Source organism: Pseudomonas sp. S30 (assembly GCF_016518545.1).
Taxonomy (GTDB): Bacteria; Pseudomonadota; Gammaproteobacteria; order Pseudomonadales; family Pseudomonadaceae; genus Aquipseudomonas.
The window spans coordinates 1-55,837 of the sequence record NZ_JACVTO010000006.1; the positions used below are offsets into that span (position 1 = coordinate 1).

56 protein-coding genes and 1 tRNA gene (1 of these 57 cut by a window edge) are annotated in these 55,837 nt (G+C 62.6%); 32 read left to right on the plus strand and 25 right to left on the minus strand.

Going from position 1 to position 55,837, the window contains the following annotated elements; all coding sequences use genetic code 11:
* Window positions 1–91: 91 nt before the first annotated feature.
* A complete protein-coding gene (locus IAE34_RS08495) occupies window positions 92–1,384 on the minus strand; it encodes an OprD family porin (RefSeq protein WP_200138439.1) in 1,293 nt (430 codons plus the stop codon).
* Window positions 1,385–2,115: 731 nt separating this feature from the next.
* Here IAE34_RS08495 and IAE34_RS08500 point away from each other — a divergent pair.
* Both IAE34_RS08500 and IAE34_RS08505 read left to right on the plus strand, forming a co-directional pair.
* A complete protein-coding gene (locus IAE34_RS08500) occupies window positions 2,116–2,535 on the plus strand; it encodes an HIT domain-containing protein (protein WP_200138440.1) in 420 nt (139 codons plus the stop codon).
* A 1-nt stretch (window position 2,536) separates the two neighbouring features.
* Entirely contained in the window at window positions 2,537–2,743 is a 207-nt protein-coding gene (locus tag IAE34_RS08505) for a SlyX family protein (protein ID WP_200138441.1), read from the plus strand.
* Window positions 2,744–2,762: 19 nt separating this feature from the next.
* Here IAE34_RS08505 and IAE34_RS24570 read toward each other — a convergent pair whose 3' ends face one another.
* Window positions 2,763–3,356, minus strand: coding sequence for a cold-shock protein (locus IAE34_RS24570; protein ID WP_200138442.1), 594 nt, complete (start codon window positions 3,354–3,356; stop codon window positions 2,763–2,765).
* Window positions 3,357–3,635: 279 nt separating this feature from the next.
* On the opposite strand from IAE34_RS24570, the gene IAE34_RS08515 reads away from it, so the two are divergent.
* From IAE34_RS08515 to IAE34_RS08600, 18 genes are all read left to right on the plus strand, one after another.
* Window positions 3,636–4,109 (plus strand): Dps family protein, encoded by a 474-nt coding sequence (locus IAE34_RS08515; RefSeq protein WP_200138443.1) that lies wholly within the window; start codon window positions 3,636–3,638, stop codon window positions 4,107–4,109.
* 178 nt (window positions 4,110–4,287) lie between these two features.
* Window positions 4,288–4,605, plus strand: coding sequence for a ribbon-helix-helix domain-containing protein (locus IAE34_RS08520; RefSeq protein WP_200138726.1), 318 nt, complete (start codon window positions 4,288–4,290; stop codon window positions 4,603–4,605).
* A 92-nt stretch (window positions 4,606–4,697) separates the two neighbouring features.
* Window positions 4,698–4,916: an FmdB family zinc ribbon protein gene (locus IAE34_RS08525; RefSeq protein ID WP_200138444.1), complete on the plus strand. Its 219-nt coding sequence runs from the start codon at window positions 4,698–4,700 to the stop codon at window positions 4,914–4,916.
* A 94-nt stretch (window positions 4,917–5,010) separates the two neighbouring features.
* On the plus strand, window positions 5,011–6,786 hold the full coding sequence (gene aspS / locus IAE34_RS08530) for an aspartate--tRNA ligase (protein WP_200138445.1): 1,776 nt from the start codon (window positions 5,011–5,013) through the stop codon (window positions 6,784–6,786).
* 109 nt (window positions 6,787–6,895) lie between these two features.
* Window positions 6,896–7,642 (plus strand): YebC/PmpR family DNA-binding transcriptional regulator, encoded by a 747-nt coding sequence (locus IAE34_RS08535; protein ID WP_200138446.1) that lies wholly within the window; start codon window positions 6,896–6,898, stop codon window positions 7,640–7,642.
* Between the two features lie 118 nt (window positions 7,643–7,760).
* Window positions 7,761–8,285, plus strand: coding sequence for a crossover junction endodeoxyribonuclease RuvC (ruvC, locus tag IAE34_RS08540; protein WP_200138447.1), 525 nt, complete (start codon window positions 7,761–7,763; stop codon window positions 8,283–8,285).
* 109 nt (window positions 8,286–8,394) lie between these two features.
* On the plus strand, window positions 8,395–9,012 hold the full coding sequence (gene ruvA / locus IAE34_RS08545) for a Holliday junction branch migration protein RuvA (protein ID WP_200138448.1): 618 nt from the start codon (window positions 8,395–8,397) through the stop codon (window positions 9,010–9,012).
* Entirely contained in the window at window positions 9,009–10,055 is a 1,047-nt protein-coding gene (ruvB, locus tag IAE34_RS08550; RefSeq protein WP_200138449.1) for a Holliday junction branch migration DNA helicase RuvB, read from the plus strand. Before ruvA ends, ruvB begins: the two co-directional genes overlap by 4 nt.
* Before the next feature lie 125 nt (window positions 10,056–10,180).
* Window positions 10,181–10,633 carry a tol-pal system-associated acyl-CoA thioesterase gene (gene ybgC, locus IAE34_RS08555; protein ID WP_200138450.1) on the plus strand — a complete coding sequence of 151 codons (453 nt, stop codon included), beginning with the start codon at window positions 10,181–10,183 and terminating at the stop codon, window positions 10,631–10,633.
* A gap of 2 nt (window positions 10,634–10,635) precedes the next feature.
* On the plus strand, window positions 10,636–11,331 hold the full coding sequence (gene tolQ / locus IAE34_RS08560) for a protein TolQ (protein WP_039579479.1): 696 nt from the start codon (window positions 10,636–10,638) through the stop codon (window positions 11,329–11,331).
* 14 nt (window positions 11,332–11,345) lie between these two features.
* On the plus strand, window positions 11,346–11,798 hold the full coding sequence (tolR, locus tag IAE34_RS08565; RefSeq protein WP_029611894.1) for a protein TolR: 453 nt from the start codon (window positions 11,346–11,348) through the stop codon (window positions 11,796–11,798).
* Window positions 11,798–12,865 carry a cell envelope integrity protein TolA gene (gene tolA / locus IAE34_RS08570; protein WP_200138451.1) on the plus strand — a complete coding sequence of 356 codons (1,068 nt, stop codon included), beginning with the start codon at window positions 11,798–11,800 and terminating at the stop codon, window positions 12,863–12,865. Before tolR ends, tolA begins: the two co-directional genes overlap by 1 nt.
* Window positions 12,866–12,912: 47 nt before the next feature.
* The gene (gene tolB, locus IAE34_RS08575; protein WP_233631043.1) at window positions 12,913–14,163 is read left to right on the plus strand and encodes a Tol-Pal system beta propeller repeat protein TolB; all 1,251 of its coding nucleotides are present in this window, start codon (window positions 12,913–12,915) and stop codon (window positions 14,161–14,163) included.
* Window positions 14,164–14,216: 53 nt separating this feature from the next.
* Window positions 14,217–14,717: a peptidoglycan-associated lipoprotein Pal gene (gene pal / locus IAE34_RS08580; protein WP_029611891.1), complete on the plus strand. Its 501-nt coding sequence runs from the start codon at window positions 14,217–14,219 to the stop codon at window positions 14,715–14,717.
* Between the two features lie 6 nt (window positions 14,718–14,723).
* Window positions 14,724–15,536, plus strand: coding sequence for a tol-pal system protein YbgF (gene ybgF, locus IAE34_RS08585; protein WP_200138453.1), 813 nt, complete (start codon window positions 14,724–14,726; stop codon window positions 15,534–15,536).
* A 160-nt stretch (window positions 15,537–15,696) separates the two neighbouring features.
* On the plus strand, window positions 15,697–16,344 hold the full coding sequence (gene queE, locus IAE34_RS08590; protein ID WP_200138454.1) for a 7-carboxy-7-deazaguanine synthase QueE: 648 nt from the start codon (window positions 15,697–15,699) through the stop codon (window positions 16,342–16,344).
* Window positions 16,345–16,361: 17 nt separating this feature from the next.
* A complete protein-coding gene (gene queC / locus IAE34_RS08595) occupies window positions 16,362–17,036 on the plus strand; it encodes a 7-cyano-7-deazaguanine synthase QueC (RefSeq protein WP_200138455.1) in 675 nt (224 codons plus the stop codon).
* 60 nt (window positions 17,037–17,096) lie between these two features.
* A tRNA-Lys gene (locus IAE34_RS08600) sits at window positions 17,097–17,172 on the plus strand.
* A 443-nt stretch (window positions 17,173–17,615) separates the two neighbouring features.
* Here the strand turns inward: IAE34_RS08600 and IAE34_RS08605 are convergent.
* From IAE34_RS08605 to IAE34_RS08615, 3 genes are all read right to left on the minus strand, one after another.
* Window positions 17,616–18,338 carry a type 1 glutamine amidotransferase gene (locus IAE34_RS08605; protein WP_200138456.1) on the minus strand — a complete coding sequence of 241 codons (723 nt, stop codon included), beginning with the start codon at window positions 18,336–18,338 and terminating at the stop codon, window positions 17,616–17,618.
* 115 nt (window positions 18,339–18,453) lie between these two features.
* On the minus strand, window positions 18,454–19,347 hold the full coding sequence (locus IAE34_RS08610; protein ID WP_200138457.1) for a dihydrodipicolinate synthase family protein: 894 nt from the start codon (window positions 19,345–19,347) through the stop codon (window positions 18,454–18,456).
* A gap of 43 nt (window positions 19,348–19,390) precedes the next feature.
* On the minus strand, window positions 19,391–20,173 hold the full coding sequence (locus IAE34_RS08615) for an aldolase (RefSeq protein WP_200138458.1): 783 nt from the start codon (window positions 20,171–20,173) through the stop codon (window positions 19,391–19,393).
* 135 nt (window positions 20,174–20,308) lie between these two features.
* Between IAE34_RS08615 and IAE34_RS08620 the strand changes: the two genes are divergently transcribed.
* Window positions 20,309–20,845 carry a helix-turn-helix domain-containing protein gene (locus tag IAE34_RS08620; RefSeq protein WP_200138459.1) on the plus strand — a complete coding sequence of 179 codons (537 nt, stop codon included), beginning with the start codon at window positions 20,309–20,311 and terminating at the stop codon, window positions 20,843–20,845.
* A gap of 677 nt (window positions 20,846–21,522) precedes the next feature.
* Here the strand turns inward: IAE34_RS08620 and IAE34_RS08625 are convergent.
* Window positions 21,523–22,449, minus strand: coding sequence for a LysR family transcriptional regulator (locus tag IAE34_RS08625; RefSeq protein WP_200138460.1), 927 nt, complete (start codon window positions 22,447–22,449; stop codon window positions 21,523–21,525).
* Between the two features lie 109 nt (window positions 22,450–22,558).
* On the opposite strand from IAE34_RS08625, the gene araD1 reads away from it, so the two are divergent.
* From araD1 to IAE34_RS08660, 7 genes are all read left to right on the plus strand, one after another.
* Window positions 22,559–23,557, plus strand: coding sequence for an AraD1 family protein (araD1, locus tag IAE34_RS08630; RefSeq protein WP_200138461.1), 999 nt, complete (start codon window positions 22,559–22,561; stop codon window positions 23,555–23,557).
* Between the two features lie 74 nt (window positions 23,558–23,631).
* Window positions 23,632–24,951: an MFS transporter gene (locus IAE34_RS08635; protein WP_200138462.1), complete on the plus strand. Its 1,320-nt coding sequence runs from the start codon at window positions 23,632–23,634 to the stop codon at window positions 24,949–24,951.
* Between the two features lie 40 nt (window positions 24,952–24,991).
* Window positions 24,992–26,545 carry a UxaA family hydrolase gene (locus IAE34_RS08640; RefSeq protein WP_200138463.1) on the plus strand — a complete coding sequence of 518 codons (1,554 nt, stop codon included), beginning with the start codon at window positions 24,992–24,994 and terminating at the stop codon, window positions 26,543–26,545.
* Window positions 26,546–26,574: 29 nt separating this feature from the next.
* Window positions 26,575–28,155, plus strand: coding sequence for an aldehyde dehydrogenase (NADP(+)) (locus tag IAE34_RS08645; protein ID WP_200138464.1), 1,581 nt, complete (start codon window positions 26,575–26,577; stop codon window positions 28,153–28,155).
* 393 nt (window positions 28,156–28,548) lie between these two features.
* Window positions 28,549–29,118, plus strand: coding sequence for a hypothetical protein (locus IAE34_RS08650; RefSeq protein WP_200138465.1), 570 nt, complete (start codon window positions 28,549–28,551; stop codon window positions 29,116–29,118).
* 20 nt (window positions 29,119–29,138) lie between these two features.
* On the plus strand, window positions 29,139–30,155 hold the full coding sequence (locus IAE34_RS08655) for an SMP-30/gluconolactonase/LRE family protein (RefSeq protein ID WP_200138466.1): 1,017 nt from the start codon (window positions 29,139–29,141) through the stop codon (window positions 30,153–30,155).
* Between the two features lie 394 nt (window positions 30,156–30,549).
* Window positions 30,550–31,692 carry a pectate lyase family protein gene (locus IAE34_RS08660; protein WP_200138467.1) on the plus strand — a complete coding sequence of 381 codons (1,143 nt, stop codon included), beginning with the start codon at window positions 30,550–30,552 and terminating at the stop codon, window positions 31,690–31,692.
* A 65-nt stretch (window positions 31,693–31,757) separates the two neighbouring features.
* On the opposite strand, the gene gspF is transcribed toward IAE34_RS08660, so the two are convergent.
* Genes gspF through gspG form a run of 7 tightly spaced genes read right to left on the minus strand, consistent with a single transcriptional unit; the run spans window position 31,758 to window position 39,796 of the window.
* Window positions 31,758–32,966, minus strand: a complete 1,209-nt coding sequence (gene gspF / locus IAE34_RS08665) for a type II secretion system inner membrane protein GspF (RefSeq protein ID WP_200138468.1) — start codon at window positions 32,964–32,966, stop codon at window positions 31,758–31,760.
* Window positions 32,966–34,384, minus strand: coding sequence for a type II secretion system ATPase GspE (gspE, locus tag IAE34_RS08670; protein ID WP_200138469.1), 1,419 nt, complete (start codon window positions 34,382–34,384; stop codon window positions 32,966–32,968). Before gspE ends, gspF begins: the two co-directional genes overlap by 1 nt.
* Window positions 34,381–36,714, minus strand: coding sequence for a type II secretion system secretin GspD (gene gspD, locus IAE34_RS08675; protein WP_200138470.1), 2,334 nt, complete (start codon window positions 36,712–36,714; stop codon window positions 34,381–34,383). Before gspD ends, gspE begins: the two co-directional genes overlap by 4 nt.
* Window positions 36,711–37,244, minus strand: a complete 534-nt coding sequence (gene gspM, locus IAE34_RS08680) for a type II secretion system protein GspM (protein ID WP_200138471.1) — start codon at window positions 37,242–37,244, stop codon at window positions 36,711–36,713. The genes gspD and gspM overlap by 4 nt, the downstream gene beginning before the upstream one ends.
* On the minus strand, window positions 37,237–38,403 hold the full coding sequence (gene gspL / locus IAE34_RS08685; protein ID WP_200138472.1) for a type II secretion system protein GspL: 1,167 nt from the start codon (window positions 38,401–38,403) through the stop codon (window positions 37,237–37,239). Before gspL ends, gspM begins: the two co-directional genes overlap by 8 nt.
* Window positions 38,400–39,338: a type II secretion system minor pseudopilin GspK gene (gene gspK, locus IAE34_RS08690; RefSeq protein WP_325100979.1), complete on the minus strand. Its 939-nt coding sequence runs from the start codon at window positions 39,336–39,338 to the stop codon at window positions 38,400–38,402. The genes gspL and gspK overlap by 4 nt, the downstream gene beginning before the upstream one ends.
* A gap of 8 nt (window positions 39,339–39,346) precedes the next feature.
* Window positions 39,347–39,796, minus strand: coding sequence for a type II secretion system major pseudopilin GspG (gene gspG, locus IAE34_RS08695; protein ID WP_200138473.1), 450 nt, complete (start codon window positions 39,794–39,796; stop codon window positions 39,347–39,349).
* Window positions 39,797–39,942: 146 nt separating this feature from the next.
* Between gspG and gspI the strand changes: the two genes are divergently transcribed.
* A complete protein-coding gene (gspI, locus tag IAE34_RS08700) occupies window positions 39,943–40,329 on the plus strand; it encodes a type II secretion system minor pseudopilin GspI (protein WP_200138474.1) in 387 nt (128 codons plus the stop codon).
* A gap of 6 nt (window positions 40,330–40,335) precedes the next feature.
* Here the strand turns inward: gspI and IAE34_RS08705 are convergent, their stop codons facing one another.
* Window positions 40,336–40,767 carry a type II secretion system protein N gene (locus IAE34_RS08705; protein WP_200138475.1) on the minus strand — a complete coding sequence of 144 codons (432 nt, stop codon included), beginning with the start codon at window positions 40,765–40,767 and terminating at the stop codon, window positions 40,336–40,338.
* 81 nt (window positions 40,768–40,848) lie between these two features.
* On the opposite strand from IAE34_RS08705, the gene IAE34_RS08710 reads away from it, so the two are divergent.
* Window positions 40,849–41,310: a GspH/FimT family pseudopilin gene (locus IAE34_RS08710; RefSeq protein ID WP_200138476.1), complete on the plus strand. Its 462-nt coding sequence runs from the start codon at window positions 40,849–40,851 to the stop codon at window positions 41,308–41,310.
* Complete coding sequence (locus tag IAE34_RS08715) at window positions 41,307–41,918, plus strand: type II secretion system protein GspJ (protein WP_200138477.1); 612 nt, start codon at window positions 41,307–41,309, stop codon at window positions 41,916–41,918. The genes IAE34_RS08710 and IAE34_RS08715 overlap by 4 nt, the downstream gene beginning before the upstream one ends.
* Before the next feature lie 55 nt (window positions 41,919–41,973).
* Here IAE34_RS08715 and IAE34_RS08720 read toward each other — a convergent pair whose 3' ends face one another.
* From IAE34_RS08720 to IAE34_RS08745, 6 genes are all read right to left on the minus strand, one after another.
* Entirely contained in the window at window positions 41,974–43,674 is a 1,701-nt protein-coding gene (locus tag IAE34_RS08720; RefSeq protein WP_200138478.1) for an acid phosphatase, read from the minus strand.
* Between the two features lie 104 nt (window positions 43,675–43,778).
* Complete coding sequence (locus IAE34_RS08725; protein WP_200138728.1) at window positions 43,779–45,434, minus strand: bifunctional metallophosphatase/5'-nucleotidase; 1,656 nt, start codon at window positions 45,432–45,434, stop codon at window positions 43,779–43,781.
* Window positions 45,435–45,530: 96 nt separating this feature from the next.
* Entirely contained in the window at window positions 45,531–46,178 is a 648-nt protein-coding gene (locus tag IAE34_RS08730) for a MotA/TolQ/ExbB proton channel family protein (RefSeq protein WP_200138479.1), read from the minus strand.
* Window positions 46,179–46,201: 23 nt separating this feature from the next.
* Window positions 46,202–48,478, minus strand: a complete 2,277-nt coding sequence (locus IAE34_RS08735; protein WP_200138480.1) for a TonB-dependent receptor — start codon at window positions 48,476–48,478, stop codon at window positions 46,202–46,204.
* A 24-nt stretch (window positions 48,479–48,502) separates the two neighbouring features.
* Complete coding sequence (locus IAE34_RS08740) at window positions 48,503–49,261, minus strand: energy transducer TonB family protein (RefSeq protein ID WP_200138481.1); 759 nt, start codon at window positions 49,259–49,261, stop codon at window positions 48,503–48,505.
* The gene (locus tag IAE34_RS08745) at window positions 49,258–49,665 is read right to left on the minus strand and encodes an ExbD/TolR family protein (RefSeq protein ID WP_200138482.1); all 408 of its coding nucleotides are present in this window, start codon (window positions 49,663–49,665) and stop codon (window positions 49,258–49,260) included. Before IAE34_RS08745 ends, IAE34_RS08740 begins: the two co-directional genes overlap by 4 nt.
* A 189-nt stretch (window positions 49,666–49,854) precedes the next feature.
* On the opposite strand from IAE34_RS08745, the gene IAE34_RS08750 reads away from it, so the two are divergent.
* Window positions 49,855–51,423, plus strand: a complete 1,569-nt coding sequence (locus tag IAE34_RS08750; protein WP_200138483.1) for an alkaline phosphatase D family protein — start codon at window positions 49,855–49,857, stop codon at window positions 51,421–51,423.
* A gap of 25 nt (window positions 51,424–51,448) precedes the next feature.
* On the opposite strand, the gene IAE34_RS08755 is transcribed toward IAE34_RS08750, so the two are convergent.
* The 5 genes from IAE34_RS08755 to katB form a co-directional block, all read right to left on the minus strand.
* Window positions 51,449–51,964 (minus strand): flavin reductase family protein, encoded by a 516-nt coding sequence (locus tag IAE34_RS08755; protein WP_200138484.1) that lies wholly within the window; start codon window positions 51,962–51,964, stop codon window positions 51,449–51,451.
* A 112-nt stretch (window positions 51,965–52,076) separates the two neighbouring features.
* Window positions 52,077–53,099, minus strand: a complete 1,023-nt coding sequence (locus IAE34_RS08760) for a methionine synthase (protein WP_200138485.1) — start codon at window positions 53,097–53,099, stop codon at window positions 52,077–52,079.
* A 26-nt stretch (window positions 53,100–53,125) separates the two neighbouring features.
* Complete coding sequence (locus IAE34_RS08765) at window positions 53,126–54,109, minus strand: DUF1852 domain-containing protein (RefSeq protein WP_200138486.1); 984 nt, start codon at window positions 54,107–54,109, stop codon at window positions 53,126–53,128.
* A 425-nt stretch (window positions 54,110–54,534) separates the two neighbouring features.
* Window positions 54,535–55,071 carry an ankyrin repeat domain-containing protein gene (locus tag IAE34_RS08770; RefSeq protein WP_200138487.1) on the minus strand — a complete coding sequence of 179 codons (537 nt, stop codon included), beginning with the start codon at window positions 55,069–55,071 and terminating at the stop codon, window positions 54,535–54,537.
* Between the two features lie 65 nt (window positions 55,072–55,136).
* A protein-coding gene (gene katB / locus IAE34_RS08775; RefSeq protein WP_200138488.1) for a catalase KatB crosses the window boundary here: on the minus strand, window positions 55,137–55,837 show its final stretch. Its footprint extends 847 nt past the window's final position; the window shows 701 of its 1,548 coding nt (coding positions 848–1,548); the start codon falls outside the window, past its right edge; its stop codon occupies window positions 55,137–55,139.

Consider the following 55,837-nt stretch of genomic DNA (forward strand, 5'->3'; position numbering starts at 1 on the left):
TCTAGAAACCCTGGCTCGGACTCAAATGCTTAAGTGAACAGCATTACGGCATCTGCCGGGCTTCCTCATGTTCAGCACCGCGAGACTGAGCTTACAGAATGCTCAGCGGGTACTCGACGATCAGGCGCAGTTCGTCGAGCGAGCCCGACCCGTAGTACACGCCATCGCTGGAGCGGTAGGTGGCCTGACGGACTCGGAAGCTCAGATCCTTGGCGGGACCCTCCTGCAGAACGTATTTCACGTCGATGTCACGTTCCCATTCCTTGCCGTTGTCGGTGGCGGCGGTGTTGGCGCCGGTGCCGCGGATGTAGCGAGTCATGAACGACAGGCCTGGGACGCCGAACTCGGCGAAGTTCAGGTCGTAGCGTGCCTGCCAGGATTTCTCGTCTTCGGCGTTGAAGTCCGAACGGGCCACGGAGTTGGCCAGGAAGACAGTGCCGCCACCGTCCACACCGTAGCCATAGTCACCATCGCCGGTCACGCGCTGGTAGGCCAGCGTGAAGGTGTGGGCGCCGATGTTATAGGCGCCGGACAGGCTGAAGGCGCGGTTATCGAGCTTTTTATCGGGGTTGTTGTATGCTTTTTGAAGCGCGCGGCCGTCACTCTTTGTGTCATAGATGTTGAAGTCGAACACCAGGCCCTGCTTGTCGGACAGCGGAACCGCCCAGTTCACGTTGCCATAGTATTTGCGCCAGTAATCCTCGACCTTCGAATAGTAGAGGCTGGTGCTCAGGCCGTCGGTGATGAGGTAGGTGCCGCCCAGTACGTTGGCCGACTTCAGGTTCAGGCTGTCGTGGTTGGTTTCGGCCTGGGCGTTCAGCGCCGTGAAGCGACCAGCGTGCAGCGTGAGGCCCTTGATCTCGTTGCTGGTGATCAAAGCGCCTTCGGCGGTTTCCGGCAGGAGCCGGCTGTCGTCAGTGGCGAAGACTGGAAGCGCGGTGAACTGCTGGCCTACCTTGAGAACGGTGTCGGAAACGCGGAATTTGACCGCCCCACCGCCTTTGGAATAGTTGTCCTGGGCGCGATTATCGGAACCGTTGGGGAACAGCCCGGTGCCCGAGTAGCCACGACCGCTGTCGAGCTTCAGGCCTAGCAGGCCGATGGCGTCGATACCAACCCCGATGGTGCCTTGGGTGAAGCCCGATTCGTAGGTGCCGATGAAGCCTTGTCCCCATTCCCGCTGATCGTGACGCCTATTGTCGAGACGATTCTGAGCGGTTTCGGCGTTACGGTAGTCCCGACTGAAATACAGGTTGCGCATCTTGACGTTCAGCTTGCTATCTTCGATGAAACCCTTGGAATCGTCCTGCGACGAGGCGACTGCCATCTGCGAGGTCCCTGCGGTTACAGCCAGGGCGATCATGCTCCACTTCATCACGCGCATCGTGATTTGCTCCTTTGGTTTAGGAAGAGTACCGCTACGCCCAATTGGTTGTGGTTATGCGGGGCAGCGCTTTCTTTTTATGTCCGCAAAAAATGTACATCACGCTGAGCAAACTTCGCGACGGTAAAAGCCGAACCTTTCGGTAAGTTTATGGTCACGTCGTTGGCGGTTATTTCCATGTCGCAAATCACGTCCCGTCACACGGGGGCGTACGTACCGCAGCGCTCCCCACCCTCCGTAATGCTGCCGTAAAGCCCGAAGGGACGGGTTCCATGGTTGATCCTGCCGCTGTGTCTCTGCCGCAGCGCCACTGGTGAAGCACTGCTGACTTGGCGTTAGCTGAATGCAACAAGCGTGCACAACCTTCCCGTCATTTGATGAATTTTTCACAAAATCTTTTTTGGGCATCCTCAACTGCCCGCCTGGCGCGGGGTTGGCGGCTGGCTGCGCGACCACCGATCCGGTCGATCGGTGTGCGCACGCGTTCGCAAAAAACTCAAGGTGTTACCGTTGACTGTTGATGCTGAGTAGTTTGTGCCTGGGCGCTGTGACGATTCTGTTGCGGGCGCATCTTTTTGGTGCGAAATGTAGCGTTTGGTTACCACCTTTGATGCATCTCGATACGAAGAGAGGATGATGAGGTGTTCCGCCGTGCCCCTGGCATTGTCGTCAAGGTATGCTTGTGCGTCGTCGGCCCTGAGGTCGGATCGCCACTCACTTGGAGGTTTACCGTGTTCGTTCTGGATTCACGTCTGCAGCAGGATTGCCTGGTGCTCGGGGATTTGCCGTTGTGCCGAGTGCTGCTCAGTCGAGATGCCAACTATCCCTGGTTCATCCTGGTGCCCCGGCGCGCGGATATCTGCGAGGTGTTCGACCTCAAGGAAGTCGATCAGCAACAGTTGTGGCGTGAAGTCACCGCGCTGGCTGCTGCGCTGAAGCTCGAATTCACGGCGGACAAGATGAACGTCGCCACCCTGGGCAACGTCGTCAGCCAGTTGCATGTGCATGTGGTGGTCCGTCATCGCGCCGATGTCGCCTGGCCGGCGCCAATCTGGGGCAAGGTGCCTGCGCTGGATTACCCCGCTGGTGCGGTGGATGAAGTGCGTCGACGCGTGGCTGCGTTGGCCTTGGACGGATTCGAGGAGGCTTGAGATGTCGTTGGAGTCGCGCATCGTCGAACTGGAAACGCGCCAGGCGTTTCAGGACGATACCCTTCAGTCGCTCAGCGATGAGCTGGCAGGGCAGAACCGAGCGATCGAGCGCCTGCAATTGCAGATGGCGGAGCTGCTCAAGCGCTACGAGGAGATGGTCGGCCAGTACGAGGCCGGTGGGGATGAGCCTCCGCCGCCCCATTACTGAGGGCGTCGGAGGCGTTGGGTCAGCGGCGTGAAACCGCGACCACGTCTTCGGCCTGCAGGCCCTTGTCGCGGTGCATCACCGAGAATTCCACGCGCTGGCCTTCCACTAGCACGCGATGGCCTTCGCCACGGATGGCGCGAAAGTGCACGAAGATGTCATCGCCGCTGTCGCGGGAAATGAATCCAAAACCTTTCGAGGTGTTGAACCACTTCACGGTACCGGTATCACGGTTGCTGGCATCGATGGGCCCGGCGTGCGCGGTGCGCGACTGCTGCGCAGTGCGGGCGAACCCTGCTACCAGGTGCAGGAGTACCGCGAGCGCCGCACAGAGCATCGCCCACAGGCTGCCGAGTTCCGGACGCGCCAGCAGGGTGATGGTCTGCAGCACGACGGCCGCCACCAGCAGTGGGCTGACCAGGTTCTGCAGCTTCTGTCGAGGGCTGTGGTAGTAGTGGGGAACAACGGGCGCCAGGATCAGATTGAGCAGGCCCAGCAGGGCCAGGTACAGGGCGTCGGGTTGTTGCAGGAGCGGTGCAGCATCGGTTCTGAGGCTGGGTATGAGCGACAGCAGCAAAGCCGCTACGCCCGTCACCAGATGGACGATCTTGAACATGGGTTGGGCTCACATGGTAGAGAAGGCCGATCACAGGAAGAGCTGCCGGCCCGGTGCGCAGGCGTGGTGAAGCGCGGTCACGGGACAGTCAGCCTATGCACCCGGCAATAAAGGTCCGCACGGGTGGCACGGTGCCTATTTAACAGCAAAGCCTGAGCGTTCTCAAACCGGAAGCCTTGAGTGAAGCCCTATTGAATCGTTTAATGAGAAGCGTCCTGCAAGTATTGCTAGAGTGTCGCAGCCCGCTTGATCATCAAGCCTTACTCAAAGGGGAGATTCATGGCTATTGATATCGGTATCAGTGAAGAAGACCGCAAGTCCATCGTCGAAGGACTGTCGCGACTGCTGTCGGACACCTATGTCCTGTATCTGAAGACCCACAATTTCCACTGGAACGTCACCGGCCCCTCGTTCCGTACCCTGCACCTGATGTTCGAGGAGCAGTACAACGAACTGGCCCTGGCCGTCGACTCCATCGCCGAGCGTATCCGTGCGCTGGGCTTCCCGGCACCGGGGTCCTATGCCTTCTATGCCAAGCATTCCTCCATCGAGGAGGAGGCCGGAGTGCCGCCGGCGGACGAAATGATCCGTCAGCTGGTACAGGGCCAGGAAGCGGTGGTGCGAACCGCCCGCAGTATTTTCCCGGTGGTGGACAAAGTCAGTGACGAGCCGACGGCCGACCTGCTGACCCAGCGCATGCAGGTGCACGAGAAGACGGCCTGGATGTTGCGCGTGCTGCTCGACGGCAAGTAAGCGCGGTTCACACCGGTCGACCCGCGTCATCCGTGACCCGGCATCGTCTCTGCGATGCCGGGTCTTTTTTCGTCGTCGGGAAACGCTTGCCGCTGCTCTGGCGCGGCGCGAGGGCGCTTCATTGCGCCAACCTGGTGCCTTTGCTCCAGGGCTGATCGGCAGCGACGAGGGGGCACGGATGGGGCAGGTGAACAGGTACAGCGGTTGGCCGGACAAGGGCTGCAAGGACCCTTTCAAAGGCGACTTCGACATGATGCAGGTGATTCCGGTGTCCCGCTCGGTGAGGCTGAATGGTTTCGCCACCTGCCTGCGCCTGGAGGCGATCTATTGGCGTATTCTCGAACGTATCGCCGAAGCCAACCATTGTTCGGTGAGCGCCGTGCTTTCCTACGTCGATCGGGAGGTGCACCTGCGCCAGGGTGGGGTACGCAACTTCAGCGGGCTGATCCGGGTGATCTGCGTGGCCTGGTTGCTCGATCCTCCAGCGCCGCACTGATCGCCTGGCGGGCTGCGCTGCACTGTCTAACCATATATAATCGCGGTTTTTGCTGCCCCGGCAGCCTGCGTTGTGGTTGACGAGAGACCTCCATGCCCCTGTATGACTATCAATGCGCTTCCTGCGACCATCGCCTGGAGGCTTTGCAGAAGATCAGCGCTGCGCCATTGACCGATTGCCCGGCCTGTCAGGCGCCAGCGCTGAAGAAGCTGCTGTCGGTGCCTGGCTTTCGCCTCAGCGGCAATGGCTGGTACGAAACCGACTTCAAGACCGGCGCCAAGAAGAACCTGGCGGGCGACAAGGCCGACTGAGTTGAATTGCAGCGACAGGGTCTTGCACTATTAGCCTTTCTGGCACGCAAGACCGCCACCGACTACACGAATCACGAGAAGCGAAACCAAGATCATGATGCGCAGCCACTATTGCGGCCAACTGAACGAGAGCCTGGATGGCCAGGAAGTCACCCTTTGCGGCTGGGTCCATCGTCGTCGCGACCACGGCGGGGTGATCTTCCTCGATATCCGTGATCGCGAAGGCATGGCCCAGGTCGTGTTCGATCCGGATCGCGCCGACACCTTCGCCGCTGCTGACCGTGTCCGCAGCGAATACGTCGTGCAGATCACCGGCAAGGTGCGCAAGCGCCCCGAAGGCGCGGTGAACGCGAACATGGCCTCGGGTGCCATCGAAGTGCTGGGCTACCAGCTGACCGTGCTCAACGAAGCTGAGACGCCGCCGTTCCCGCTGAACGAATACTCCGATGTGGGTGAGGAAACGCGCCTGCGCTACCGCTTCATCGACCTGCGTCGCCCGGAAATGGCCGACAAGCTGCGTCTGCGTTCGCGCATCACCAGCAGCATCCGTCGCTTCCTCGACGAGAACGGGTTCCTGGACGTCGAAACGCCGATCCTGACCCGTGCTACCCCCGAGGGCGCGCGCGACTACCTGGTGCCCAGCCGCACCCACGCCGGCTGCTTCTTCGCCCTGCCGCAGTCGCCTCAGCTGTTCAAGCAACTGCTGATGGTGGCCGGCTTCGACCGCTACTACCAGATCGCCAAGTGCTTCCGCGACGAAGACCTGCGCGCCGACCGCCAGCCCGAATTCACCCAGATCGACATCGAGACCAGCTTCCTCGACGAGTCCGAGATCATGGGCCTGACCGAGGGCATGATCCGCAAGCTGTTCAAGGAAGTGCTGGACCTGGAGTTCGGCGACTTCCCGCACATGACCTTCGAAGAGGCCATGCGCCGCTACGGCTCCGACAAGCCTGACCTGCGCAACCCGCTGGAACTGGTTGATGTCGCCGACCAGCTCAAGGACGTCGATTTCAAGGTGTTCGCCGGTCCGGCCAACGATCCCAAGTGCCGCGTCACCGCGTTGCGCGTCCCGGGCGGCGCCAGCATGCCGCGCAGCAAGATCGACGAGTACACCAAGTTCGTCGGCATCTATGGCGCCAAGGGCCTGGCCTACATCAAGGTCAACGAGCGTGCCAAGGGTGTCGAGGGCTTGCAGTCGCCGATCGTCAAGAACATCCCTGAAGCCAATCTCGAAGTGATCCTGGATCGCGTCGGCGCGGTCGACGGCGATATCGTCTTCTTCGGTGCCGACAAGTTCAAGGTCGTCAGTGAAGCACTGGGCGCCCTGCGTATCCGTCTGGGCCACGACTTCGAGCTGCTGACCTGCGAGTGGGCTCCCATGTGGGTCGTCGACTTCCCGATGTTCGAGGAAAACGAAGACGGCAGCTTCAGCGCGCTGCACCATCCGTTCACCGCGCCGAAGTGCACCCCCGAGGAGTTGGAAGCCAACCCGGCCGGCGCGCTGTCGCGGGCCTACGACATGGTCCTCAACGGCACAGAACTCGGTGGTGGCTCGATTCGTATCCACCGCAAGGAAATGCAGCAGGCGGTCTTCCGTCTGCTGGGTATCGAAGCCGCTGAACAGGAAGAGAAGTTCGGCTTCCTGCTCGATGCGCTGAAGTTCGGCGCGCCACCTCATGGTGGTCTGGCCTTCGGTCTGGATCGTCTGGTCATGCTGATGACCGGCGCCCAGTCGATCCGTGAAGTGATCGCCTTCCCGAAAACCCAGAGTGCCGCCGACGTCATGACCCAGGCTCCGGGCCAGGTCGACGCCAAGGCGCTGCGCGAGTTGCACATCCGCCTGCGCGAGCAGACCAAGGTCGAGTGATCGGCTTTGAGCGCCCCGCCTGACGGGGCGCTTGCGCGATGGCGCAGGCTTATTCGTGTTCCGCCCTTCGGGGCGGAACCTGTTTCTGTTTCAGGAGTTTGGAGACGTTATGGCCGGTCATTCCAAGTGGGCGAACATCAAGCACCGCAAAGAACGCCAGGATGCCAAGAGAGGCAAGATCTTCACCAAGTGGATCCGTGAGCTGACCGTCGCGGCCAAGCAAGGCGGTGGCGATCCGGCCTCCAACCCTCGCTTGCGCCTGGCCCTGGACAAGGCCCTGGGCGCCAACATGAGCCGCGACATCATCGATCGCGCCGTGGCCCGAGGTGTTGGCACGAACGAAAGCGACAACGTCGAGGAGCTCACCTATGAAGGCTACGGCCCGGGTGGGGTGGCGATCATGGTCGAGGCCATGACCGACAACCGCAACCGCACCGCTGCGGCCGTGCGCCATGCCTTCTCCAAGTGCGGGGGCAACCTGGGCACCGACGGTTCGGTGGCCTACCTGTTCGAGCGCAAGGGGCAGATCAGCTTCGCGGCGGGCGTCGACGAGGAGGCCTTGATGGAGGCCGCCATGGAAGCCGATGCCGACGATGTGGTCGACAACGGCGATGGCTCGTACGAGGTGTTCACCTCCTTCAATGCCTTCTACGCCGTGCGCTCGGCGCTGGAAGAGCAGGGCTTCAAGGCAGCCGATGCCGAGATCGTCATGCAGCCCACCACCAGTGCAGAGCTGGATGAAGACGGTGCACAGAAGGTGCTCAAGCTGATCGACATGCTCGAGGACCTGGACGATGTGCAGAACGTCTATTCCAATGCACAGATCGCCGATGAGATCATGGAGAAGCTGGCTTGAGGCGCTCCTCGACCTGCGCGGCGCTTTTAGCGGGAACAGCCATCTCGGGCTGGCCGCAGGGTATCAGCAGGGTTACGGGCGCAGCGCTCGGTGGTTGGCTTCCTGAGTCGCAGGTTTCATGAGCCTGATCCTCGGGATCGATCCTGGCTCGCGCATCACTGGCTACGGGATCGTGCGTCATACTCCGCGCGGTTGCGAATACGTGGCTTCCGGTTGCATCCGCACCGGCGGGGGCGAGCTGCATGAGCGCCTGCAGATCGTGTTCCGCGGCGTCAGCGAAGTGATCCGCCTGCATGAACCTGTCACCATGGGCATCGAGCGGGTGTTCATGGCCCGCAACGCCGACTCGGCCCTCAAGCTCGGCCAGGCGCGCGGGGCCGCCATCGTCGCCGCCGCCGAGGCGGGCCTGGAGATCGCCGAGTACACGGCCAGCCAGGTCAAGCAGTCGGTGGCTGGTAGCGGTGGCGCCAACAAGGAGCAGGTGATGCTCATGGTCATGCATTTGCTCAAGCTGACCCAGAAGCCTCAGGTCGACGCCTCCGACGCACTGGCCATCGCTTTGTGCCATGCCCATACCCGGTCCAGCCTGGTGCCGCACGGCCTGGGGACGGCGCGGCGGCGCGGCGGACGCTTGCGCCTGTAACCACTTCATGCGCTGATACATATTTTGTCCGGGGGCGACGCTCACCTGGCGTATTTGCTGATAGGGTTGTCCGGTCGCTGGCCGGACGCCCCAGATAAAGGATCGGAACGTGATTGGACGTTTGCGTGGCACCCTGGCGGAAAAGCAGCCGCCGCACCTGATTGTCGATGTCAACGGCGTGGGCTATGAGCTCGAGGTGCCGATGACCACGTTGTATCGCCTGCCCAAGGTGGGCGAAACCGTCACGCTGCATACCCATCTGGTGGTTCGCGAAGACGCCCACCTGCTTTACGGTTTCTTCGAGAAGCGCGAGCGCGAGCTGTTTCGCGAGCTGATCAGACTCAACGGCGTCGGCCCCAAGCTCGCCCTGGCACTGATGTCGGGCCTCGAGGTCGATGAGCTGGTGCGCTGCGTGCAGGCCCAGGACGCCTCGGCGCTGGTCCGCGTTCCGGGCGTCGGCAAGAAGACCGCCGAGCGCCTGCTGGTGGAACTCAAGGATCGCTTCAAGGCCTGGGAGACCTCGCCGGCCATGTTCACCCTGGTTTCCGACGGTCCACTGCCGGTGGCCAGCACCTCCAGCGCCGAGGCCGATGCCGTGAGCGCGCTCATTTCGCTGGGCTACAAGCCTCAGGAAGCGAGCAAGGCCATTTCCGCGATCAAGGACAAGGCCAGCATGAGCAGTGAAGAGCTCATCCGCCATAGCCTGAAGGGGATGATCGTCAAGTGATCGACGCCGACCGTCTCATCGCCGCCAGCGGCCGTGACCGCGAAGAGGTCCAGGACCGCGCCATTCGCCCGCTGAGCCTGGACGACTACATCGGCCAGCCCGTGGTGCGCGAGCAGATGGGACTGTTCATCCAGGCCGCGCGCGGGCGTCACGAGTCCCTCGACCACACGCTCATCTTCGGTCCGCCCGGGCTGGGCAAGACCACCCTTGCCAACATCATCGCCCACGAGATGGGGGTGTCGGTCAAGAGCACCTCCGGCCCCATCCTGGAGCGTCCAGGCGACCTGGCGGCGATGCTGACCAACCTGGAACCGCACGACGTGCTGTTCATCGACGAAATCCATCGCCTGTCACCGGTGGTGGAGGAAGTGCTCTATCCGGCCATGGAAGACTTTCAGCTCGACATCATGATCGGCGAGGGGCCTGCCGCGCGCTCGATCAAGCTCGACCTGCCGCCCTTCACCCTGGTCGGTGCGACCACCCGCGCCGGTATGCTCACCAACCCGCTGCGCGACCGCTTCGGGATCGTCCAGCGCCTGGAGTTCTACAGCAACCAGGATCTGGCGACGATCGTCAGTCGCTCCGCGAACATCCTGGGCCTGGTCATCGAGGACAAAGGGGCGTTCGAGATCGCACGCCGCGCCCGTGGCACTCCGCGCATCGCCAACCGGCTGCTGCGGCGGGTACGCGACTATGCCGAGGTGCGTGGCAAGGGCCAGATCAGCAAGGACATCGCCGACATGGCGCTCAACTTGCTGGATGTGGACGAGCGTGGCTTCGATCACTCCGACCGCCGCCTGCTGTTGACCATGATCGAGAAGTTCGACGGGGGGCCGGTGGGCGTGGACAACCTGGCCGCGGCCATCAGCGAGGAGCGACACACCATCGAGGACGTGCTCGAACCGTACCTGATCCAGCAGGGCTACATCATGCGTACCCCGCGGGGGCGAGTCGTGACCCGGCACGCCTATCTGCATTTCGGTCTGAACATTCCCGGACGCTTCGCCGAAGGCGGAGAATTTTCCGATCCCGATGATCTGTGACCGATCAAACCGGGCATTTCGTGGTCATAGCGCCAGCACCCTGCGAAGGCGCAGCTATCTGGTCGTGACGGGCGAAAAAACAGTTGTCGAGGCGGATTGGCAAGCTGAGGAGTAAGCACTAGAGTATGCGCGCGCAAAACCGGCTTGAACCGTTCGCACACCGCTGTCGGGTCTATTACGAAGATACCGATGCCGGTGCAGTGGTCTACTACGTCAACTACCTGAAATTCATGGAGCGTGCGCGCACCGAACGGCTGCGTCAGCTGGGCTTTGCCCAGTCCGAACTGGCTCAGCAGAACCTGTTGTTCGTGGTTCATTCCAGCGAAGCCCGCTACCACGCGCCTGCTCGGCTGGATGACGAACTGCGGGTCACCGCGCAGGTGCTCGAGCTGAACCGCGCCAGCCTGCGTTTCGTGCAGCAGGTCTGGCGGGACAAGGACGCAACGCTGCTCTGCGAGGGGCAGTTTCTGGTGGCCGCCGTGCGCGCCGACACTTTCAAACCCCGGGCCATTCCCGTTGAACTGCGTGAGGCATTCATGGCGCACGGCTCGGGTACTCAATCGAACGCAGGAGAATAAGCGTGGAAGCAAACGTCGTCGACCATACCTCCATGTGGAGCCTGGTCGCCAATGCCAGTGTGGTGGTTCAGCTGGTGATGCTGACCCTCGTGGCAGCCTCGGTGACCTCTTGGATCATGATCTTCCAGCGCAGCACCATGCTGCGCGCCGGTCGTCGTGCGCTGGACGCTTTCGAAGAGCGCTTCTGGTCGGGTATCGACCTGTCCAAGCTGTACCGCCAGGCGGGCAGCAACCCTGATCCGGACTCCGGGGTGGAGCAGGTGTTTCGTGCCGGCTTCAAGGAATTCTCGCGCCTGCGCCAGCAGCCTGGCGTCGACCCGGATGCGGTGATGGAAGGGGTAGGGCGCGCCATGCGCGTGGCCATCTCGCGCGAAGAAGAGAAGCTCGAGCAGAGCCTGCCGTTTCTCGCTACCGTGGGTTCCACCAGCCCGTACATCGGCCTGTTCGGCACCGTATGGGGGATCATGAACTCCTTCCGCGGCCTGGCCAGCGCCCAGCAGGCCACCCTGGCCACCGTGGCGCCCGGCATCGCCGAAGCGCTGGTGGCCACTGCAATCGGCCTGTTCGCCGCCATTCCAGCGGTGATCGCCTACAACCGCTTTGCCGCGCGCAGCGAGACGCTGATCGGTCGCTACTACACGTTCGCCGACGAGTTCCAGGCGATCCTGCACCGTAAAGTACACACCAGCGAAGAGTGATCAGGTAGACATCCATGGCCCGAGTTCGCCACAAACGCAAGCCGGTCGCCGAGATGAACGTGGTGCCCTACATCGACGTGATGCTGGTGCTGCTGGTCATCTTCATGGTGACCGCACCCATGCTCAACCAGGGCGTGAAGGTCGACCTGCCCAAGGTTTCCAGCGAAGCCTTGCCGCAGGACAACAACGTGCAGATCCTCACCATCTCGATCAAGGCCGACAAGACCTACTACTGGAACCTGGGCAGCGAGGTCGATACCGACAAGCAGATGGCCAAGGCCATGACATTGCCGGAAATGACCGGTGCAGTGACCAAGATCATCGCGGCAGGTCGAGACCAGGGCAAGCAGACCCAGGTCTTCATTCGCGGTGACAAGGCCGTCGACTACGGCGCGGTAATGGGCGCGATGGGCGGTTTGCAGAAGGCCGGTGTCGGTAACGTTGGCCTGATTACCGAGGCGCCCTGATGCAACAGCGAGAGCCCTCCGCCTCGGAAAGCTATTTCTGGCCCAGTGTCTGGGCCATAGGCCTGCACGTGCTGGTCTTCGGCCTGCTGTTCGTCAGCTTCGCCATGACCCCAGAACTGCCCCCGTCAAAGCCGATCGTTCAGGCTACGCTGTATCAGCTCAAGTCCAAGAGTCAGGCCACCACCCAGACCAATCAGAAGATTGCCGGGGAAGCGAAGAAGACCGCTTCGCGCCAGACCGAAGTCGAGCAGATGGAGCAGAAGAAGGTCGAGCAGGAAGCGGTGAAGGCGGCGGAACAAAAGAAAGCCGATGCCGCTCAAAAAGCCGAACAGGCGCGTGAAGCCGCAGAGGCAAAGAAAGCCGAAGAGGCCGCCAAGACCGCCGAGGCGAAGAAGGCTGCCGAGCAGCAGAAGGCCGAAGAAGCCAAGAAACAGCAGGCCGATATCGCCAAGAAGAAGGCAGAGGACGAAGCCAAGAAGCAGGCCGAGGAAGAAGCCAAGAAGGCTGCCGCCGAAGAGGCCAAGAAGAAAGCGGCTGAAGACGCGAAGAAAAAGGCTGCTGAAGACGCCAAGAAAAAGGCGGCGGCAGCCGAGGAAGCGAAGAAGAAGGCCGCTGAGGACGCCAAGAAGAAGGCGGCTGCGGAGGCTCAGAAGAAAAAGGCACAGGATGCGGCACGCAAGGCGGCCGAGGACAAGAAGGCGCAGGCACTGGCCGAGTTGCTGTCCGACACCACCGAACGTCAGCAAGCGCTGGCCGACGAGCAAGGGGACCAGGTGGCAGGTGATTTCGATGACCTGATCCGCATGCGCGCCGCAGAGGGTTGGGCACGTCCGCCTTCGGCTCGCAAGGGCATGACGGTCGTACTGCAGATCAACATGCTGCCGGATGGAACCGTCACCAACGTGAGCGTGGCCAAGTCCAGCGGCGATGGTCCGTTCGACAGCTCGGCAGTGGCCGCCGTGAAGAATATTGGTCGATTGACTGAAATGCAGGGCTTGAAGCCGAACGAATTCAATCCGTATCGTTCGTTCAAGATGACATTTACACCTGAGGATCTTGCGTTGTGATTAAACGTCTGAGAGGACTGCTGGTCTTGCTCTGCTGCGTGGCAGGCATGGCGATGGCAGAGGAAAAGAACATCCTGGTCACCAGCGGCAGCGACCGGGCGACGCCCATCGCCGTGGTGCCGTTCGGCCTGCAGGGTGGCAGCGTGTTGCCTGAAGACATGGCCGACATCATCGGCAACGACCTGCGCAACTCCGGTTACTACTCGCCCATTCCGCGCCAGAACATGATCAGCCAGCCCACCCAGGCCAGCGAAGTCATCTTCCGCGACTGGAAAGCGCTGGGTGCGCAGTACGTGATGGTCGGCAACATCGTCCCATCCGGCGGTCGCCTGCAGGTGAGCTATGCGCTGTTCAACGTGGCCACCGAGCAGCAGGTGCTGACCGGTAGCGTCGGCGGCAGCGCAGATCAGTTGCGTGACATGGCGCACTACATCGCCGACCAGTCGTTCGAAAAGCTGACCGGCATCAAGGGCGCGTTCTCGACTCGCATGCTGTACGTGACGGCCGAGCGTTTCTCGACCAACAACACCCGTTACACATTGCAGCGCTCGGACTACGACGGCGCACGCGCCGTGACGCTCCTGCAGTCGCGTGAGCCGATCCTCTCGCCGCGCTTCGCCCCGGACGGCAAACGTATCGCCTACGTGTCGTTCGAACAGCGTCGCCCACGTATTTTCGTACAGAACATCGATACGGGTCGCCGCGAGCAGATCACCAACTTCGAAGGCCTCAACGGCGCGCCTGCCTGGTCGCCGGACGGTAATCGCCTGGCGTTCGTGCTGTCCAAGGACGGCAACCCGGACATCTATGTGATGAACATGGGCTCGCGTCAGATCAGTCGCGTGACCGCTGGCCCGGGCATCAACACCGAGCCGTTCTGGGGCAAGGATGGCAACACCCTGTATTTCACTTCCGACCGGGGTGGCAAACCGCAGATCTACAAAACTTCCGTCAGCGGCGGTGGCGCCGAGCGCGTGACGTTCGTCGGTAACTACAATGCCAACCCGAAACTTTCGGCGGATGAAAAGACTCTCGTAATGATTCACCGTCAGGAAGGTTTCACCAACTTCAAGGTGGCGGCACAGGACTTGCAGCGCGGAAGTGTAAAGATTCTCTCCGAGACCAGTCTTGATGAGTCTCCCACTGTTGCGCCCAACGGCACCATGCTAATCTACGCCACCCGCCAGCAGGGCCGGGGAGTCTTGATGCTCGTGTCGCTTAACGGCCGTGTGAGGCTCCCACTTCCTACCGCTCAAGGCGAAGTCAGAGAACCGTCCTGGTCCCCCTACCTGAACTGATTGCGGCGTAACAATATTGCTTAACACACTGGGGTTTCATTAGGAGTTTCACGATGGAAATGCTGAAGTTTGGTAAATTCGCTGCGCTGGCTCTGGCCATGGCCGTAGCCGTAGGTTGTTCCTCCAAGGGCGGTGACAATGCTGGCGAAGGCGCCGCGGTAGATCCTAACGCTGGCTACGGTGCAAACACCGGTGCCGTCGACGGTTCCCTGAGCGAAGAAGCCGCTCTGCGCGCAATCACCACCTTCTACTTCGAATACGACAGCTCGGACCTGAAGCCAGAAGCCATGCGCGCTCTGGACGTTCACGCCAAGGACCTGAAAGCCAACGGCAACCGTGTCGTCCTGGAAGGCAACACCGACGAGCGTGGTACCCGCGAGTACAACATGGCTCTGGGTGAGCGTCGTGCCAAGGCCGTTCAGCGTTACCTGGTTCTGCAAGGCGTTTCGCCTGCTCAGCTGGAACTGGTTTCCTACGGTGAAGAGCGTCCGGTTGCCACCGGCCACGACGAGCAGTCCTGGGCTCAAAACCGTCGCGTAGAACTGCGTAAGTAAGTTCCTATGCGAATGGGCCGCCGTGTTGTAACCGTCCTCGCCCTCAGCCTGCCGCTTTCGGCACTGGCTGCGGTTCCTGTAGTAGATGACAACGGGGGCACTTATGCGCCCTCGGGTTATGGCACGAGCGGCGCCTCTGCCGGCGTGGGAGCTTCGTCTCCCGCGTCCGCGCAGGGCCAGCTGTTCATGCAGCTGCAACAGATGCAGGACCAGATCTCCCGCCAGCAAGGCATCATCGAAGAGCTGCAGAACGATGTCTCGCGCATGAAGCAGGAAAACCTGGAGCGTTACCAGGATCTGGACAAGCGCATCACCAGTGGTGCTACCGCGGCTGCACCTGCCGCGACACCCGATAATTCCAGTACCGGTGGCGCCTCGAGCGCTGCAGGTGCAGCTGTCGGCGCCGGCGCCGCTCAGCAGACGGCCAGTGCAGAACCGGCCGACCCGGCGAAGGAAAAGCTGTTCTACGACGCCGCCTTCGACCTGATCAAGCAGAAGGATTTCGACAAAGCCAGCCAGGCCTTCGCCGCTTTCCTGCGCAAGTACCCGAACAGTCAGTACGCCGGCAACGCCCAGTACTGGCTGGGGGAAGTGAACCTGGCCAAGGGCGACCTGCAGGGTGCCAGCCAGGCATTCGCCAAGGTCAGCCAACTGTACCCCAAGCACAGCAAGGTGCCCGACTCCCTGTACAAACTGGCGGATGTCGAGCGTCGCCTGGGCCACACGGACAAGGTCAAAGGCATTCTTCAGCAAGTCATCAACCAGTACCCGGGCACGTCCGCGGCTCAGCTGGCTCAACGCGACTTGCAGAAGATCTGAGTGACACCCCGTGCAAGAAACCCGCGCCTGCCGCGGGTTTTTTCGTTAGACTCTCTGCCCTTTTTTCGTAAACACGCTGTCGCGAATAACGCTATGTCGAGTTCGCGCCGGTGCCTGACGGAGGCGGTCAGCCTGTATAGCTGTCACGCCCTTGGCGATCATGCAAGACACATTACGCATTACCGAAGTCTTCTACTCATTGCAGGGGGAGACGCGAACGGCTGGGCTGCCCACGGTGTTCGTGCGTCTCACCGGCTGTCCGCTGCGCTGCCAGTACTGTGACAGCGCCTACGCGTTCAGTGGCGGCACCGTCCGCACACTGGACGACATACTCGAGCAAGTGGCTGGTTTCCGGCCGCGCTACGTCTGCGTCACCGGGGGTGAGCCCCTGGCTCAGCCCAACGCGCTGCCCCTGATGCAGCGGCTGTGCGACGCAGGCTATGAGGTCTCGCTGGAAACCAGTGGGGCCCTGGATGTCTCCAAGGTCGATCCGCGCGTCAGCCGTGTGGTGGATCTGAAAACGCCAGGCTCCCAGGAGGTACACCGCAACTTGTATGAGAACATCGAGCACCTCACGGCCAATGATCAGGTCAAGTTCGTCATTTGCTCGCGCGAAGACTATGACTGGGCCGTATCGAAGCTGATTCAGTACAACCTCGACCAACGCGTCGGAGAAGTACTGTTTTCCCCCAGCCACCATCAGGTGAGTGCCACTGCGCTGGCGGATTGGATCGTCGCTGATAACCTGCCCGTGCGCTTCCAGTTGCAACTGCACAAGTTGCTGTGGAACGACGAACCCGGGCGCTGATCAGGAGAGTGGATGACATGACAGAAAAACGTGCGGTAATCCTGCTGTCCGGCGGCCTGGACTCGGCCACGGTGGTGGCGATGGCCAAGGCCCAGGGCTATAGCTGCTATACCATGAGTTTCGACTACGGCCAGCGCCATCGTGCTGAATTGCAGGCGGCGGCGCGCGTAGCGCGCGACCTGGGCGTGGTCGAACACAAGGTCATCGGTCTGAACCTGGACGGGATCGGCGGCTCTGCACTGACCGACAGCAGTATCGACGTGCCTGAGGCGCCCACCGAAGGTATTCCTGTCACTTATGTGCCTGCGCGCAACACGGTGTTCTTGTCCCTGGCCCTGGGCTGGGCAGAGGTGCTTGAGGCGCACGATATCTTCATCGGCGTCAACGCGGTGGATTACTCCGGTTATCCAGACTGTCGCCCCGAGTTCGTCGAAGCCTTCGAGCGCATGGCCAATCTGGCGACCAAGGCGGGCGTGGAAGGCGAAGGCTTTCGCATCCAGGCGCCGTTGCAGAATCTGAGCAAGGCGCAGATCGTCCAGGCCGGCATGGCGCGGGGTGTGGATTACGCCCTCACCGTGTCCTGCTACCAGGCGGATGACGAGGGGCGAGCGTGCGGCAAGTGCGACAGCTGTCGCTTGCGCGCCGACGGCTTCAAGCAAGCAGGCGTAGCGGACCCGACCCGGTATTTTTGAAAAAAATCTGGACGGGTATTGATTTCCCGTGAGAAATCAGTAATATACGCGCCATCCAACGGGTCGTTAGCTCAGTTGGTAGAGCAGTTGGCTTTTAACCAATTGGTCGTAGGTTCGAATCCTACACGACCCACCATATTCGCAGCGGTTTGTGAGTGCTAGAACGTGGCTTGCAACAGCCATATTCAGTCCTGCAGCCGTACGGAGCGAACCTCGGGTTTGTTCCGAAGTGATGTCTATATGAAAAAGCCCGCCGCTTATGGCGGGCTTTTTCGTTTCTGGCTTGAAACTCTATGCCTCAGCAGATTCGCGGGCTGCTCTGCTCCGCGAAAGCTCTTGTAATGGCGGGACAACGTGATGAAAACCAGCGGTCCGATGGTCATCCATTCCCAGGAAGATGCTGGTGATTAGCGAGAAGTAGGAGGCGATTTCCTTCGTCTGTGCCTCGCTGCCTGCAAAGGGTAATACGCACACCCGACGCTGATGCCCAAGACAATTCCGTGTCCGATACGGCGAGTAAGCTTTTTCTTGTTCACGCCTATCTCATTCTTGTGCTTGTTGCTCAGCCAAGGCTGGTGGTTACTGAGCTGCCTGATATTCGACGACCAGCTTGTCCAGGAACGTGAAAAGTTTCTGGTTCATCTCATCCCAGTCATTGGCGCGCAGCGCTGCTGGCTGCTGAACGAAGCGGTGATCATTGAGGGTGAGCAGATCTGTCTCCGAGGCGGCGATCAGAAGCTCAACCACTTCACGGGTGAATTCCATGTGGCATTGGAAGCCGTAAACCAGGTTGGTGTACTCGATGATTTGGCGAGGGCAGCCTTCACTCACAGCGAGGATTTTCGCGGCGGCGGTCAGGCCAGGCATGTCGTTATGCCAGTGGCCAACTTCGAGTACATCGCCGAAATGAGCGACTTTGCTGCTGGCCTTACCCTCAGCAGTGAGGCTGATCGGATATTTACCGATTTCCTTTTCAGGGCTGTGGTCAAACTTTGCACCCAGCGCTTCGCCGATGAGCTGCGAACCGAGACAGATACCTACGACCGCTTTGTTGGCCTCAATGGCCTGACTGATCACGCGGCATTCGGCAGCGGCATCGAAGTGGGGGCACTGTTCAATCCGGGTGGCAGGGTCTTGTGGCCCACCCAGCACGACCAGCAAATCGATGCCGTCCGCATTACCTGGCAGAGCCTCATTGGCGTAGACGCGAGAATAGCTGGCTTCATGGCCGCGCTCCCGTATCCAGGTTTCATACGCTCCAGGTGCTTCGAATGATTCGTGGACGATGAAATGAACTTTCATGACAATCTCTCAGTAATGACGCGGCGAGGCGAAAGAAGGGGTACCGGTGTTCGAACGAGCAACATCGCGGCAGGTATGTCAGGGAGCGGGGTACTGCCGAACATACCTGGTCAGATCACTTTTCCGAGGACAGCTCGTCCAACAGACCTTTCAGGTAGACGCTGCCTTGAGCATCCAGAGGCTGCAGCGGCAGGCGCGGCGCACCAACATCGAGTCCCAGCATTTTCAGGCCAGCCTTGATGGTGGTGGGCAGGCCACGGCGGGTGATGTACTCCAGCAGCTCATACTGGCGGTAGAACAGCGCGCGCGCTTCGGCCAGGTCGTCGTTCCGAACAGCATCCCAGAGCGCCAGGTTCAGATCAGGGATGAGGTTAGGTGCGGCAGTGCACCAGCCAGTGGCGCCGGACACCAAAGCCTCCAGCGTCAGCGGGTTGCAACCGTTGTAAAACGCAACCTTGCCACCGGTCGCTTTGTACAGACGGTGCATACGCTGAATGTCGCCAGTGCTTTCCTTGACCATGGTGACGTTCTCTACGTCACCCAGGATGCGCAAGATCAGGTCGACTGACAGGTCGGTACCGCTTGTACCCGGGTTGTTGTAGAGCATGATCGGGATGTTGATCGCCGCACCGACCGCCTTGTAGTGGTCAACGATTTCGGTCTCGGTCAACTTCCAATAGGAGACTGGCAAAACCATGACAGCAGTCGCGCCGCAGGACTCAGCGAACTGGGCACGCTGGACAGTGCGCGCAGTGGTCAGGTCCGAGACGCTGACGACGGAAGGTACGCGGCCAGCAATCTTTTCCTGGCTGAAGCGTACGACCGACTGCCACTCGCTGTCGGACAGATAAGCGCCTTCACCGGTACTTCCCAGCGGAGCAATGGCATGTACGCCGGACTGGATAAGGCTGTCGATAGATTTGCCCAGAGCATTCAGGTCCACCGAGCCATCTAATGCGAATGGAGTGATGGTGTAGCCGATAACGCCTTTGATTTCGGGTGTGGACATACGAGGCACCTTTACCGTTTTCCAAGAATGAGTACAGCTGCAATTAGCTCAGGCAGTCGCGTTGAGTACGCAAGGCGCGACGAGCGTAGTAACTGAACGCTGCGCCGTGACGTTTGGGGGTAGAGATCCAGTCATGGGCTTCTTTGCCGAGCAGCTCTGGGAGCGGACGGATTTCACCGGCGCTCATGGCCAGCAATTGCATCTTGGCTGCACGCTCGAACAGCAAGGCCAGCACACAGGCTTCTTCAACGGAACTGCCAGCAATCAGAAGGCCGTGGTGAGAGAGCAAGATCGCCCGCTTGTCGCCGATGGCCTTGGAGATGATCTCTCCTTCCTCATTGCCGACAGGCACACCAGGCCACTCTTTCAGGAAGGCGCAATCATCGAAGAGTGGACAAAGGTCCATGTGCGAGACTTCCAGCGGCACTTCAAGCATCGAGAGGGATGCGCTGTGCAGGGGGTGGGTGTGGATGATGCAGTTCACATCCGGGCGTGCGCGATACAGCCAGCTGTGGAATCGGTTGGCCGGGTTGGCCATGCCGTTTCCATCCAGTACGTTCAAATCTTCGTCCACGATCAGTAGGTTCGATGCTGAGATCTCATCGAAGCCCAGACCCAACCGTTGCGTATAATAGGTCCCCGGTACTTCAGCTCGGGCCGTGATTTGACCTGCAAGGCCCGAGTCGTGGCCGCCATCGAACAAGATGCGACAGGTCAGTGCGAGCTTCTCGCGCGGCGTGTAGTCATTGTCGATCAGCGCAGTCTGCATTTGCCTATGGGCGAGCTTGACGAGCTGGTCCTTCGAGGTCTGCATGGTCGTGTTCACGGTCGGTACCTGGACGAAGTAGTAGGCGATTCTTCCCTTAGGCCGCTGCAACGGCGTTAGGACACAAGGCGATCCTAATGACACAAGGTGTCATAATCAAGCTCTGTGTCATTATTTTTCAAGGAACAGCTTCGGATGTCGGTTCAGCTGAGAATTTTGCGTAAGAAGATGGGTATCACCTTGGAGCAGTTGGCCGTTCAGACCGGGCTGACCAAGAGCTACCTTTCCAAGGTCGAGCGCGGAATGAGCTCGCCTTCGATTGCGGTAGCATTGAAGTTGGCCAAGGCGCTCAACGTTCAGGCTGAGGAGCTTTTCAGCACTGAAGCGGTGCCGGTCGAGGGCTACAGCCTGGTTCGCCGTCAGCAACGTAATGTGCCGGGTGACCAGGCGGCTTCCACGCATGTACCTCTTGCGCAGCATATCGGGCAGAGGGCATTGTTGCCCTTCATGGTTTACCCGCCACGCTCGTTTGGGCATTCCGCCTTCAAGGAGCACTTGGGAGAAGAGTTCGTCTACGTCCATCGCGGAAGCGTGGAGGTCGATTTCGGTACCGAGCGCCTTACCCTGGAAGAAGGCGACGCCCTCCATTTCAATGCGCAGAAATCTCACCGCATCCGCACGGTTTCGCAAACGCAAGCAGAACTGCTTGTGGTGGTGCACAGTTCAGAATAAGCGAGGCGCCCGATCAACTGATCAGCCACCTCGCTTGATTTGTCCTGCGCCCAAAACGCAAATAATGTCGCCTGCCTGATTGGCTGCTTCGGCATCAAACGCACTATTTGAAATATTCGGAAGACCTGGCCGTTCGATCGTCGCGTTTTTTGTAGGCGATGATCTTGGCTGCCTGCTAATCGGCGACGGGGCACGCATCAGGCTGCGCGCCTTTGACCGCCCGATCTACTCACTTTCCTCCAGGATTATGGCCTCGACGCAGCGGCTGCCGGGTACATCTCGCCCTCGCGTGAACAACGCTTTCACTCGACTGCGTTTTTCATTGATTTCTCGCATTCAGGCGCGTTATCCAATCTTCGGGCTCTTGGATTTTGCTGCTCTGGAGTCAAGGCTCTGCTGGCAGGTTTGATGTGGCCACGCTCGTGCTGAAGCGGGCCAAACCAACGGCGTAGTGCGAAATCCATCTAGCCGAGCGAGCGGGCTGCTTGCGCATGGCTGGAGCCTTGGTCGGGCACTAGGCAGGCGGCTCCATGCTAGAATTCAGGAATAGAGATAAGACATGGCTTGGTCATCAGACACTTCTGTGTGGCGAACATTTTCACCTGGATGAAGGTCCGGAAGTCTTTAGACCCCTTACAACTTACTCAATAGTATGGCCTGGTCTCGTACAAATCCGGCTAAATTGTCTCTCCCACTAAAAAATCAATGAGTGACCTGGCCGCATTGCTCAGGTCTACGCCCCGGCGTGTCACGATCTCATAAGGTTCACTGCGCGACTTTATCTGCAAAGGCAGTTTTATGAGTGTGCCGCACTCGATGTCCAGTCTGACCACATCGAACGGCATGACGGCCAATAGCTGTGGATCCTGGCGTAGCATCGCCAAGGTCGTGAAAGTCGAAGAGGTTTCGATCGGGTATTGCGGAAAGCCGAGTCCTGCCTCTCGAAACTCTCGCTCAAGGGTCAATCGCATAGGCATGTTCACCGGAAACACGATCCAGCGGAATCCCACCAGTTGCACCAGATCCAGGCATTGGCTATCAGCAAGGGAATGTCCTGGATTCGCTATCAGCACGAGTTGTTCCTGATGCCTGACTCTACTCTCGTATGAATCCGGCCGACGGCTGACGCTCGTTCTACAGATCACCACATCCAGACGACCCTCATCCAGCAGGCTCAGCAAGCGGTCGCTGGTGTCTTCGATCACCGTGACCGACAAGTCTGGTTGTTCTGCTCTCAACTGTGCCAGGCCCTCGACCAGCATGGGCACTGCGCCCATTATGGTGCCGACGGAAATTCGCCCGCCGTGGCCTTGGAGGATACCTATCATCTCTTCGCGAAGATGAGCCAGGTCCGTGTTGATGAGTCTTGCGTAGCGCACGACGCAGCGGCCGAGATCATTGGCTTCCAGGCCTTTGCTGGTGCGCTCGAAAAGCACAGCGCCCAAGGTCGACTCGATCTCGTTGAGGGCCTTGGTGGCGCCTGGCTGGGTGATGGACATGGCTTCGGCGGCCTTGTGGATCGAGCCGAGCTCTTCAAGGCTGATCAACAAGCGCAGTTGGCGCAAACGTAGGCGAGAGGCCATGGAGCTCAAGGGTGGAAGCATAGGCGATCACTAAAAGTTATCACGGGAAGAACAGCTGTCATTAGGCAGCACCGCGCGGGAAAATTAAAGTGGTCTCCATCGATCCCCAGAAGAACAACAAGGAGGCCGCATGCGCCTGATCCAATTCGAAACCGCAACCGGCGAACGTCAAGTGGGCGTGGTCGAGGGCGAGCAGATCCAGGCAGTCCGCCATACCACTCACATGCGTGAACTGGCGCTCGCGGCCATCCGCAACAGCCGCAGCCTATGCGCCGAAGTGCTGGAGCGAGGGCTGGACAGCCGGACTGAAAGTTATCCCCTCGCCTTGGCCGAATGCCGCGTGCTGCCGCCACTGGATCATGAAGATCCGGCCCACTGCCTGATCACCGGTACTGGCCTGACACATCTGGGCAGTGCCTCTACCCGCGACAAGATGCACCAGCAGAAAGCCACCGACAGCGCCGCCCAGACCGATACTTCGCGGATGTTCCAGTGGGGCGTGGAGGGCGGCCGGCCGGCCGCCGGTTGCGTCGGCGCCCAACCAGAATGGTTCTACAAGGGCGATGGCTCCATCGTCGCTCGTCCGGGCCAGGCCTTGCTGAGTCCTGCCTTCGCCGAAGATGCAGGTGAGGAACCTGAACTGGCGGGGCTCTACGTGATCGGTGACGATGGCCTGCCATACCGCCTGGGCTTCGCCATCGGCAACGAGTTTTCCGATCATGTGATGGAACGCCGCAGCTACTTGTACCTGGCCCATTCCAAACTGCGCAACTGCGCCTATGGCCCAGAGCTACGGGTGGGTGACCTGCCAGGCCATCTTGAAGGCGTCAGCCGTATCCGCCGTGGTGACGCCGTGCTGTGGGAGAAGCCCTTCCTCAGCGGCGAGAACAACATGTGCCACTCCCTCGAGAACCTGGAGTACCACCACTTCAAATACGCACAGTTCCTGCGCCCCGGCGATGTGCATATTCACTTCTTCGGCACCGCCACCTTGTCGTTCGCCGATCAAGTCAGGACCGCCCCTGGCGACGTGTTCGAGATCAGCCTGACCGACTTCGGCGCGCCTCTGTGCAACGCCGTGGGCCTCGCCCGGGAACCGTTGAAACCGGGCGCCGTGAAACCGCTCTGAGCCGATTCATCCCTGACGCGTGCGCAAGGAGGCGCCGTTCAGCATTTCATAATAAACATAAAAGCGAGATGAGCATGAAGAACAGCCCCTATTCGGCGGCCCCCTCGGCCGCCCTTGCAGCCTCCGACAGCGCCCGCCCGACCACCGTGCGCTGGCGCATCTTCCTTATCCTGCTATTGCTGGCAGCGATCAACTACATCGACCGCGCCTCGCTGTCGGTAGCCTTACCGTTGATTTCCACCGAGTTCGAACTGACGCCGGCCCTGGAGGGGCTCATTCTCAGCGCCTTCTTCTGGTCTTATGCGCTGATGCAGATTCCGAGTGGCATGCTGCTGGACCGCTTTCAGGTGCGCAACATCGTCGGCGTCGCCACCGTCGGTTGGGGCGCGTTCCAGGCCCTGGGCGGGATGGCCCACAACTGGATCACGCTGCTGATCACCCGCGTCGGTCTCGGTGTCGCCGAGTCGCCGATCATGCCGGCCGGCGCCAAGCTCAATGGCGCCTGGCTGACGCCCAACGAGCGCGGCCGCGGTGCCACGCTGGTGGACGGCGGCGCGCCGCTGGGTACCGCTTTCGGCGCGATCATCATCGCCGGCCTGATCACCTGGTTCGACTCCTGGCGCATCGCGTTCGTCATCGCGGGTGTCGGCACCGTGGTGGTCGGTGTCTGGGCCTGGTGGTACATCCGCAACCACCCAAGCGAACACCCGCTGGTGAACAAGGCCGAGCTGGACTACATCACCCAGGCCAATGACGCCGCGAGCAAGGCCAGCGGCAATCGCAAGGCCGTCCTCAAGGAATTGCTCAAAAGTCGGTCGGTGCTGTGCATGTTCGCCGGCTACGCCTGCTACAACAGCGTGTTCTATGGCCTGCTGACCTGGATGCCGAGCTATCTGCACCAGACCCACAACCTCGATATCAAGGCGATGGGCGGTGCCACCTTCCTGATCTTCATGTGCGGTTTCGTCGGCGAGCTGATCGGGGGATGGATCGCCGATAAGTGGCGCACCCGTGGCGCCCAACCGAACACCGTGATGCGCACCATGTTCGTCGGGTCCGCCGCCGTTGCCGCGCTGTGCATCCTGCTGGTGGCCTATACCCCGCAGGCCACGCTGGTCATCGGCCTGCTGTGCGTCGCCCTGTTCTTCATCCGCTGGTGCGGCATGTACTGGTGCTTGCCCGCCATCCTCGGCGGCAAGTCCAAGGCCGGCGTGCTCGGTGGCAGCATGAACTTCTGCGGCAACATGGTCGGCGTCATCGTACCGATCCTGATCGGCCTGATCGTGCAATTCACAGGCTCCTATTTCTTCGCCCTGATCTTCTTCGTGGTGATGGCTTTCGGCCTGATGCTGTTTTCCGGCCTGATCGACTATCGCGAGCGCGGGCTGGCCTGAGCTCTACCGGGTATGAGCCCCTGTCTTTGAGGTGACCGTGATGCAACTTATTACAAGTACAGGCAGTGAACAGGCTGCCTTGGCCGTGATCCGACTCAATCCGCTGGACGATGTGCTCATCGCCCGCCAGCCACTTACCGAAGGCCTGCAATTGCCTGAAGGCATCCAGGTGCGCGAGCCGATTCCCGCCGGCCACAAGGTGGCTGCGCGCGATATCGCCGTTGGTGAGGCGCTGCGCCGCTATGGCCAGATCATCGGCTTCGCCGGCCAGGCCATCGCTGCCGGCCAACATGTCCACGTGCATAACCTGGCGATGGGCGACTTCAGCCGCGACTATGCCTTCGGCATCGACGCCAAAGGCCTCAGACAGCCCGTGGAAGACACCTTCATGGGCATTGTCCGAGCCAATGGCCAGGTTGCCACCCGTAACTACATCGGCATCCTCACCTCGGTGAACTGTTCGGCTACGGTGGCCCGGGCCATCGCCGACCACTTCCGTCGCGACATTCACCCGGAGGTCCTCGAAGCCTACCCCAACGTCGATGGCGTGGTGGCCCTGACCCACGGCGTCGGCTGCGCGGTCGACCCGGGAGGGGAAGCCCTGGCCATGCTGCAACGTACCCTCGGCGGCTACGCAGTGCACGCCAACTTTCACTCGGTGCTGATGATCGGCCTGGGCTGCGAAACCAACCAGATTCCCGACCTGCTGGCGGCACAAGGCCTGGAAAGCTGCAATACCCTGCGTACGTTCACCATCCAGGGCACCGGCGGCACCTCCAAGACGATCGCCAGCGGCATCGCCCAGATCAAGACACTGCTGGCCGAGGCTAACGCCGTGCAGCGCGAGCCGGTGAGCGTTCGTCATCTCACCGTAGGCTTGCAGTGCGGCGGTTCGGACGGCTACTCCGGCATCACCGCCAACCCGGCGTTGGGCAATGCCGTGGACCGCCTGGTCGCGGCGGGCGGTACCGCAATCCTCTCGGAAACCCCGGAAGTCTACGGCGCCGAGCATCTTTTGACCCGTCGCGCGGTGAGCCGGCAGGTGGGTGAAAAACTCATCGCCCGCATCCGATGGTGGGAAGCTTACTGCCAGCGCATGGGCGCTGAACTGAACAACAACCCATCGGCCGGCAACAAGGCCGGCGGCCTGACCACCATCCTCGAGAAATCTCTTGGTGCCGTGGCCAAGGCCGGGTCCAGCGACCTGGTGGACGTCTATGAATACGCCGAGCCGGTCCGCGCCCACGGCCTGGTGTTCATGGACACGCCCGGCTACGACCCGATTTCCGCGACCGGCCAGGTCGCTGGAGGGGCCAATCTGATCGCTTTCACCACCGGTCGCGGTTCAGCCTACGGCTGTGCGCCATCGCCTTCGATCAAATTGGCCACCAACACGCGCCTGTGGCAATCCCAGGAAGAAGACATGGACGTGAACTGCGGTGGCATCGCCGACGGCAGCACGACCATCGAAGAGCGCGGCGAGCACATCTATCGGTTGATGCTGGCCATCGCCTCGGGCGAGCGCAGCAAGAGCGAGCAGCACGGCTACGGCCAGAACGAATTCGTGCCGTGGCAGATCGGCGCCATCACCTGACACTTGTCCACTCGATTACGGAGCCCTACATGACCCGCATCCTTGGTCACAACTACATCGGCGGACAGCGCTCGGCGCTGGGTGAGGTTCGCCTTCAGAGCCTTGACGCCGCCACGGGCGAAGCGCTGCCTGGCGCCTTCAGCCAGGCTACAGCAGCGGAGGTCGATGCGGCCGCCAACGCCGCCGCCAGCGCCTTCCCGGTCTTGCGCGGCCTGCCTGCTGGTCGACGCGCAGAGTTCCTCGACGCCATCGCTGACGAACTGGACGCGCTGGGTGATGATTTCATCGCCACTGTCTGCCGTGAGACCGCGCTGCCTGCCGGGCGTATCCTGGGCGAGCGCGGCCGTACCAGCGGGCAGATGCGCCTGTTCGCCAAGGTGCTGCGCCGCGGTGATTTCCATGGTGCGCGCATCGACCGCGCGTTACCGGATCGACAGCCGCTACCGCGCCCGGATGTGCGCCAGTGCCGCATTGGCGTTGGCCCTGTGGCAGTGTTCGGTGCCAGCAACTTCCCGCTGGCGTTCTCCACCGCTGGCGGTGACACGGCCTCGGCGCTGGCCGCTGGCTGCCCCGTGGTGGTCAAGGCCCATAGCGGCCATATGGCCACGGCCGAATGGGTGGCCGATGCCATCATCCGTGCCGCTGATCGCACCGGCATGCCGGCAGGCGTTTTCAATATGATCTACGGCGGTGGCGTGGGGGAATGGCTGGTCAAGCACCCGGCGATACAGGCGGTGGGCTTCACCGGGTCGCTCAAGGGCGGCAACGCGCTGAGCCGCCTGGCTGCCGAACGGCCCCAGCCGATCCCGGTGTTCGCCGAGATGTCCAGCATCAACCCGGTGATCCTGCTGCCGGGCGCCCTGCAAGCGCGCAGCGAAACCATCGCCCGTGAGCTCAGTGCTTCGGTGACCCTCGGCTGTGGCCAGTTCTGCACCAACCCCGGTCTTGTCCTGGGTCTTCGCTCGTCAGCCTTCAGTGCGTTCGTCGAGCAGTTCAAGGCACAGATGGCCGGTCAGCCGGCGCAAACCATGCTCAACCGTGGCACTCTCGCCAGCTACCGCAAAGGGCTGCAGCAGTTGCACCAGCATCCGGGCATCCGCCATCTGGCAGGCGGTGAAGAGGTCGGCAACCAGGCTCGGCCACAGTTGTTCCAGGCCGATGTCAGCCTGTTGCTCAGCGGTGATGAACTGCTGCAGGAAGAGGTCTTCGGCCCTGCGACCTTGGTGATCGAGGTCGAAGATCAGCAGCAATTGGCGGCCGCCATCCGAGCCCTGCGCGGCCAATTGACGGCTACGCTGCTCGGCGAGCCAGGGGAGTTGGGTGAGTGTGGCTGGTTGAGCGAGCTGTTGCAGGAGAAAGTCGGCAGGGTATTGATCAACGGCTACCCGACCGGAGTGGAAGTCTGTGATGCCATGGTCCATGGCGGGCCGTACCCGGCGACTTCCGACTCCCGCGGCACCTCTGTAGGTACGCTGGCCATCGACCGATATATGCGGCCAGTGTGTTTCCAGAACTATCCAGACGCATTGCTTCCACCACCCCTGCAAAGCAGCAATCCCTTGAACTTGCTGCGGTTGGTCGATGGGGAACTAACGCGCGCCTGCGCATGATTGCGTTCGATCTTGCTTTCCACAGATAGCAAACATAAACGCGTCGCATCATCTGGCGAAGCCCGGTCACTGCTCAGGGTTTCGCCTTTCATCCGCCCATCACCCTGCTAGCGTCCAAGAGATCATGCCGGGTCAGGAGAGTTGAATATGCGCGGCTGGCTTTTCCATTGTCTTCGCCATGTTCTATTGCCTGGACGTGCTTCACTGGGCACCGCCACTCTGGGGACGGCGTCCGGCGCAGTAGGTGTCTGAAACATCCGGGCACCTTCTGTGGCTCTGAGTGATCGAAGCCATACGCCGCGATTTACAGAAACACTGGTCGTCTCCTCTACACCAGTCCTGACCGCCGCTGCGATGAGGTATATGTAAAATTTCCCCTATATGGAGGGCTCGATGAAATCTCTATCTGTATTGGCGCTGTTCTGCGCCGCCTACGTGGGTGTCGCAAGTGCCGGGGCCACCGTTGAATCGGTTCCGAAAGACTCACCGCAAAAGACTCAAAGCAATGGCCAGCTACAGCCACCGATCTCTTACGCCACGTTATGGGCGGATGAGAAAGGCGCCACTCACGTGGGTCATTGCCGCCTGGAAGGTCTTGAGTTCAAAAGCTACGCACCACCGGCCGCGCCACAGTGGATTGGCATCTCTCCCGACGATATCGAGAGCATTGCCTATGCTGTGTTGCCGCCGGGCTATGTCGGCAATTGGCATCATGCGCCGGGGCCTCAGTGGGTGGTCACCTTGCAGGGTCGATGGTCGGTGGAGACCACCGATGGCACGGTACTGGTCCAGGGGCCGGGCGAGATGCAGTTCAACGCCGATACCCCGTCGCGGCCGCGTCCGGATGACGACCGTGTAGGCCACCTGACACGCACCGTAGGCGATGAACCCAATGTGCAGTTGATCATCAAGCTCAAGCCAGGTGTGGCTGAGAAGCGTACCACCGGCCGCTGTGCCTACTGATTTCAGACGGATCTGAATACATGAATCGAACCCTTGAAAAACTGTTTCTGAACCCTTCGTCCTGTGTGCTTGCCAGCGCGATGCTTTTCGCAGGTTCTGCCAGCGCAGCCACTCCCCAGACGCCTGTCCGGCAAGTGGTCATAGATCCGGCGTTCAGCCAACTGGTCGACGCCAAGGCCCGGGTCGAGTTGCTTACCGATCAAGCGAAATGGGCGGAAGGGCCGCTATGTCTGCCGAATGGTCGTGTCATATGGAGCGATATCAAGGCGAACAAGGTCAGCGGCTGGCAAGCGAACGAGGGCGTGTCGACCTGGCTGGAGAAGGCCGACTTCCAGAACGGTCATACGCTGGATGCGCAGGGCCGTGTGGTCGCAGCGTCCCACGGCAGGCGCGGTATCGTGCGGCAGGAGACCACCGGTGAGTGGCGGACTCTGGTCGACACCTACCAAGGCAAGCGGTTGAATAGCCCGAACGATGTGGTGGCGGATAACCGCGGCGCGCTGTGGTTCACCGACCCTACCTTCGGGGTGCTGAGCAAAAGCGAAGGTTATGGTGGAACACCCGAGCAGGGCGGCGAGTTCGTCTATCGATATGTACCCGATACCGGTGAGATCACGCGTCTCGATACGCCAGAGGTGCAGTCACCCAACGGGCTGGCCTTTTCGCCGGATCAACAGCTGTTGTATGTGGCCGACTCGCAGATGGCTCACGACTTCAGCGACAAGACGCTGGCGCACCGCATCATGGTTTACGAGGTCCGCGACGGTCGCCTGAGCGACGGCAAGGTCTTTGCCGAGATCCAATCCGGCATTCCCGACGGTATCAAGGTGGATGCCCTGGGCAACGTCTGGAGCAGCAGCAAGGAAGGCATCCAGGTCTTTGCCCCGACCGGCAAGCCGCTGGGCAAGTTGTTGGTCACGGCGAGCGACACCAGCAACCTGACATTCTGTTCGGATAGTCAGGAAAGTTGGGCCTATATCACCGCTGCTAACAAGGTTCTCCGAGTGCAAGTGACGAAGGATGCCACCGGACACTAGGCGCCGTCTGGGAAGTCAGCATGCCGGGACTTTTCGACGCAGGCCCGTGCAACCATGGCTTTGAAGCCGCTCGCCAGTGTGGATCAACCGGTACAACGTGGTATCCGCCACCGGTGCAGGGGCTGTACGGCAATCTGTGGGGTGAGATGTAACGCTGGCTGGCCACTGCTGCGCAGTGACGGCGGCCAGGGCCGGGCCGTGTTGCGCACGGGAGGTGGCGATGGCGACGTCTTTCGCATCGACCGCTTCCCGATCCCCCGCAGCCGCATGCTACTATCCGCGCGCAGCGAACGTTCGACTTCGTTTCGCCGCATCGACGACACGGACGTTCGCTCGAAAACGCGCCCTGCCTGGGCGTGTTTGAAATCATCATTGATCAAGGATTCGATTATTCATGGCTACAGCATCCACCTTCACCCCATGCAGATTGGCCGGTGCCCTGTTCGGCGCACTGATGCTCGGCGCTGTTCCGGCGCACGCTGCAGACATCTGGCTCGAAACGGCCACGACCGGCTGGGCCACCCAGAACGGTGGTACCAAAGGTGGCTCCAAGGCCAGCGCGGCGAATATCTACACGGTAAAGAACGCGGCTGAGTTGAAGTCGGCACTGGGCGCGGCGGTGGGAAGCAACGGACGCATCATCAAGATCACCGGCGTGATCGACGTCAGTGAGGGCAAGGCCTACACCAGCACGGCCGACATGAAGAAGCGCGGTCGCCTGGACATTCCTGGCAAGACCACGATCGTTGGCACCACCAAGACTGCCGAAATTCGCGAGGGGTTCTTCTACGCCAAGGAGAACGACGTCATCATCCGCAACCTCACCATCGAGAATCCGTGGGATCCAGAGCCGATCTGGGACGCCAATGATGGCAAGGAAGGCAACTGGAACTCCGAGTACGATGGCTTGACCATCGAAGGCGCCAACAACGTGTGGGTCGACCATGTCACCTTCACCGATGGTCGTCGCACCGACGCGCAGAACGGTACTGCAAACGGTCGGCCCAAACAGCATCACGACGGCGCGCTGGACGTGAAGAACGGTGCGAACTACGTGACCATTTCGTACACGGTGTTCAGGTCCCACGAGAAGAACAACCTGATCGGTTCGAGCGACAGCCGTACCAGCGATGACGGCAAGCTCAAGGTGACGATCCACAATTCCCTGTTCGAGAATATTTCGGCACGCGCGCCACGCGTTCGCTTCGGTCAGGTGCACCTGTACAACAACTACCATGTGGGCAGCCTCAACGATAAGGTCTACCCCTTCTCGTACGCCCATGGCGTTGGCAAGAATTCGAGAATCTTCTCCCAGAACAACGCGTTCGAAATAAGCGGTATCAGCGGCTGTGCGAAAATCGCCGGAGACTACGGCGGCACCGTCTACAAGGACAGTGGCTCCACCCTCAATGGCAGCGCGCTGACCTGTTCCTGGAAGTCCGACATTGGCTGGACCCCTCCTTACAGCTACAAGCCGCTGGCAGCCAGCCAGGTCGCGGCTGACGTCAAGGCCAAGGCCGGTGCCGGCAAGCTCTGACCGAACCGCGCCATAGGGCAATGGGAGCCCTCGGTGACGAGGGCTTTCGCTCCGCTCGCGCGGGGCTACTGGACCAACTGGTTGATCTCGATGATCGGTAACAGCACGGCCATCACAATGACCAGCACCACGGCACCCATCACCACGATCATCAGGGGCTCCAGCAGTGCCGTCAGCGCCATGGCGCGGCGCTCGATATCACGCGACAGTGTCTGCGCGGCCCGCTCCAGCATCGGCGGCAGCGCACCGGTTTTTTCACCGCTGGCGATGAGGTGTATCAGCACGGGTGGAAACACCTTTTCGACCCGCAGCGCAGCGGCCAGGCTCACGCCCTGACGCACCTTCGCGGTGGCATCATTCACGCTCAGGTGCAGGCGATCATTGGACAGGGTTTGCCGCGCCGCCTCCAGGGCACGCAGCAATGGCACGCCAGCGGCGCCGAGAATGGCCAGGGTCGAGGCGAACCGCGCCGTGTTCATCCCTTGTACGAAGCGACCCACCAACGGCAGCCGGAGCACGCGGCTGTGCCATTTCAGGCGCGCTGTAGGGTTGCGCAGGTAGAGGCGCCATCCCGTGAAACCTGCGGTCATGAGTGCGAAACACACGCCACCCCAGGCGCGAATGAAATCACTGGCTTCGAGCATCGCCACCGTCAGCCCTGGCAAGTCCTGGCGTGCCTGGGAAAAGGCGCTGACCACCTGCGGCACCACATAGCTCAGCAGGAAGATCACGATCGCGATCGACACCAGGCCGACCACACCTGGATAGATCAGCGCGGTGAGCACCTTGCTGCGCAGGTTGTTGCGCTCCTCCATGTAGTCGGCCAGCCGTTCCATCACCTGCGCGAGGTCTCCAGACGCCTCGCCGGCGCTCACCAGTGCGTGATAGATGGTCGGGAAATCCCGAGGCCGTCTGGCCATCGCCTCGGCCAGGCGCATGCCACTGCGGACATCGCCGCGCACGGCGCTCAAGGTCATGGCAATGTGCTTTTTCTCCGCCTGCTCCACCGTGGCGCTCAGGGCCGCCTCCAACGGCAGGCTGGCGCCCAGCAGACTGGCCAGTTGCCGGGTGGACCAGGCCAGGTCGTTGTCCGAGAGCCTGGCGCCGAACAGCGCATGGCCGTCAGCGGCCCCCGGTTTTTCCAACTGCAGCGACAGTGCGGTGAGGCCTCGGCTGCGCAAGGCATCGAGCGCTGCGCGCGCGCTCTCGGCCTCGATCAGCCCGGACTCTACCTTGCCTGTGGTGTCGGCGGCTTCGAAACGATAGCGCTCCATCAGGCGTCCCGTGTCACACGCAGGATTTCCTGCGCCGCAGTGACGCCGGCGCGCACCCAGCGTTGACCATCTTCGCGCAGGCTGGACATGCCCGCCTGGCGAGCGGTGGCACGCAGCGCGATTTCGTCGGCACCCTGGTGGATCAGGGCGCGCAGGCCATCGTCGATACAGAACAATTCGTGGATGCCGGTGCGGCCGCTATAGCCGCTGTGGTTACAGACCGTGCAACCGACCGCTCGCCAGGTGTCAGGGTGCACCGGGTCTGGCTGCTTGCAATGGCTGCACAGGCGCCGCACCAGCCGCTGTGCCAGGACTCCCAGCAGTGAAGAGGCGAGCAGAAAGGGTTCTACGCCCATGTCAGTCAGCCGGTTGACGGCCGACACCGCGTCGTTGGTATGCAGCGTGGCCAGCACCAGGTGCCCGGTCAGCGAAGCCTGCACCGCGATCTGAGCGGTCTCCAGATCACGAATCTCGCCGATCATGATGATGTCCGGATCCTGACGAAGGATCGCTCGCAAGGCCTGGGCGAAGGTCAGGTCGATCCTGGCGTTGACCTGGATCTGGCTGATGCCGGGCAGGTCGTACTCCACCGGATCTTCGACGGTCAGGATATTGCTGCTGCTGGCGTCGAGCCGAGCGAGAGCGGCGTAGAGGCTGGTGGTCTTGCCGCTACCCGTGGGGCCGGTCACCAGTACGATGCCGTGCGGCTGACGGATCAACTGGTCCAGCTTGGCCAGTATCTGCGGGTCCATGCCCAGGGTTTCCAGGTGCAGCCGTCCTGTCTGTTTGTCGAGCAGGCGCATGACCACCCGCTCACCATGGCCTGTGGGCACGGTCGACACCCGGATGTCGATGGGCCTGCCGGCGACGCGCAGTGCGATGCGACCGTCCTGGGGCAAGCGCTTTTCCGCGATGTCCAGTTGCGCCATGATCTTGATCCGTGACACCAGTGCCGGGTGCAGGGCCTTGCGCGGCGATACCACGTCCCGCAGGGTGCCATCGACCCTGTAGCGCACCACCGAATGGCTTTCGTAGGGCTCGATGTGGATGTCGCTGGCTTCGTCCCGCGCGGCCTGGGTGAGCAGCGCGTTGATCATGCGGATCACCGGGGCGCCGTCCTGGGTGTCGAGCAGGTCGATGACTTCCGGGATGTCCTCCATCAGACGGTCCAGGTCGACTTCGTTTTCCGCCTCGCCCACCACGGCCGCCGCGCTGCCCGTGTCGGCGTAGGCGGCGGCGAGCAGGCTGTCGAAGGCCGCCTCCTGCACCTGTTCGAGCCGCGCCACGCCGAACTGCCGACGCGCTTCGGCGATCGACCAGCCGGGTGTCGAGGGGCAGACGATCAGCACCGCGCCGTCTTCACGAGGACTCAGCAGGATGCGCTGCGCCCTGGCCCAGGCGTAGGGCAGGGCGCTCATGGCTGCGGCTCGGCGTGCATCGGCACGCGGGACCGGCTGCTTGCGGTTGCCGCCGGCATGCCGACGTCCGATGGCGGTAATTGTGGTGCCTGCATCGGTGGCATCGCCCAGGTGCGCTGCGGTTGCAGTGCGCTCTGGGCGCGGCGAATGAAGTCGTAGCGATTCAGGGTGATCGCCCGCCCACCGTCGCTGTCACGGATGATGTAAGGCCGCAGGAATACCATCAGGTTGGTCTTGGTGCTGGTCCGGCGCTCGCTGCGAAACAGCGCGCCAAGCCCGGGGATGCCCGACAGCCAGGGCACTGCCTCGTCGCTCTGGGTGTAGCCGTCCTGCAAGAGGCCGCCGAGCACCATGATCTGCCCGTCATCGAGCAGGATGCTGGTGTCGATCGCACGCTTGTTGGTCACCACACCCGCCGAATTGGCGCTAGCGGATGCACGCTCGTCGATGCTGCTGACTTCCTGGTAGATGTCGAGCTTGACGGTGCCGCCTTCGGAGATCTGCGGTCGGACGTTGAGCTTGAGCCCCACTTCCTCGCGTGTCACCGTCTGGAACGGGTTGTTGCTGGTCCCCCCGCCACCGGTGACGTAGCTGCCGCTGACGAACGGAATGGTCTGCCCGACGAAGATGCTGGCCGCTTCATTGTCCAGCGTCAGCAGATTCGGAGTCGACAGCACGTTGCTGCCGCCTTTGCTCTTGAGTGCCCTGGCCAGCACCTTGAGATCCAGGACGTTGCCGATGCCCGGTATGTTCACCGTGCCGTTGAGGTAACCCACGCTCAACCCGCCGGGCAGTGCGTCGATGCTGGTCAGGCCACCACTGCGCACACCGCTGCCACCCAGGTTGGCGCCGCCGATCACACCCTTGCTCGCGAGATCGCCGCTTTGCCATTGCACGCCGAATGCGTTGGCATCGTCTTCGCCGACTTCGACGATCAGGCTTTCGATCACCACTTGGGCGCGTCGCTGATCCAGCAGGTCGATGACTTCTCGCAGGTTGCGGTACAGCGGCTCGGGTGCCGAAATGAGCAGCGTGTTGGTGGTGGCGTCCGCCTGGATGGTGGCACCGCCGGCGCTGAAGGCGACGCTTTGCTCGGTTGCCTGTGCAGCGGCGAGATTGCCCGAGTTGCCCTCGAGCTGCTCGTGGGCGCTGGTGCTGTCCTGGGCCTGACTGGCGCCCCCCTGGCCGTTCTGGCCGCCGCGACCGTGGCCCCCCATCGAACCCAGCACCGAGCGCGCGTTATCGGCGCTGGCGGTGTCGGCTTCGCCGGTGAGCAGGCCGCGCAGGGCCTGGGCCAGCTTGCCCGCCTGGGCATTGCGCAGGTACACCACGTGCAGGTTGCTCGGATTGCTCTGGACGTTATCGAGCTTGTACACCAGGTTGCGCGCCAGCTCCGTGCGCTCCGGGCTGGCCGCGCGAATGATGATCGAGTTCGAGCGCGGGTCACCCACCACCGAGATCTTCTGGGTGGCATCGCCGCCTGGCTGTTCCAGCAGTTGCGAGACCATGCCGGCAATGTCCACGGCGATGCCGTTCTGCAGCGGCACCACATCGGTATCGATCGCACTGGGCGTGTCGATGCTCTCAACCAGCTGCGCCACGCGTTCGAGATTGTCGGCGTAGTCGGTGATGACCAGGGTGTTGTTGCCCGGATAAGCATTGATCGGATTGTTCGGCGAGACGATTGGGCGCAGTACCGGCACCAGGTTCGCCGCGTTCTCGTAATGCAGGCGGAAGGTGCGCGTGAGCATGCCGCTGGCACCAGGCTGGTCGGTGCTGTGGACCGGCCCACCGAGCAATTTGGCGTCGGCTTCGGGGAGCACATGGATCACGCCACCCACCTCGACGGCGCTGAAGCCTTGCAGGCGCAAGGTGGTCAGCAGCATGTCGTAGGCCTGGTGGGCGGGAACCTGGTGTTCGGACACCAGGGTCAGCGAACCGGTGACGCGAGGGTCGATGAGAAATTGCCGGCCCGTGGCGCGGGACAGCCCGCGGACCACTGCCTGGATGTCGGTGTCCACGAAATTCAGACTCACCGGCTGATTGCCGAGCGGATCGCTCAGCGCTGCGCCAGCGGCAGGCGCACGGTCACGGCGCAGCGGCCTGCTGATCGTGTGTCGAGCTGGCGGCTGTCGTTCGCGCAGGGCCTGGTCACGCTGGCGCTGCACCATCGGATCGCCGCTGCGCAGGGTCTCTGTCAGGGGCTGGCCGAGTTGGCTGTCGCCGGGCGGGGCGGGTGGGGGGAGCGCCGTCTGCGTGCTACAGGCACTCAGTGCCAGCAGCAGCCAGGGCGCGGCGCCGCAGAGATAGTTGGATCCTGACCACTTCATGAAGCTTCCTTAGTACTACGCGCCTGATCCATGCGGACAGTTCCTGACAGAGCGCCTGCCATATCATCGGCCTTGGCGCCGCTTGCTCGCTGCAAACGGGCCTCGACCACTTCCAGAGAGCATTGCCTGGGCTGGTTCAGCAGCCAGCCGATCACGGCATCGGCTGGCGCGGCGTCGAACGTCAACTGCCAGCCCTTGTCCAGTGGTGTCAATTGGTAGTGTCCGAGCAGTCCCGAGGTATCCAGGGTGTGGCGGATGGCTGCTTCGCCGGGCTGACTGGGCATCTCGTCCAGCAGCCGCTCGAGTGCCTGGGATTGCGCCCGCAATTTCGGGGTCTCTGCCTGCCAGTGCTTGAGAGTCCGCAGCGGGGGCTCGATCAGCACCAGCCAGCACAACCATCCGCCGAGCAACGCGGCAGCCGCCGCTATCAAGCGCCGCTCACGCACGGCCAGGCCAAGCCAGGCTGCCCGAGCGAGGGTCTTGAAATGTTGCCAGCGGCCACGCCAACGATTCAGGTAGTGCTTACTCATCGTCGCGTATGGCACCGGTTTCGGATTCATGGGGTTCGGCAGAGCGCAGTCGCCAGCCGTTCGGCGTCGCCTCAGCGGCGATGCCGGCCTGGGCCAGGGTGGCTCGCCAGGTGTCATCGGCGGTGGTGCCTCGCGCCTCGGCGGACAAGTCGATGTGCAGTGTGGCGTGCTCGAAGACCAGGGCCTGCACCGTGCCGGCGAGGAAGGGCATGGCGCTGGCGGCGTGCTGGACCTGGCTGGCGAAGTCTGCAGACGCGTCGGCACCTGTCGGGTTGCGCCGCGCGCTCAATTGCTGGCGGGCCTGTTGCAATGGATTGAGGATGACGGGCAGCTCCGGGAACGCCTGTTTGACCCGCTGGCTCATGTGTCTTTTGAGCCGCAGCCCTTCGCTGGCCTCGCGCGCTGCGTACAGGTTCAGGGCCAGCAGCCACACGCCGATCGCCAGCGCGCAACAGGCCAGCGCCTTGCCCCAGCGCACCGGCGCGGTGGGTGCCTTGTCTACGCCTGCGTGCAATCCCCACCGCGGTGAAGCGCCGGACCACGGCACCTGGGCAGACGCCGCGTCGAGGGCAGGCGCAGGCGTGTTGTCCGGGTACCAGAGCAGGCGACTGCCCTGGGTCTGCAGCGCGTCCAGGCTCGCCTGGACCTGGGGCTCGACGGCGCCCTGATCCGGGCCGTGGCGCAACAGCAGGTGCCCTTCCATCACGCAGGCACTGATCGACCCGTTCGGTGGCACCGGCAGGCGAAAGGGGGCAGGGTAGAGCCCTAGCAACTTGAGCTGGTGGCGTCTGAGTTCGTCACCGAGGCGCTGCACCAGTTCCCGCGGCAACCAGCTGACGGCCACGTGCCCATCGGCATCGCCCGCGCTATGGGCGATGTGCATCTGCTCGGGACGTCCCAGCACCAGCGTCTGTGCCGCACACGCCACCGCTGCCTGGGTTCTGGCGGCGCCAAGCGGCGGCAGTTGTACCCGGGAAAGAATGCTGTCGAGCGGATGCAGGAAACACTCGACCGTGTGCGCTCCAGTGGTCTGCTGCATCGTCGCCAGGGTGCCGAGGCCGGTCTGGCTGACGCGGCCGTGACGATCCAGCAAGGCGAATGCCAGTGGGCTGTCCGATGTCAGGCCATCGAGCGGCGGCAAGGCAATGCGCAGGCTCATGTGCCCAGCCTCGACCAGATCACGCTGGGCAAGTCGCTCTGGGAGCGATACAGCAACGCCTGCATACGGGTCCGACGCTTGTCCAGACGGGCATGACCCTGAAGCAGGAACCACTCGCTGGAGGTGCCTACGTCGAGGTCATCGACGGTCAGCTGCGGCGCACGCAGGCGGTTGAGGAAGTCGCCGCGATTGAGGAACCACAAGCCCCGATCACGCTCCGCGACCAGGGCCTGCGCCTGGGGCAGCGACAGGCCGGGCACCACGGCGGCGAGCACTTCGGCGCTGGCGGTATTGCCGTTGACCCAGGTGGTGACGGGAAGGATGCTCACATGAGGCATCAAGCGCGCCAGCACGTGCATGTCTACGCCGGCGACAGCCTGCAGCTCGTCCAGGCTTCGCAGCATCGGCCTGCTGGCAGGTATGACCCTGGCCTCCAGCTCAGGTGATGTCGAACCCCGGCCCTGGGCGGGCGGCTGATGCGCTTGTTGCGCGAAGCCGGCGATCACGCGCTGGCCGATGCGCTGCGCGATATCGGGTTCGAGGCCGAGCATGGCGCACAACCGCTCGAAACTGCGCAGTTCCCTGAGGTTGACACGCTGGCCGGCGATCAGGTTGCGCAAGTTGAACTTGCCTTGCTGGTCCTCGAGCCGTCCCTCGAAATCGGCATCGCCAAGGTCGAGCTTGATGCTTTGTGCCCAGATCTGGTCCAGCCGCGTCGAGGTTTGCAGCCGATAGGCATCCCACAGCAGTTGCCGGCTCGCTTCCAGGCCGCCGAGCAGCGCGGCATGTCCTTGCACGCGCGAGCGCTCAGCCTCCAGCGAACGGGTGGACAGGCTCTGGCGCGTGAGCATGCCGGCGGCCAGGACCGCCACCACGGCCGCGATCAGCAGCGCACTGATGATCGCCACGCCGCGCTGTCTGGAGTGTTCGCGCACGGCAGTGCTCAGAGCTGCCAGGAACCGATATCGGCATTTACGCCGTCGCCGTCGGGCTGCCCGTCCGCGCCGAGGGAGAAGACATCGACTTCACCGTTGGCGCCGGGATTGAGGTAATGGTACGCACGCCCCCACGGGTCGTTGGGCAAGCGCTCCAGGTAGGCGCGCCAGTCGCTGCCCTTGGCATCTGCCGGACGCTGCGCCAGCACGGCCAGCCCCTGGTTCATGCTCGGGTAGGTGCCATGATCGAGGCGGTAAAGCTTGAGGGCCTGCATCAGGCCCGCGACATCCTGCCTGGCCGCCGTGGCCCTGGCCTGATCGGGGCGATCGAGGACCTTGGGTACGACCATGGCGGCGAGGATGCCCAGGATCACCACGACCACCATGATTTCGATGAGGGTGAAGCCCCGCTGGCCATGGCCTCCAGCAGACTGAAACTTGACGCGAGCGACTTCCATCTCAACCATCCTTGGCGTGTGTGCGGATCGGCGCGCATCATAGCAAATGAACCTGGCGGTGTATCGATTAACCTCCGCGTCACGCGAGCGCTTTCGCATCGTCTGCGATGCTATGCTGCAGGCCGTATTGTGTTGAAGAGTCACCCATGGAGCTGTCACGCAGGGAGCGAGGCTTTACATTGATCGAGGTACTGGTGGCACTGGCGATCGTCGCCGTGGCCATGTCGGCGACAGTGCGTGTCGCGGGGCTGATGACCCACAGCGGCATGCTGTTGCGAGATCGATCGATGGCATTGATGGCGGCCCAGGGCCGGCTGGCCGAATTGCGTCTCGAAGGTCGGTACATCGCAGGTCGCACGAACGTCGAATGCGACCAGGGCCGCTTGCGCTTGCGCTGTGAGCAGGTGGTGGTCGCCAGCGAAGTGCCGGGCCTGATGCGGGTCACCGTGAAGGTATGGGATCGCCAACGCGAGGCACCACCCTTGGCGCTGTTGCACACGTTGCTCGCCAGGCCTGCGCGAGTGCATGGATGAGCGCGTTCAGGGGCGGGTCAGGCGGGGTATCGGCGCGGCGTCGGGCAGTGTGTTGACCTTGATGCGTATCCGCTCGTCGCCACGCGTGATCACCACGCTATCGGACTCGATCGCCGCCAGCTGCACCCCCTGGGCCAGACGTTCACCCAGCACAAAGGCACGCGGGGGCGCGCCATTGAGGCTGAGCACCGCGAGTGCGCCGTGTGCGCTGCTCATCACGCCGGACACCTTGATATCGAGTTCGGCAGGCCGGTTCGAAAACCACTGCAACGCGGCACTGTCGACCGGCGCCGTGGGCGCTTGCTGCGCGCTCGGCGCAGCGCCGGAGGGGGGCGGCGTCAGCAGCACGGTCAGGCAGGCCAGCGAGCCCGCCAGTGCCGCCAGCAGCGCCAGCCACTGCACGCAGCGCATGGGCGTACAGCGAAAAGTGAATGCCAAGACACAACCTCCCTGTTGTCCTGTTGTGCAGTCTACAGCACAACGCTGGGAAGCATGTCCAGTACCTGGAGGCAATGCGCAATGACCAGGGCCGCACAATCAGGCTTCACCTTGATCGAACTGCTGGTGGTGCTCGTCATCATGGGCATCGCCGTCACGGCGGTGGGCTTGAGTGTAAGGCCCGATCCACTGTACCTGCTGCGCCAGGACGCCAGTCATCTGCTCCAGGGCCTACAGGCGGCTCAGGCCGAAGCCCTGGCCGATGGCCGCCCGATCACCTGGCAGGCCGACAGCACAGGTTTTCGCTTCAGCCGTCGCGATGAACGACGCACTGGCCTGGATCAGTTCCACGACGATCCGCAACTGCGCCCCCGCGCGTGGAGCACCCCGGCGATCGAGGTGCGTGTGATCCCGAACCAGCGCCTGGTGCTCAACGCCGAGTGGTTCGAGGCGGCGCTGCGACTGCAATTGTCCGATGGTCAGAACAGCGTCTCGGTTCTGCGCACCGCGGCCGGCACGTTTCGCCTGGAGACCACCCCATGAGGGGGGCACAGCGAGGGTTCACGCTGATTGAAACGATGGTGGCGATCATGTTGATGGCGATCGTCAGCCTGATCGCCTGGCGCGGGTTGGACAGCGTCAGTCGTGCAGATCAGCACCTGCGAGCCAGCGCCGAACACACCGAGACCCTCCTGCGTGTGCTCAATCAGCTCGAGCGGGACCTGTCCTTGCACGCCAGCACCGAATTGGGCGTGCCAAACCTCACCCGATACAGCGAGCCCGCGCGCAGGCTACCGACGATCACCCTGCGCGGCGCCCACCCTCAGCGCTTTCGCCTGGATGTGATCCGCAGTGCAGCGCAGCCGGAGCAGGGCTTGCAGCGGGTCCGCTGGTGGCTGGCGGGCCAGACGTTGTACCGTGCAGCCGCGCCTGCGCGCAGCCATTACCCGCTGCCGCCACCGGACCAGGGCGTGGCGGTGCTGGACGAAGTGAGCGACGTGCAGGTGCGGGTGTGGGAACCTGGTCAGGGCTGGCATCCCTTGAATGGCACGCGCCAGGACGACCCCGTCGGCGTGGAAATCACCCTGACTCGCCAGGCCGCCCAGGGCCCTGAACACTACAGGCACGTCATCGGGCCACTGAATGAATGAGGGTGCGCAGGGGCACGAGGGCCTGGGTCAGCGGCAGCCCTCGTCCTCCTCACCCTCAGCCGGCGAACTGCAACGCGTTGGTCAGGTCGCCCATGGGCTTGGAGCCGCGCGCGATCATCGCCTCATCGCGCAGCCTGAGGCCTTCGAGGGTCTCCAGCTGGAACACGCGGGTGATCAGGCGCAGAATCGATCCGGTGTCATAGAGGGTATGGTCGACTGTGCCTTTGCGAGCGAAGGGCGAGACCACCAGTGCGGGAATCCGTGAACCGGGGCCCCAGCGATCACCCAACGGCGGCGCGACGTGATCCCACCAGCCGCCGTTTTCGTCCACGGTGACGATCACCACCATGTTCTGCCACTGCGGGCTTTCACGCAGCACCTTCAGCGCGCTGTTGATGTGCCGGTCGCCGGAAGCGACATCGGCGTATCCGGCGTGCATGTTGAGATTGCCCTGAGGCTTGTAGAAGCTCACCGCAGGCAGTGTCCCGGCTTGAGCGTCTTGCAGGAAGCGATTGGTGGCCGGCGTATCCCCCAGGCCTGCATCGCGTAGTCGCTTGTTGCGCTCGGCCGGATTCTGCGGGCCTTGCTGGAGAAAATAGTTGAACGGCTGGTGGTGGTACTGGAAGTTGGGAATCTTGGGAATGCCGCCGGAGTCCTTGAACTGCTCCAGGGTGGCCTGCCAGGCTCCGGCATACCAGGCCCAGTCCACGTTTTTCTTGGTCAGCTTGTCGCCGATGTGCTCGTGGGTCTGGGGCACCATGACATTGGGCAACCCCGGCTTGGAGTAATCCGGGCGCTCGGTGTCGCGAATCCAGGTGGGCCAGTAGGGCGGTGCCAGGGTGTTGACGCCGTAGCCATCGGGCGTCAATGCGCTGGGTCCGAATTGCGGCGGACCGTCCATGGCGCTGGCAGGCGAGGTGGGAAGAGGCTTGAGCCGCGGATCGGCGGGATCGTCGGACTGCAACGCCGCGATCTGCGACCTGGCGACCGAGTTGATCGCATCGGGGTAGTAGGGTGGCCTGGCTGCGACCAGATACTGATGGTTCAGGAACGAGCCGCCGAATGCCCCCTGGAAGAAGTTGTCACATAGCACGAATTCCTTTGCCACGTCCCACAGGCGCAGCTCGTAGCGTGTCTGCGCGTAGTGGCCCATTACCAGCCCACCGGCATCACCCCAGGCGACGAAGCCGTCGTTCCTGCCGCCATTGATCTGCATCTGGTTCTGATAGAACACATGCCACAAGTCGCGCGTCACCACGCCCAGTGGCAGATCCTCACCCTGGGGGCCTTTGAGGGCGAACGGGGCGTTGGGCAGCTGTTGCTGATAGGCCTGTTCGGTCGGGTAACTCACACCGTCCACGGTTTGCGGCCCGACGTGCAGTACGCCTCCCCAGGGTGCAGGGAGCGAGGGCAATTCGCTGCCATCTCGGTCGCGTTGCCGGTACTCCGCTGGCGAGAGTGATGACAACGGTTTTTCCAGCCCCGGGAAGTCGGCGAACAGGTTATTGAAGCTGCGGTTTTCAGCGTAGATCACCACCACGGTCTTCACCTGCTCGCGCAACTTCTGGTCCAGTGCTGCGCCACTCAAGGCCTGGTCGACGGGCGGCGCCTTGCCGTCGCGGACGTCATCGCAAGCGCCCAGGGTCATGCCGACGCCGAGCAGCGCCGCACCGCCGATGAAGCGTCTGCGGCCGGGGTCTTGTGGCAACGGGCCGGGCGTGACGCCGGCACGCTTGTCGTCGGGAGTGTCTGTCATATTATTTGTTACCTGAAGTGTGCGTTTATCAACGAGCTGAGCGGCAGCGTAACGACGCTTCATGACGGAAAAAAAACAGCGGTGCCTCGGCTGCCTGCCCGTCCTCAGTCATTGCGCACGATCCGTCCGGCGCTGCGCGTGGTGCCCACGGGTGTGCCGGTCTGTTCAGCACGGCGCAGATAGGCCAGCATCGCGTCCACATCGACCAGTCGGCTATCCACGACCTGGGTACCCTGCTTGAACATCGAGAAACGTTCCGCGCCCGCCGCCAGGAATGAGTTGGCGACGATGCGATAGCGCTTGCGCCTGTCCAGCGCCTTGCCGTTCAGCCGTACGCTGCCCGGCACCACTCGACTGTCCACCGGCCGTTGGCTGTCCCACGCGTAGCTCAATCCCTGGGAAACCTGCAGCACGTTGCTGTCGTCGGGACCGAACTGCTGGTTGAGCAGTGCCAGCAGCTGTTCGCCGGTCAGGTCCATCAGCACCAGGGTATTGCCGAACGGCTGGACGCTGGCCACCTGCGCATAGGTCAGGTCCTTGCCAGCCGGCTGCTCCAGGTTGGCACGGATGCCGCCCACGTTCATGAAGGCGATCTGCGCGCCCCATTGGCGGGTCATGGCCAGTTGCGAGTCGGCGATCAAGTCACCCAAGGGCGATTCGCCACTAGGCTCCTGGTGCCCGCTCACCCGGGGTACGGCGATGCGTCCGGCCGGCTGTTGCAGCACGGCGTCACTGCGCGTCTGCACTTGCTGCTGCAACGCTGCGAGTCGGGCGTTCTGCGGGTAGGCCTTGGGATCGGCCAGCAGGTTGCGGGCGGTGACTTCGGTCACCTCGTGCCTGCCAGGGGTGACCCGCAGGGTCAGTTGCGTGAGCAAATGGCCGTACGAGCCGCCCTGGCTGACCGACAGCTTGCCCACCTTGCACAGGTAGCCCTGGTGGGTGTGTGCGGTGAGCAGGGCGTCCACGGCGGGGTCCAGGCGCTGCGCGACCTCGACGATGTCACCGCTGAGCTGGCTGCAATCGGCTTGGTCGAAGGCCTCCGGCGTACTGCCGCCCTGATGCACCATGGCGACGATGGCGTTGACGCCCTGGGCCTTGAGCTCTGGAATCACGCGGTTGATTGCCTGGGCCTCGTCGCTGGCCTGCAACCCCTGCATGCCCTTGGCGCTGACGACTTGCGCCACATCGCGCAGCACCGCGCCGACGAAGGCGATCTTCACGCCGTGGCGCTGTTCGATGCGGTAGGCCGCGAACAGCGGCTTGCCGGTGTCGGTGTCGACGAGGTTGGCGGCGATGTACGGGAAGCCGCCCCCGGCGAAATCGGGCCTGAAGCGGCACGCTTTCTGCGGGCGGTTCGACTGGCAGCCGCCGTTGATCTGGCGCAGCAGTTCCGCCTTGCCGTTGTCCAGCTCGTGGTTGCCCACGGTGCTGAACAGCAGGCCCATGTCGCGCAAGGCCTCGAGCGTCGGCTCGTCGGCCCACATCGCCGACAGGGGCGGGCTGCCACCGATCAGGTCGCCATTGCCGACGAACAGCAGTTGCGGGTCCTTGGCGCGCAGTTGATCGAGCATGCCGCCCAGCGTGGCGATGCCGCCTACGGCCAGGGTGTGTTCGGCGCCAGTGGCGTCCTTGTAACGCCAGGGATCGGCCTGGAGATAGCCGTGCAGGTCGTTGATGGCGACGATGTTGATATCCACCGGCTCGCTCGTCGCGACGCTCGGTGTCTGGCTACAGGCGGCCACTGCCGCGAAGGCCAGCATCGCTGCCAGCGAGCGGGCGGGGCGCAGCACAGCGGGCAGGGGCGAGATCCTGTCCGAGGAAGAAAAGACGTTCACGCGTACAGCTCCTGTGCAGGGTCAGGCGGTGCGGTAATGCGGTGCCTGGACCGGCGTCAGCTCTACGGGCGCAGTGACCCGGGCGCCCATCGATGCGCGGATCAGCAGCATCTTGAGTTGGTCGTTGATGCGTTCCAGGCGGTCCTGGAACAGGTTGTGAAAGACTACGCAGAACAACGCGATGGCGATGCCCAGGCCCGTTGCGTAGAGCGCTGTACCGATGCCTGCGGAAATCTGCCCCGGGTCGGAAACGCCCGCGCTGGCCAAGGCCTTGAAGGTATCGATGATGCCCAGGATGGTGCCCAGCAAGCCGAGCAGGGGCGCTGCGGTGACGATGGTCTCGATGATCCACAAGCTGCGCGCCAGCGGGGCTCGGGAGGCGAGGTATTGGGTTTCGATGACGTCGTCCAGGTCCTGGCGGCTACCGCCTGCCAGTTTTTGCCGCAGCACTTCCCTGACCATCTCCATGGGCAGGCTCTTGCGCGAAGTCACCTCCTCGCTCAGTCCGCGCTCGTTCTGCACCGCCGGTGTGAGTTGGGTCAGCAGGCGACCTGCCTGCTTGCGCACATAGGCGAAGTACAGCGAACGCTCGATGATGATGAACACGGCGATGGCCAGCGCGCCGTACATCACATAGAAGGTCACATCGTGCATCAGATTGGTGTTCATGATTGGCTCCGCTTGGGGTGGCGTCAGAAGTTGGCTTCGAGGGCGACGGTCACGGTGCGCTCCACACCGACGATGTAGGCTGGGTCACCATCACGGAATCCGTCGTAGGTGGCCGCGTTGGTCTTGGTGGTGTACACGCCATCGAGGTATTTCTTGTCGAACAGGTTGTCGACGTTCAGGCGCAGCGTCGCGCTCTTGAAGACGCGCTTGTCGACCGGCAGGTACACGCCGGCACCGAGGTTGAACACCACGCGGCCGGGAATGCTTTCGTCGTTGGTCAGGTCGCCGTACAACTTGCTGGTGAGCTTGCCGCCGAAGGTGCCGTAGTAGCGTCCGTTGTCGTAGCCGATATTGGCGGCGAGCATGTGCTCGGGCACGTTGGCGAATTGCTTGCCGGCGGTGGGGAGGGTGATGGCAACGCCCTTGTTGAAGACCTGCAGGTCGTCTTTCTGCTTGGAGCGGGTGTAGGTGTAGGAGGTGTAGTAGTTGAAGTCATGGGGCAACAGGCCGCTCCACTCCAGCTCCAGGCCATAGTTGTCCACGGCGCCGGCGTTGATGTCGGCGGCGTCGCCGTTGATGTCCTTGGACGAGACCTGGCGGTTCTTGAACTTCATGTAGAACAGGCTGGCCGACAGGGTCATGTCCGGTTCGACGAAGCGCCAGCCCAGTTCATGGTTCCAGCTGGTCTCCGGCTCGAGACCGATGGACTCGGGCGAGTTGTCGTAGAGCGCGTAGTTCTGCGGAATGCGCATGTTGCGCGAGAGGCTGTAGAACACCTGGTTGCGGTCGTCGACCTGGTACTTCAGGCCAGCGTTGGGCAGGAACTTGTTGTAGGTCTGGTCGCGGTTCACTGGCGCCTCGGTGAGGCTGCCGTGGTTGTGGCCTTTGCGCTCCACGTTCATGAACGACAGGCCGGCGTTGAGCGTCCAGTCCGAGTCGATGTACCAGGTGTCCTGGGCCCAGATCTTCTGCGCCGGGGTTTCGGTGAAGCGGTTGCGGCCCTGGACGATCTGGCCGTTGGCGTCGACCACGCGATGGCTGTCGGGCCAGGTGCTGTCGGGCTTGCCGGCGGCATCGATGCCGATGAACGGCTGGGTCTGGCGCTGGCGCGCATCTTCGAACCAGTAGCCGAACTGCAGGCTGTGCTCGCCCAGGTCCCAGTTCAGTTTGGTGGTGATGCCCGGGCGCCAGGTCTGGGTGCGCGACGAGCGATAGTAGACGCCGCCATTGGGCGTGCCGTCGGCGTTGTAGGTGGCCGCCGAGGCGAGGTTGCTCAGGTCGTATACGCCGCTGGTGCTCGATCCGCTGTTGAGGGCGTAGGCGGAGCTGCCGCCACCGCCGCCATTGCCGTAGTAGTAATACGGGATGACGTCCATGGACAGGTTGTCGGCCAGCTTGAAATGGGTATTGAACACCGCCGTGAAGGTCTCGAACGGGTTCTGCGCCAAGCCATAGTAGCTGGTGATCTTGCCACTGCCGTTGCGCGCGGCCACCGACGGGTAAGGGTCATAGCGGCGGCCGAACTGGGTGTATTGGCTCTTGGTCAGCTGGCTGTAGCTGTTGTTGTCCTGCTTGTGGTACTTGAGGATCAGGTTGGCGGTGTTGCCGTCGCCCGCATCGAAGAAGCTGTTCCATTCCACCTTGTTGGCGCGCACCGCACCGTCGCCACGCCATTTGTCGCCTTCTGCATGGGACACCGACAGCCAGTTGCTCAGGCCGTTCACTTCGCCGGTGTTCAGGCGTGCGAAGGTCTTGCGAGTGGCGTTGCTGCCCAGGCTCTGCTTGACGAAGGCGCCGGTCTCCTTGGTCGGGCGGAGGGTCACCAGGCCGATGTTGCCGCCGCTGGAGCCGATGTGCGGGCCATCGGCTTCGGACGCGCCCTGGGTGACGAAAATCTGCTCGATGTTTTCGGCGTCGCCCAGCAGGTTGGAATACAGTGCGTAGTTGCCCGAGTCGTTGATGGGCATGCCGTCCACGCTCATGCCCACCTGGTCGGAGTTCATCCCGCGCATCGTGAAGCGAAAGCCCGACAGGCCGGTGGCGTCTTCGCTGGAGATGTTCAGGCCTGGGGTGTACTTGAGCTTGTCCACGGCGTTGCCGGTCGCGGTCTGCTTGTCCAGGGCTTCCTTGGTCACGGTCGAGCGCGATTTGGCGCTGTCTTCGGGCACCATGTAGCCTGCGCCCTGGGTGGCCTTGCCCTCGACCTTGATGGCGCCGACGTCGGAGGCGTCCGCCGCGTGCGCCATCCCGTGGGCGAGGCCTGCGGTCATCAGTGCGAGGGTTAGCTTGCTGAGCGTCATCACGTGTTTCCTGTCTGTCGGTGCCTACTGCACGCGGTAGTTGAAGGTGGCGGTGAAACGGTGCTGGGGTTGGCCGCCGAAGGCTTGCTCCGGGAACGGCTTGACTTGCTTGATGCGCTTGAGGCTGGTGCTAGCGGCGCGGTTGAGCAGCATGCTCGAGGCCGGAGTTTCGATGCCCGAGTCCAGGACGTTGCCGGCCCGGTCCACGAGCATCCACACCACCACATCGCCTGTCGGTCGTTCCAGGGACGCCTGGCGGCCGGTGGGGTACTGCTTGAAGCGCTCCATGTCGCTGCGCAGGCCCTGCATGTAGCCGCCTTCCAGCGCACCGGTATCGACCCTCGGTGCTACCGGTGCTGCGGGCGCAGGCTTGGCCGGCTCAACGGCGGGGCGCGCCGGTGCGCTGGCTGCGGGCGTCGGTGGTGGTTGCACTGCAGGCTTGGGCGCGACCTTGGCCACAGCAGGCTTGGGCACGGGTTTGGGAGTGGGCTTGGGCTCGGGTCTGCGCACGACCGGTTTGGGCGGCGGCAGTGCAGCCTCGGGTTCTTCTTCCACAGGGGGCGGTAGCGGCGCCTCCACGGGCGGCGGCGGCTCGACGACCGCCGGCGTTGGCTCTGACGGCGGGGTGGGTTCGACCAGTGCCACCTCGACCGCCGACTCGTCGTAGACCGGCTCGATGTTCAGGGGCTTGGTGTTCACTGCCAGCACGATCGCAGCGAGGGCCGCCACGGCCGGCAGGGCGCCTAGCCACTGGCGGCCGCGATAGAGGAAATAAAGTGTCATGGCTTGCGGGTAGCGATGGAAATGGAGGTGAAGCCACCCGCGCGCAGGGTGTCCATGACTTCGACCAGCCGCGCCACTTCGACGCCCTTGTCGCTGTTGACGATGATCACCGTCTTGGCGTCAGGCTTTTCCAGGCCCTTGAGCGCGGGCACCAGGGCATCCACCGTGGTCGCCTGGCCGTCCAGTTGCAGCTCGCCCCCCAGGCCCAGGGTGAGAATGGACTTGTTCTGCGGCTTGAGCTGCTGCGCGGTACTAGCGCTGGGCAGTTGGGTCTTCATGCCCAGCGCCGGAATGACGTTGAGGCTGATCAGTACAAAGAACACCAGCAGGAACATCATCACGTCGATCATGGGGATCAGTTCGATGTGCGCCTTGCGCTTGGTTGGCTCGTCCCAGGCTCTCATGAAGCCTCCTCGTTTCGATTGGAGCCGGGACACTAACAATCAATAATGAACAAAAAGTGACCGCGAATTTAATTTTCAAAAGGCTCTAGAACAGGCTTCTTGAAGGTTTCATTAACTTTTTACCACTGTCACGAAATGGACTTTGGCCACTGCCATGCTGCGCGGATTTGATCGAGCGGACAGTTTTCCATGGGCAACGAATCAGGGCTTGCGGACCCAGGCAGGCGACGTGTTCTCAGCGGGTTGGCCGCCGGCAGCGGGCTGGCATTGATCGGTCCCTATGCCCGTGCCGCAGGCACGGATTATCCCTTCACGCTGGGCGTGGCCAGCGGTGATCCGCTGCCCGACGGCTTCGTCATCTGGACACGCCTGGCCCCGGTTTCCGGGTTGCAGCCCAGTCGTGAGGTGGCGGTGCGCTGGAGTGTGGCCACCGATGAAGGCATGCGCCAGGTCGTACACCGTGGGCATGTCCTGGCCCGCGGCGGCCTCGCCCATTCGGTGCATGTGGAAGTCGCGGGGTTGCAGCCGGGTCGACCGTACTGGTACCGCTTCGAGGCACTGGGCGAGCAGAGCCCGATTGGACGTTCGCGCACCGCGCCCGCCGCCGATAGTCTGGCGCCAGCGCACTTCGGCTTCGCCTCCTGCTCGCATTACGAGCTGGGCTACTTCAGTGCGTATCGGCATTTGGCGCAGGAGCAGGCGGACCTGGTGTTTTTCCTCGGCGACTACATCTACGAGAACTCTTTCGCCAGCGGCTCAACGAAGATCGTCCGCGCCCATGACGTGATCGAGGCCTCGGACCTGGCCGGGTACCGTGCTCGCTACACCCAGTACAAGCGCGATCCCGACCTGCAGGCGTTGCATGCCAGTGCACCCTGTGTGGCGACCTGGGACGACCACGAGGTGCAGAACGACTATGCCGACCGCTGGTCGCAGGACGCGGGTGTCAGCCCGCAGGCATTCCTGCGTCGTCGCGCGGCAGCGTATCAGGCCTTCTACGAACACATACCGCTGCGTCGAACCAGCCTGCCGCAGGGGGCCGACATGCGGATCTACCGGCGTATCGACTTCGGCCAGCTGGCGCGCTTCCACGTGCTCGACGGTCGTCAGTATCGCAGTGAACAGCCTTGTATTCCTGCCAATGGCAGCCACCGCGGGCATATCGCCGCGCCCGATTGTGCCGACCTGAGCGACTCGCGGCGGACCCTGCTCGGCTGGGAGCAGGAAGCCTGGCTGCACGAGGGCTTGGCGCGCTCCCCAGCGCGCTGGAATGTCATCGCCCAGGATCTGCTGGTGGCGCCGATGCTGCAACGCGATCCCGCGACCCTCTCGCTGGGCCACTGGACCGACGGCTGGGACGGCTACGCGGCCTGCCGCCAGCGGATGCTGCAGGCGATCGACCGAAGCCAAGCGCGCAACCCGGTGTTCTGGGGTGGCGACATCCACTCGTTCTGGACCACCGATCTGCACCTGGACAGCCAGGACCCGGCTTCGAAGGTGGTCGCCACCGAGTTCGTCGGCACCTCGGTGACCTCCGATGGCCCGCCATACGACGCTTTCCATGCGCTGATGCCGCTGAACCCTCACGTGAAGTTCTTCGACAGCCGCCAGCGCGGTTATGTGTCCGTCACGCTGGATGAACGACGCATGAGCACAAGATTCCAGACGATTTCCGAGCGCCGCGATCCGGCGGCCACGGCTTCGACCTTACAGCGTTTCGTCGTGGAAGACGGCCGGGCAGGGGCACTGCTCGGCTGAGAGCTGCTGGTGCTGGCAAGCCTCTTCAGACCGGCAAAGCAGGGTGCCCGGACACATCGCAATACTGGCCCTTGAAATAAAGCAGCGGCCTGGAGAGGGAAACCGGGTGCAAGTCGAGCGCCTTCACCTCGCCGATGACGATCAGGTGATCGCCCGCCGGGTACTCCGCATGAATCTCGCAGTCCAGCCACAGCAGACTGTCACTGATCAAGGGGTTGCCCAGAGGTGACGAGCGCCAGTCGATACCCTGCCATTTATCTGCTCCGCGCCGGGCGAACTGGTTGGAAATCCCGACCTGTTCACCCGATAGCACATTGACCGCGAAGCGGCCGGCCTCACGGATTTTCGGGTAGCTCGCCGAACTGGACATTACGCTGAACGAGACCAGTGGCGGGCTCATCGAGACGCTGTAGAAGGATTGGCAGGTGAACCCCAGCGGTTCGGTGCCGAGCTGCGAGGTCACCACCGTGATGCCGGAGGCGTAATGCCCGAGCGCCTCGCGGAACCGGGAGGGCTCGATGGCCGTGCAAGACAATGACATGGTCGATCCTGAAGGCAGAGGGGGCTTGGACTGATCCGCGAGCCCAGGCACTCGTGCGAGCTTTTCAGGCGAGTGTCTCCGGGCTGCGTATGCCGATACAGGCGTCGACGGGTCAGAGCTCTCGACGCACGATCTCGGCACCTGCACTCAAGGCCTGAAGCTTGCCTCGGGCCACCCCGCGAGGCAGCGGCGCCATGCCGCAGTTGGTGCAGGGGTAGAGCTTGTCGGCGTCGACGAACTGCAGCGCCTTGCGCAAGGTGGCGGCCACTTCTTCCGGCGTCTCGATGGCATGGTTGGCCACATCGATGGCACCCACCATCACCTTCTTGCCGCGGATCAGCTCGATCAGGTCCATCGGCACATGGGAGTTGTGGCACTCCAGCGAAACGATGTCGATGCTCGACTTCTGCAGCTTGGGGAACGCCTCTTCGTATTGCCGCCACTCCGAGCCGAGGGTCTTCTTCCAGTCGGTATTGGCCTTGATGCCGTAGCCGTAGCAGATGTGCACGGCCGTCTCGCATTTCAGGCCTTCGATCGCCCGCTCCAGGGTAGCGACGCCCCATTCGTTGACTTCGTCGAAGAACACGTTGAAGGCGGGCTCGTCGAACTGAATGATGTCCACGCCGGCCGCCTCCAGCTCACGGGCTTCCTGGTTGAGGATCTTGGCGAATTCCCAGGCCAGTTTCTCGCGGCTTTTATAGTGGCCGTCGTACAGGGTGTCGATCATGGTCATGGGGCCGGGCAGTGCCCACTTGATCGGCTGCGAAGTCTGCTGGCGCAGGTACCTGGCATCCTCGACGAAGACCGGCTTGCGCCGGGCCACGGCGCCGACGACCGTGGGCACGCTGGCGTCGTAGCGATCACGAATCCTGACGGTTTCGCGCTGCTCGAAGTCGACCCCTTCCAGGTGCTCGATGAAGGTGGTGACGAAGTGCTGGCGGGTCTGCTCACCGTCGCTGACGATGTCGATTCCGGCGTGCTGCTGCTCTTGCAGCGACAAACGCAGGGCGTCCTGCTTGCCCTGGATCAGTTCCTCGCCCTCGAGCTTCCAGGGTGACCAGAGTTTCTCGGGTTCCGCGAGCCAGGAGGGTTTGGGCAGGCTGCCTGCCGTGGAAGTCGGGAGTAGTTTGTTCATGATTCAGACCTTGTCCTTGTGAGGCTTCAAGCCGCGTAGCGGGCCGACCATTGTTCGAGCACCGCCTGGTAGGGCTTGATGAAGTGTTCTTCGGCGAATTTTCCTTGCTCGACGGCCAGGCGGCTGCGCTCCTCGCGGTCGTAGACGATGCGCGTCAGCGAATAGTCCGCATGCTGCAGGCTCGGTCGATAGCGCTGGCCGGCCGCCGAGTTGGCGTTGTAGATCTCCGGTCGATAGATGCGCTGGAAGCTGTCCATGGTGCTGATGGTGCTGATCAGTTCGAGGTTGCTGTAGTCGCCGAGCAGGTCGCCGGCGAAGTAGAACGCCAGGGGCGCGACGCTGTTGGCCGGCATGAAGTAGCGCACTTTCAGGCCCATCTTGGCGAAGTACTCATCGGTCAGCGAATACTCATCCTGCAGGTACTCGCAGCCGAGCACCGGATGGTGATTATCGGTGCGCTGGTAAGTCCTGCTGCTCGACACGCTCAGGCAGATGACCGGGGGCTTGCCGAAGTGCTGGCGGTAGGTGTCGGAGTTCACGAAGCTCTTGAACAGCTTGCCATGCAGCTCGCCGAAGTGTTCAGGCGTGGTGAAGTGCGAGCGGCCTTTGTTGTGTTCCAGCAAGACCACACTGAAGTCGTAGTCGCGCACATAGGAGGAAAAATTGTTGCCGACGATGCCGTCGATGCGGCTGTCGGTGTGCCGATCGACGATGGTGGTCTTGAGGATCTCGATCAAGGGCAGCGCTGGCGTGGCACGGCTGGCAGCGACTTCCATCTCCACCGACACGATGTCCAGCTCGACCGAGTAACGATCCGCCTTGGGGTTGTCCCAGTGGGCCAGGGTGTTGAAGCGGTTGTCGATCATCGCCAGGGTGTTGCGCAGATTTTCCTGGCGGCTGGCGCCCCGTGCCAGATTGGCGAAGTTGGTGGTGACCCGTGTGGTGTCCGAAGGCCGGTAGTGTTCATCGAAGCGCACGCGCTTGAGGGAAAATGAAAATGCCTGGCTCATGTTGGCTCGATACCCTGATCCGTTGACGGTCGCAGTGCTTCAACCATCGGATTCGACGGGCTGCACTGCCTGCAATGAGGGGCATCTTAGAGAGCTTGACGGGGCACTGACCAATGAATTGATTTCAGAAGATCTTTAGTTGCTCTCATGATCATAAATTTAAAGATGAATATTTTTCAATCGTAAAGGCCCATCTGACCAGCACCTCATCGAGGTGTGGGCGAGACCCTTCGAGGCAAGGCTTGACGGGTCGTCTACAACGTTTGGCGTGGGTTTGCTCGATCATCAGCACGCGGCTGCGGTGTGCTTGGCTCGACATGAAGGGTAGCTCGGGTAATCGACATCGCTGCGTATGTCAATTACCTGGCCGGATCGCTGCCTCGGTCAGCGGCCATCGGATCTGCTGACAGGGACGGGGCTCAGCCTTAGGGACGCGCGCTGCCGTTGAGCTCGCCGCGTTCCAGGCTCTGCACGCTGTTGCCCAGCGCGTCGGGGGTGTGGAGGTCGGCACCACGTTCGGTCAGGGCACGCAGCAGTTCCTGGCGATCGAACAGCGCTGCGTACATGGCTGCCGTCTGACCGGCACCGTTGCGCTGGTCGGTGCTGCAGGGTGCATCGATCAGGCGTCGGGCGATGCGCACTTGGCCTTTGAAAATCGCACCCATCAGCGCCGTATTGCCCCGGGCATCCTGGGCGCAGGGGTTGGCCCCGGCGGCCAGCAAGCGTTCGACCGCCTGCAGGTGTCCGTGGTAGGCCGCCAGGATCAGCCCGGTGTAGCCGGCGCTGTCCTGTACATCGAGGTCGTAGTGGGCGCGAACGAATTCCTCGAGCACGGTTTGGTCACCGCGGCGGGCGGCATCCAGAAACAGCTCGCGCAACTGGACGTGTACGGGCGGGGTTTCCTGCGCCTGGGCGGTGAGCGCGAGCAGCGCGAGGAAAGGTGCAACGATCCATCTTTGCATGATCGCAGGCCTCCGGTAGTCGATGTACCGGCCGGATCCCGTGCGGGAGCAGGCCGGCAACAGGGTCAGTCCTTCAACTGCTCGGCCATTTGCCGAACCCGCTGCACGTCGGCCTTGGCGACCTTGGCCAGGCCGGTGCCGTAGTCGCTGTCGGCTTTGTAGAAGTAGGACAGCATGATGTAGCGGCTCTGTTCATCGGTGATCGCCAGGGCCTCGCCCAGGCTCTGGATCAGGTCCTCGCGGTCCTTCTTGCCGTACGAGCGGAACAGCTCGCCGGTTTGCTTGAAATTCTGCTCGCGCTGGATCCTGGCCTGCTGGGTGGTACCGCTCAGGGGCACCTGCACGGCACGTGCGCTGGCCTGCTCTTCACGCGGTTGCAGGCGGCTGGGCTGATAGTTCACGCCGCTCTCGGTGTGCCCGGCGTTCATGGCACCATCCTGGTTGATGTTGTTGACTTCGCGACTTGGGCGGTTGACCGGCAGGCTCAGGCCATTGGCGCCGATGCGGTACATCTGCGTGTCGGCGTAGGCGAACAGGCGCCCTTGCAACAGGCGGTCCTCGGAGGGTTCGATGCCCGGCACCAGGTTCGACGGCGCCATGGCGACCTGCTCGGTCTCCTGGAAGAAGTTGTCGACGTTGCGGTCGAGCACCATCTGTCCGATCTTGCGCTCGGGTACGTCAGGCCAGATCTTGGTGGCGTCCAGTGGATCGAAGTCGAACTTGGCCAGGTCTTCGGGCTTGAGCACCTGGATATACAGGTCCCATT

What these genes read in the sequence shown, in the direction of transcription:
- IAE34_RS08515 (WP_200138443.1), top strand. Translation starts at nt 3,636, where the DNA reads ATGGCTATTGATATCGGTATCAGTGAAGAAGACCGCAAGTCCATCGTC.
- gspE (WP_200138469.1), bottom strand. Translation starts at nt 34,384, where the DNA reads ATGAGCGCCCTGCCCTACGCCTGGGCCAGGGCGCAGCGCATCCTGCTG.
- ybgC (WP_200138450.1), top strand. Translation starts at nt 10,181, where the DNA reads ATGCGCGCGCAAAACCGGCTTGAACCGTTCGCACACCGCTGTCGGGTC.
- IAE34_RS08635 (WP_200138462.1), top strand. Translation starts at nt 23,632, where the DNA reads ATGAAGAACAGCCCCTATTCGGCGGCCCCCTCGGCCGCCCTTGCAGCC.
- gspI (WP_200138474.1), top strand. Translation starts at nt 39,943, where the DNA reads ATGGAGCTGTCACGCAGGGAGCGAGGCTTTACATTGATCGAGGTACTG.
- gspM (WP_200138471.1), bottom strand. Translation starts at nt 37,244, where the DNA reads ATGAGTAAGCACTACCTGAATCGTTGGCGTGGCCGCTGGCAACATTTC.
- tolA (WP_200138451.1), top strand. Translation starts at nt 11,798, where the DNA reads ATGCAACAGCGAGAGCCCTCCGCCTCGGAAAGCTATTTCTGGCCCAGT.
- IAE34_RS08525 (WP_200138444.1), top strand. Translation starts at nt 4,698, where the DNA reads ATGCCCCTGTATGACTATCAATGCGCTTCCTGCGACCATCGCCTGGAG.
- IAE34_RS08710 (WP_200138476.1), top strand. Translation starts at nt 40,849, where the DNA reads ATGACCAGGGCCGCACAATCAGGCTTCACCTTGATCGAACTGCTGGTG.
- IAE34_RS08535 (WP_200138446.1), top strand. Translation starts at nt 6,896, where the DNA reads ATGGCCGGTCATTCCAAGTGGGCGAACATCAAGCACCGCAAAGAACGC.
- IAE34_RS08520 (WP_200138726.1), top strand. Translation starts at nt 4,288, where the DNA reads ATGGGGCAGGTGAACAGGTACAGCGGTTGGCCGGACAAGGGCTGCAAG.
- gspL (WP_200138472.1), bottom strand. Translation starts at nt 38,403, where the DNA reads ATGAGCCTGCGCATTGCCTTGCCGCCGCTCGATGGCCTGACATCGGAC.
- IAE34_RS08755 (WP_200138484.1), bottom strand. Translation starts at nt 51,964, where the DNA reads ATGTCATTGTCTTGCACGGCCATCGAGCCCTCCCGGTTCCGCGAGGCG.
- IAE34_RS08605 (WP_200138456.1), bottom strand. Translation starts at nt 18,338, where the DNA reads ATGAAAGTTCATTTCATCGTCCACGAATCATTCGAAGCACCTGGAGCG.
- IAE34_RS08620 (WP_200138459.1), top strand. Translation starts at nt 20,309, where the DNA reads ATGTCGGTTCAGCTGAGAATTTTGCGTAAGAAGATGGGTATCACCTTG.
- IAE34_RS08735 (WP_200138480.1), bottom strand. Translation starts at nt 48,478, where the DNA reads ATGACGCTCAGCAAGCTAACCCTCGCACTGATGACCGCAGGCCTCGCC.
- IAE34_RS08760 (WP_200138485.1), bottom strand. Translation starts at nt 53,099, where the DNA reads ATGAACAAACTACTCCCGACTTCCACGGCAGGCAGCCTGCCCAAACCC.
- IAE34_RS08660 (WP_200138467.1), top strand. Translation starts at nt 30,550, where the DNA reads ATGGCTACAGCATCCACCTTCACCCCATGCAGATTGGCCGGTGCCCTG.
- IAE34_RS08645 (WP_200138464.1), top strand. Translation starts at nt 26,575, where the DNA reads ATGACCCGCATCCTTGGTCACAACTACATCGGCGGACAGCGCTCGGCG.
- IAE34_RS08725 (WP_200138728.1), bottom strand. Translation starts at nt 45,434, where the DNA reads ATGCTGGCCTTCGCGGCAGTGGCCGCCTGTAGCCAGACACCGAGCGTC.
- ruvC (WP_200138447.1), top strand. Translation starts at nt 7,761, where the DNA reads ATGAGCCTGATCCTCGGGATCGATCCTGGCTCGCGCATCACTGGCTAC.
- IAE34_RS08745 (WP_200138482.1), bottom strand. Translation starts at nt 49,665, where the DNA reads ATGAGAGCCTGGGACGAGCCAACCAAGCGCAAGGCGCACATCGAACTG.
- queC (WP_200138455.1), top strand. Translation starts at nt 16,362, where the DNA reads ATGACAGAAAAACGTGCGGTAATCCTGCTGTCCGGCGGCCTGGACTCG.
- ybgF (WP_200138453.1), top strand. Translation starts at nt 14,724, where the DNA reads ATGCGAATGGGCCGCCGTGTTGTAACCGTCCTCGCCCTCAGCCTGCCG.
- queE (WP_200138454.1), top strand. Translation starts at nt 15,697, where the DNA reads ATGCAAGACACATTACGCATTACCGAAGTCTTCTACTCATTGCAGGGG.
- IAE34_RS08750 (WP_200138483.1), top strand. Translation starts at nt 49,855, where the DNA reads ATGGGCAACGAATCAGGGCTTGCGGACCCAGGCAGGCGACGTGTTCTC.
- IAE34_RS08655 (WP_200138466.1), top strand. Translation starts at nt 29,139, where the DNA reads ATGAATCGAACCCTTGAAAAACTGTTTCTGAACCCTTCGTCCTGTGTG.
- gspG (WP_200138473.1), bottom strand. Translation starts at nt 39,796, where the DNA reads ATGGAAGTCGCTCGCGTCAAGTTTCAGTCTGCTGGAGGCCATGGCCAG.
- aspS (WP_200138445.1), top strand. Translation starts at nt 5,011, where the DNA reads ATGATGCGCAGCCACTATTGCGGCCAACTGAACGAGAGCCTGGATGGC.
- pal (WP_029611891.1), top strand. Translation starts at nt 14,217, where the DNA reads ATGGAAATGCTGAAGTTTGGTAAATTCGCTGCGCTGGCTCTGGCCATG.
- IAE34_RS08720 (WP_200138478.1), bottom strand. Translation starts at nt 43,674, where the DNA reads ATGACAGACACTCCCGACGACAAGCGTGCCGGCGTCACGCCCGGCCCG.
- IAE34_RS08715 (WP_200138477.1), top strand. Translation starts at nt 41,307, where the DNA reads ATGAGGGGGGCACAGCGAGGGTTCACGCTGATTGAAACGATGGTGGCG.
- gspF (WP_200138468.1), bottom strand. Translation starts at nt 32,966, where the DNA reads ATGGAGCGCTATCGTTTCGAAGCCGCCGACACCACAGGCAAGGTAGAG.
- IAE34_RS08740 (WP_200138481.1), bottom strand. Translation starts at nt 49,261, where the DNA reads ATGACACTTTATTTCCTCTATCGCGGCCGCCAGTGGCTAGGCGCCCTG.
- IAE34_RS08610 (WP_200138457.1), bottom strand. Translation starts at nt 19,347, where the DNA reads ATGTCCACACCCGAAATCAAAGGCGTTATCGGCTACACCATCACTCCA.
- IAE34_RS08770 (WP_200138487.1), bottom strand. Translation starts at nt 55,071, where the DNA reads ATGCAAAGATGGATCGTTGCACCTTTCCTCGCGCTGCTCGCGCTCACC.
- gspD (WP_200138470.1), bottom strand. Translation starts at nt 36,714, where the DNA reads ATGAAGTGGTCAGGATCCAACTATCTCTGCGGCGCCGCGCCCTGGCTG.
- tolR (WP_029611894.1), top strand. Translation starts at nt 11,346, where the DNA reads ATGGCCCGAGTTCGCCACAAACGCAAGCCGGTCGCCGAGATGAACGTG.
- IAE34_RS08765 (WP_200138486.1), bottom strand. Translation starts at nt 54,109, where the DNA reads ATGAGCCAGGCATTTTCATTTTCCCTCAAGCGCGTGCGCTTCGATGAA.
- IAE34_RS24570 (WP_200138442.1), bottom strand. Translation starts at nt 3,356, where the DNA reads ATGTTCAAGATCGTCCATCTGGTGACGGGCGTAGCGGCTTTGCTGCTG.
- tolB (WP_233631043.1), top strand. Translation starts at nt 12,913, where the DNA reads ATGGCGATGGCAGAGGAAAAGAACATCCTGGTCACCAGCGGCAGCGAC.
- araD1 (WP_200138461.1), top strand. Translation starts at nt 22,559, where the DNA reads ATGCGCCTGATCCAATTCGAAACCGCAACCGGCGAACGTCAAGTGGGC.
- IAE34_RS08495 (WP_200138439.1), bottom strand. Translation starts at nt 1,384, where the DNA reads ATGCGCGTGATGAAGTGGAGCATGATCGCCCTGGCTGTAACCGCAGGG.
- IAE34_RS08650 (WP_200138465.1), top strand. Translation starts at nt 28,549, where the DNA reads ATGAAATCTCTATCTGTATTGGCGCTGTTCTGCGCCGCCTACGTGGGT.
- IAE34_RS08640 (WP_200138463.1), top strand. Translation starts at nt 24,992, where the DNA reads ATGCAACTTATTACAAGTACAGGCAGTGAACAGGCTGCCTTGGCCGTG.
- IAE34_RS08730 (WP_200138479.1), bottom strand. Translation starts at nt 46,178, where the DNA reads ATGAACACCAATCTGATGCACGATGTGACCTTCTATGTGATGTACGGC.
- IAE34_RS08625 (WP_200138460.1), bottom strand. Translation starts at nt 22,449, where the DNA reads ATGCTTCCACCCTTGAGCTCCATGGCCTCTCGCCTACGTTTGCGCCAA.
- IAE34_RS08505 (WP_200138441.1), top strand. Translation starts at nt 2,537, where the DNA reads ATGTCGTTGGAGTCGCGCATCGTCGAACTGGAAACGCGCCAGGCGTTT.